We start from the raw sequence: 46,143 nt of genomic DNA, 5'->3' as shown, positions 1-46,143 counted from the left end.
GGATAGTGTCTCACCTACACGAGGTCGTCCCCGCGTAGGCGGGGACCCATGCACCCCCCTGTGTGAAGCGCCGCCGCCTGATGGATGCCCGCCTGCGCGGGCATGACATGAGAGTGAGGCAACAATCCTCAGAGGTGGTATCAGAGGTCACGGAAGCGCGGCGCGGTAGAGACGCGTCGAGGTCAGCAGCACGAGGCCGTCCTCTGCACCAGCAGCGTCCACGAGCGGCTCGGCGAGGTCGAAGGCGAGGACGCGGCGCTGCCGCCCGTCCAGGCCGTAGACGAGCGCCTGCCGGGGCAGCACCAGCACGAGCCGCTCGCCGATCACCCCGACGGCCCGGATGTCGCGCGCCACGCCGCTCGCGATCCGGCGGAGGTACGACCCGAAGGCGTCGTAGACGAGCACGGCGGCGTGCCCCCGGTCGGCGACGAACAGGCGGCCGTCGGGCCCGAGCGCGAGGCCAACCGGTCCGCGCAGCGCACCGGCGCCCGCCTCGATTCCGCCGACGACCCGGACGGAGCGCTCGCGGTCATTCCACCGCAGCACCACGCCGCGCAGTTCTTCGACCGCAAACAGTTCCCCCGTGACTGCCGAGGCGACGGCTACGGGCCGCCCGGCTCCAGTCTCGCTCGTGTCGCCGCCGTCGTCGGGTGCGCCGAAGCGGCTGGAGCGCGGGCCGTCCGTCTCGTCGAGGTCCGGTGCCACGCGCAGGGTCTCGACGAGTTGGCCGTCGAACGAGAACCGCTGGATGCGCCCGTTGCCGGCGTCGGCGACGGCGAGCACGAGGCCGTTCGTCGGGTCCACGTCGGCCGGGTCGAGGAAGGCGTAGTCGCCCGTGCCCGGCCCGCCGAGCGTCGCCAGCAGACGCCCGTCCGGCGCGAGGGTCTGCACTGCCGCCGCCCCGGCATCTACGACGTAGAGCCGCCCCGACGGATCGGCCGCCAGCGCCCGGGCGTCCTCAAAGCGCGGCCCGAACGGCTGCACGCCGAGTGTGTCTCCGGTCAGCGTCAGGCCGCTTGACTCCGGCAGGCGGGTGCTGCACCCTGCGAGCAGGAGCGCGAGGGCCAGGCAGCGCGCGGCCCTCACCGCGTCAGGCGGCGCATCTCCAGGGTCGCCGTCATGGGCATCTCGTCTTCTCCGTGCCCGGGGTACGGCTGGAGCAGCAGCAACGCCACCACGAAGCGGTCGGCCCGCTCGAACTGGTAACGCTCGATGTCCTGTACCTCCGTGATGCCGCCATCGATCTGGAGCGTGAAGGGGATGTCGCCCTGCCCGGTGTCGACGAGGGTGAACCGGACCTGGGCTTCGCCGGCCTGCACACAGTTGACGTTGGCCGGGCAGCGGTTGTCGGAGACCACCTCGTCGAAGCGCACACTTACGCCCTCCTCGGTGAGGCGGACGGTGCTCCCGGCTTCCACCGCAAACGGTTCGCCGGTCATCGCCTCGGCAGTCCCCTCCATTGGTACCTCGTCCTCCATTGCGGCGTCGTCCGGGGGTTCATCGCGGGGTGGATTGGAGCACGCCCCGGCACCGAGGACGAGGGCGAGGAGCAGGAACAGAGAGCGCATGGTGGAAGGCGTAGGGTGAGAGGGCATGGACCTGCTCAAACTAGCACCCTGGCCTCTGGCGTGGGGACCTGGTCGCCGAATGCCGCCGCGCACGGCATCAGTCCTTCATCGTAGAACTCGACTTCGAAGTAGTCGAGCACGGCGCGCAGCCGGCGGATCTGCTCCGCGTCGAACTGCTGCTGCCACTTGCCGAGCTGCGCTTCGGCCCCCTGGAGGAAGGTCGCCTCGTTTGTCGTGGAGCTGGGCTCGCGGACAGCATCCAAGACGTGCGGCGGCATCGGCATAGCCCACGCGTCGAAGATGCGCTCCAGCGTCTGCCGGGGTTCGACCAGCAGGTGTTCGTAGGTGACCGTGATCCAGCGCTCGTTGTTTGCCGGGTGGCGAAGGGTAGGCAGCATCGTCAGGCACCACGTCGCCGCGAGGATTTCCTCCCATGTGCCAAGCGTCTGGAGGAAGGCCCCGTGCGGACGCTCGTAGTCAGCGAGGCGGTGGTCGGCAAACCGGTTCAGCCGGGGGGGAAACCGCACGGCCTGCGACGCCGCCACCGCGAGGGGGTGGCGGACCAGGAAGAGGGGACGGCGGCGGAAAGCAAACTGCTTCGTCAGCCACGGCAGCAGGCGGTTGGCCCGGACGAACTTGACCAGCACACGGTCGGCTGCTGCCAGTTCGCGCACGCTGGCTCCGCGCCGTATCCAATCGTTCAGGACATTGCCCCGAAACAGGCGCTCGAGTGCCCGGCGCGCCTCCTGCCACTCAGCCTCCTCCGGGATATGCTGGCGCCAGCCGAATCCGATCGCCCGGAAGTCGTCGGCGTGGCGGAGGTGGAGGGGCTCCCACAGCAAGGCGGTCCGGGGAATCTGGTGCAGCGTCTGTGCGAGCCAGGAGCTACCGCCCCGGGGCGAGCTCGAAACAATCAGAGCCTCTTCCGGGGCAAAGCTGTTGCGCTTGGCCAGCCGGGCAAGCTGTAGGTCGAGGTAGCGGCGGCGGGCGCGCGCTAGACGGTTGGGCATGGTGGGGTGGTGGTGGATACCCGGGGAGGCCGAGCCAGCCGCTAGGCTGTGGGTACGCCCGGCGGTAGACGCGGCATTAATCCTTCGTCGTAGACCTCGACCTCGAAGTAGTCGAGCACGGCGCGCATCCGGCGAATCTGTTCGGGGTCGAACTGCCGCTGCCACTTGGCGAGCTGCGCTTCGGCCCCCTGCTGGAACGTGGCCTTGTTGGTCGTGGAGCTGGCCTGGGAAAGCTGCGCCACCACGCCGGGCGGCACGGGGAAGTCCCACGCCGCGAAGATGCGCTCCACGACAGCCTCGGGCTCCAGGAGCATCGTCTCGTAGTGGACCGTGAGCCAGCGCTCGTTGTTGGCCGGGTGGCGGAGCGTAGGCAGCGTCGTCAGGCACCACTGCGCCAGCAGCACCTCGTCGAGCGTCTCGAGGGTCTTCAGGTAGGCGGCGTGCTCGTGGAACAGGTCGTTGAAGCGCCCCGTCGGCGGCCGGCCGAAGCCCCGCCACTGCGAGGGCGGCGTCTTCTGCTTCTCAAACGAGAAGTACAGCATCTGGGACGCGACGACCGCGAAGGGGTGGCGGACGAGGAGCACGGGCGGGCGGCGAAAGGCGAACTGCCCGGTCAGCCAGGGCAAGAGCGCGTTGCCGCGGACGAACTTGACAAGCAGCCGCTCGGCACGGGTGATGGCGCGCCAGTCGGAGACGCGGCAGGTCCAGCGGTTGAGGAGCGCCCCGCGAAAGAGCCGGTCGAACGTCTCGCGGGCCGCCTCCCATGCGGCGTCCTCGGGGATGTACTGGCGCCACTTGAAGCCGATCTCCCGGAACGCCGGCACCTCCCGGACGTGGAGCGGCTCCCACACGACCGCCGTGCGCGGGATGTGGTGCAGCACCTCAGCGATCCATGTGCTGCCGCCGCGCGGGTCGCTGAAGATCAGCAGCGCCTCTTCGGGGTCGAAGGCACGGCGCCGCGCCACCCGCTCCGTCTGGAGGGCTGCGTACTTTTGGCGGATCTGCGTGAGAGAGGTGCGCATGAGACCTCAGGGGCGAGCATTGCGGATGCCGCGTGCCCCCGTGCGGTGGTGACATGTCAGAGTGATGATACGCCAGCCGAGCGCCGAGAGAGGGCTGAGGTGCGAAAACCGCCTACGCGTGGGGCGTTCGTGGAGGTCCACCGGTCCAGGCATGAGCGGCCAGATTCCGCCTCAGAGCTGGGTCCGCAGCATGAGTCCGAGGCTACGCCTGTAGCGTGAAAAGGCCCTACCTGTGCGCTACGGAAAACAGTTTGCTTGGTACCACCATCCGCCCAGACTGCTCCGAGCAACCGGCTCTGACCTATTGGATCGTGTCGAGTCTAAATGGAGAAGGAATGATCGGCGGCTACCATAGCCGCCTCCCTCAACGGCACACACTATCCACGTTCCCGGCTCCGGGCTCGCTGGATCAACTCTCACAGCGCTTAGGCGCAGGCGAGTCATGAGGTCTCTAGCTTCTCCCGGTGCGAGAGAACTACCTCGAAGCCAGAGTTTGTTGTCCTCGGATGCTATCCTGAGTTCCGCGAGCCGGTCGAAATCGTCAACGTGCTCCGCGAGAACAAGGGGCTTTCGGTCAAGCAGAACCGCAGTGACGACGGCTACCAGTGCGACAGTGACGGCAAAGGCCAGGAGGTACGAGCGCGACCGGGACATCGACTCACAGCTGTGTCCGCAGCGTGAGGTGGTGCAGGCCGCCGAACGAGCTCCACGCGTTGTAGGCGTAGTCGAACCCGAAGCGCCGCAGGTTCAGCCCGAAGCCTAGCCCGAGCCCGGCCAGGTCCAGCCGCTCGCCGGTCGAAAGCTCCTCGTGGAGGCGGTGGTTGTAGCCCACGCGCACGGCGAACGGCGCGCCGAACCGAAGCTCGCCCCCGACCGACAGGTGCCGGGCGATCTCGTTGAGCGCCGAGCCGTTCTCGTTCTCGAACGAGGTCAGGTCGTAGCCCGCGACCGTGATCAGGATCGGAACGTACTGGAGCTGCTTCGAGACCGAGAAGCGCAGGTCGAGCGGCAGCACGTCGTCCTCCGCGCCCAGGTTGCCCGCGACGACGCCGAGGTTGCGGAGCGAGGCGCTGAGCGCGAACCCCCGCTCCGGCAGGCGGTAGGTCGCCCCGAGGTCGATGGCGAACGCCTGCGCGCTCGCGTCGTCGATCGACGAGAACACCGCGTGCGCGCTCGCGCCAAGGTGGAGGCGCTCGCCGGCCGGGCGGGCGTAGGCAAGGGTCAGGATCGCCTCCGACGCGCCGAAGGTGTCGCCCGCGCGGGTGCCGTCGGCGTCGGCGCGCTCGAAGTCGCCGTAAGAGAGGAAGCGGACCGCACCGCCGAGTGTCCCGCCGAGCCGCTCGGTGTGGTGCCCGTAGGCGGCGAACCCCGCGTTGATGTCAGCGAGGTGGTTGAGGTAGCTCACCGAGAGCCGCCGGTGGCTCGTCTCGTCGAGGAGGGCCGGGTTGGCGAAGAGGGCGTTCACGTCACCGCCCGGCCCGGCCCCGTAGGCCCCGGCGAGGGCCGTCGCCCGCGCCGACGGCTCCAGCCGCAGCAGCCCGAACCCGGTCAGCCGGCTCGGCTGCGCCAAGGCCGCTGCGGCGGCGGTGCAGAGGAGGAAGAGCGAGACGGCAGCGAGGCGCAGCGTAGACATCGGCACAGGAACGCGTTGAAGAACGAAAGGGTACACGCCGAAACGAGGAGGGTGCCGGCGCGTCCGGTATCCTGTTTGCAAGAGCGCGTGGAGACAGTACCCTGGGCCGATAAGCGCCGCGTGTCGTTGTAGTTTCTGCCAGTCTGTCCGGTGGGGGCCGAAGCACTAAGGTACGACCGGTCCAGGACCCCGCCACGATGCAAAAACGCAGCCCCCGACCTCATTGAGTGATTGGCTGATTCGCCGATTGGGTGATTTGACCTCCCAATCACCCAATCAGTGACCGCGAAGCAGCGGCGCAGCCAATCAGCTAATCAGCGAATAGCCCTCCCCCATGCTCAACTTCGTCAAAAAGCTCTTCGGCGAGCGGAATGACCGCGACATCGCGCAGTTCCAGCCGCTCGTCGACGAGATCAACGACTACGCCGACCGCTTCCAGCACATCACCGACGCCGAGCTTCAGGGCAAGACGGCCGAGTTCAAGGCCCGCATCGCCGAGGCCGTGGCCGAGGTCGAGGCCGAGCAGGCCGAGGTCCGCGCCCAGCTCAAGGCGGCCAACGAGGCCGAGGCCGACGGGGCCGTCGGCGGCGACGGGCAGGCGGCCGAGCCCGAGGCGGTGCTGAGCCACCGCGAGCGCCAGGCCCTCGTCGAGCAGCTCGACGACCTGGAGCACGAGTGGCTCGACGCGGTCGAGGACGTGCTCGAAGAGCTTCTCCCCGAGGCGTTCGCGGTCGTCAAGGAGACGTGCCGCCGCCACCTCGGCAAGACGTGGGAGGCCGGCGGCAGCGAGATCACCTGGGAGATGGTGCCTTTCGACGTCCAGCTCATCGGCGGGATCGTGATCCACCGCGGGCGCGTGGCCGAGATGAAGACGGGCGAGGGCAAGACGCTCACCTCCGTCGCGCCGGTCTACCTCAACGCCCTCGTCGGGCGCGGCGTCCACCTCGTGACCGTCAACCCGTACCTCGCCCAGCGCGACGCCGAGTGGATGGGGCCGATCTACGAGTACCTCGGCCTGAAGGTCGACTGCATCGACAAGTACCAGGCGCACTCCGCCGAGCGCCGCGCCGCCTACCGCGCCGACATCGCCTACGGCACCAACAACGAGTTCGGCTTCGACTACCTCCGCGACAACTCGTTCGTCGTCGACCCGAACCAGCTCGTCCAGCGCGAGCACCACTTCGCGATCGTCGACGAGGTCGACTCTGTCCTCATCGACGAGGCGCGGACGCCGCTCATCATCTCCGGCCCCGTCCCCGACGCCGACGAGGACCGCTTCGACGAACTCCGCCCGCCCGTCGACCGGCTGATCTACGCGCAGCAGAAGCTCGTCGCCGGCCTCGTCGGGGACGCCGAGCGGCTGCTCAAGGAGCGCGACGAGGCCGAGGCCGCAGGCGACAAGAAGCGCGCCCGCGAGCTCGAGGAAGAGGCCGGGCTCACGCTCCTCCGCGCCGACCGCGGCTACCCGCGCAACAAGCGCCTCATCAAGCTCAAGGGCGAGCCGGGCGTCGAGCAGCTCGTCCAGAAGACCGAGTTCTTCTACCTCCAGGACAACGCCAAGCGGATGCCCGAGGTGGACGCCGCGCTCCACTTCGCCCTCGACGAGAAGCAGCACTCGCTCGAACTGACCGACAAAGGCCGCGCCTTCATCGCGAACGCCGCGAATGCCGACGTGTCGTTCTTCATCATCCCCGACGTGGGCGAGGAGATCGCCCGCATCGAGAAGGACTTCGAGCAGAAGGAGCGCGACCTCCGCGCGTCGCTCGACGCCGACGCCTCGCTCTCCGACGAGAAGCGCCAGAACAAGCTCGACAACGACCTCCGCGTCCTCGCCAACGAGCAGCAGGAGGCCAAGCGCGACCTCTACACCCTCTTCGCCGAGCGCTCGGAGCACATCCACGCCGTCAACCAGCTCCTGAAGGCGTACACGCTCTACGAAAAGGACGTCGAGTACATCGTCCAGGAGGGCAAGGTCCAGATCGTCGACCAGCACACGGGCCGCGTCCTGCCGGGCCGCCGCTACAGCGACGGGCTCCACCAGGCGATTGAGGCGAAGGAGCAGGTCACCGTCCAGCAGGCGACCCAGACCTACGCCACGATCACGCTCCAGAACTACTTCCGGCTCTACCACAAGCTCTCCGGCATGACCGGCACCGCCGAGACCGAGGCCGAGGAGTTCGGGAAGATCTACGACATGGAGGTCTCGATCATCCCAACGAACCGCCCCATCGCCCGCGCCGATGAGGAGGACCTGGTCTACAAGACCAAGCGCGAGAAGTACAACGCCATCCTCGACAAAATCCGCGAGTACCACGAGGGCGGCCAGCCGGTCCTCGTCGGGACGACCTCGGTCGAGGTGTCGGAGACGCTCGCGCGGATGCTCAAGCGCTCGAACATCCCGCACAACGTCCTCAACGCGCGGAAGGACCGCGCCAAGAGCGAGGCGCAAATCGTCGCCGAGGCCGGCCGCCCCGGTGCGGTGACGATTGCCACCAACATGGCTGGGCGCGGGACGGACATCAAGATCTCGGACGAGGTCAAGGCCCGGGGTGGCCTCGCGATCCTCGGCACCGAGCGCCACGAGAGCCGCCGGATCGACCTCCAGCTTCGCGGGCGCTCCGGCCGCCAGGGCGACCCCGGCGAGTCGGTCTTCTACGTCTCGCTCGAAGACGACCTGATGCGGCTCTTTGGCCATGACCGCACCGCGAAGGTGATGGACAAGCTCGGCATGGAGGAGGGCGAGGTCATCACCCACAAGTGGATCACGAAGGGCATCGAGCGCGCCCAGAAGAAGGTCGAGCAGAACAACTTCGCCATCCGCAAGCGCCAGCTCGACTACGACGACGTGCTCAACGCGCAGCGCGAGGTGATCTACGACCAGCGCCTGGCCGCGCTCAAGGGCGACCGCCTCCACTCGGACATCCTCGACATGCTCTACCAGCTCGTCGAGCGCACGGTCCACGCCCACTTCGGCGACGGCGACCTCGACGCACTCCGCGAGGAGCTGATGCGGACGCTGGCGTTCGACTTCGAGATCGAGCGCGAGCGCGCCTTCGGCCTCGGCGAGGACGGCCTCGTCGAGGAGATCTACGAGGCGGCCGTCGCGCACTACAACCGCAAGCGCGAAGGCCTCGCCCGCCCGTTCCACACCTCGATCCAGGAGGTCATGACGCGCGACGAGGAGAACCGCCCCGAGCGCCTCTTCGTCGACTTCACCGACGGGCGCAAGCTGATGCGGGTCGTCGTCCGCCCGGACGACGTGCTCGCCACCGGCGGCCAGGAGGTCAACGACGGCCTGGAGCGCGCCGCCGTCCTCTCGACGATCGACGCTCGCTGGACGGAGCATCTCCGCGACCTCGACGAGGTGAAGGAGGGCATCGGCCTGCGCGCCTACGGGCAGAAGGACCCGCTGATCGAGTACAAGATGGAGGCCTACAAGCTCTTCGCCGCGATGATGGAGGAGATCCAGGGCGAGATCGTCTCCCAAGTCTTCAAGGCCGGCCCGCTCGTCGACGGCAAGCGCGTCCAGACCCAGGCCGCCGCACCCAAGTCGCGCCTCGACCGCTCCCGCGCCCAGACGCAGAAGGAGGAGCGCCAGGGCTACGGGATCAACACCTCCGGCGGCAACGGCTCCGCCGCCGAGCGCGACCCCTCGGTCGCCGCCGCGCCCGTCGTGGTAGAGAAAGAGCCCGGCCGCAACGACCGCGTGACGATCATGAACCCGTCGACCGGCGCGGAGGAGACGCTGAAGTACAAGCACGCCCAGGCCAAGCTGGGCAGCGGCTGGATGCTCGTCCGCGTGGAGGAGTGAGAGCCGTGGTGGTGAGGAACTGGTTATTCAAAGAGAACCTGCTCCCGGCGCTCGACTTCATGGCGAGCCTCGTCGAGTACGAGTTTGATGACTCGGACGCCGACGCTATACGCATTGGGTTGGTAGGAACCGACGTGGAACGTGACAAGTGGTTCGCGTACCCGCTGGGTGATGTTGGGCAGCTCCCGCTCCGAGTTGCCTCCGATCCTGGCTCGTCTGTCACCTTCGTCGAGGTAGAAGCAAAGAAGGGGCGTCTTGCCGTAGAAATAGAAACAGTCCTAGCAATGGCACAGCATTCCCGACTCGTCGTCCGAAACCGGGAGGACCTCAACTCTATCTGAACAACCTGTCATTGCGAGGAGGCCGCAGGCCGACGTGGCAATCTCCACAGGACTGCCGGTGCGAGGAGATTGCTTCGCTGCGCTCGCAATGACAACGTAAAGAGGCTTGGCTTCTCGCTCCACACCTTTCCACACGTCATGGGCTAACGCCGCTGCTTCGCGGTCCCGCGCAGGCGGGGACCCACAGGGGTTGCTGGCCGGTGGGTCCCGGCTCTGGGGCCGGGATGACGTGAGGTGAGGGTGAGGTCGAAACAGGGTCAGGCGGATGCGCCGACTTCTGGGACGTACATTGGGGGCACGGTCCGAACGACAACCAAGCGGTAGCACCGATGCAGCACGAGTTCACGGCCATCATCGAGCGCGACGGCGCGTGGTTCATCGCGTACGCGCCCGAAGTACCCGGCGCCAACGGGCAGGGGCGAACGCGCGACGAAGCGCTCGAAAGTCTCGCCGACGCGATTGTGCTCATCCTGGAAGACCGGCGCGAGGACGGGCTGCGCGGGGTGCCGGACGACGCCGAGCGCACGACGGTCTCGGTGGCGGCGTGAAGCGGAACGCGCTCCTGAAGCACCTGCGCAAGAGCGGGTGCGTTCTCAAACGGGAAGGCCGCAGCCATTCGCTATGGACCAACCCGCGCACCGGTGAGACCGAAGCCGTGCCGCGCCATACCGAAGTGCCGAATGTGCTCGCCCGGAAAACCTGCCGGGGCTTGTCCGTGTCGGAGATCGGACGCTAACCTTGTTGCCTAGCACGTACGCTCTATGCTCATCCGACGGCGACAGCCGAAGCGGTCCCGGTTCTCGTGGCGCGTGCTCGCCTTCGAGGTGTTTGCCGTCGTGCTCGGCGTGACGCTGGCGCTGGGGGCGGCCGAGGTGCGGCAGCATTTTCTGGACGCCCGCCGCGTCGAGGTCGCCACGGAGAGCCTCGCGGCGGAGATGGAGCAGAACTGCCGGCGGATCGAGCGGTCGCAGGCCTACCACGAGCGCGTTATCGCCGAACTCGACAGCGTCGCCGCCGTCGATCCTGCGTTTGTCGATCCTGCGTTTATGGAAGGCGACGCGATGGACCTGCTCGCGCGCATCCCGTCGTGGCGCGGGTTCAACTCGGCGTTCGTCACGGGTTCAGCCTACGCAACGGCGCAGGCGACAGGCGCGCTCGGGCTCATGTCGTACGAGCAGGCGCTCGGGCTGGGCAACTACTACACGTTCGTCGATTCCTACCGGCAGACCGTGCGCGACGCGATGGCGAGCCTGCTGGCGCAGGGCGGTTTGTCGGCCGCGCAGCTCGCCACGGGGCTCCAGCTCACCTTCGAGTTGGAGCGCGAGCTCGGCCCGAGTTCGTGCGCTGGGGCGAGGCAGCTTCGCGGCGAACCTGCCGTCCGGGACTCGGCCGCTGCGGGGTCGTAATATGTAGCCCGTTCGCCCGCCCTGCTATGCTTCGCTCGCTCCACATCCGCGACTACGCGCTCATTGAAGCCCTCGAGGTCGAGTTCGACAGCGGGCTGAACATCATCACGGGCGAGACGGGGGCGGGCAAGTCGATCCTCCTCGGCGCGCTCGGGCTGATCCTCGGCGAGCGGGCGTCGACCGAAGCGGTCCGCGCCGGGGCGAAGAAGGCGGTCATCGAGGGGCTGTTCGACGACGCCAACGAGGGCGGCCTGCCGGACCTCCTGCGGAGCCACGAGATCGAGCCGTTCCCGTCGGGCGCGCTCGTCGTCCGGCGCGAGGTCTCGGCCTCCCACAGCCGCGCCTTCGTCAACGACACGCCCGCGACGCTCGCCGTTCTCCGCGCCGTCGCCCAGCATGTGATCGATCTCCACGGGCAGCACGAGCACCAGTCGCTCCTGCGGACCGAGACGCACCTCAGCCTGCTGGACGACTTCGGCGGGCTGGGCGGGCTCGTCGACGCCTACCGAGCGCCCTTCGAGGAGGTCGCCCGGCTCCAGCGCAAGCGGGCCGACCTCGTCCGGCGCGAGGCGGAGCTGCAGCAGCAGAAGACGCTCTTCGCGTTTCAGATCGACGAGATCGACGGCGTCGCGCCCGAGGCCGACGAGGAGGAAGCGCTCGACGCCGAGCGGCGGATCCTCGAAAATGCCGAGACGCTCTACGAGGCCACCGCCAGCCTCTACGAACTCCTCTATGAGAGCGAGGACGCCATCTACGACCGGCTCGTCGTCGTCCGCAACGGGCTGCGCGACCTCGCCCGGATCGACGAGACGTTCGAGGCGACGCTCGCCGAGATGCAGGCGGCCGAGATCGCCGTCGAGGAGGCGACGAAGTTCCTCCAGGGCTACAACGCCCGGATCGAGTTCAACCCGGAGCGGCTCGAAGGCATCCGCGAGCGGCTCGGTGCGCTCGAAGGCCTGAAGCGCAAGTACGGCGGCTCGCTCGACGCCGTCCTCGACCACCGCAAAGAGATTGGCGCGACCTACGACCTCGCCGCCGACTTCGAGGGCAGCATCGCCCGGATCGACGGACAGATCGCGGAGGCGCAGGCGGCGCTCTCCGAGGCGGCCTACCGGCTCAGCCAGAAGCGCCACGAGGTCGCCGAGCGGATCGAGCAGATGATCCAGCACGAGCTGGCCGACCTCGGGATGCCGCACGGCCAGTTCGTCGTCGACTTCAGCCGGGAGCCGGACGCCAACGGCTGGATCGCGTGGCCCGACGGCAAGGACACGGTCCGCCTCCGCGCACTCCCGACCGGGGCCGACCTCGTCGAGTTCTACATCACCACGAACGTCGGCGAAGCCCCGCGCCCGCTCGTTAAGGTGGCGAGTGGCGGCGAGGTCAGCCGGATCATGCTCGCGCTCAAGACGATCCTCGCCAAGAGCGAGCGCCTCCCGATCCTCGTCTTCGACGAGATTGACGTGGGCATCTCGGGCGAGGTGGCGCGGCGCGTGGGCGAGAGCATGCAGCGGCTCGGGGCCTACCACCAGATCATCGCCATCACGCACCTCCCGCAGATCGCTGCGCTCGGCGACCACCACTTCCTCGTCGAGAAGCACGTCGAGGACGACCCGGAGGGGGCGCGCACCAAGACCACGATCCGGCGGCTCGCGGACGAGGAGCGGACGCGCGAAGTGGCCGCGCTCACGAGCGGCGAGGCGCTCAGCGAAGCCGCCCTCGAAAGCGCCCGCGAACTGATCTCGGCGGGGAAGCGGAGTGGCTGACGAGCGAGTCGGGTTATATTCGGCGCCTTCTCTTACCCGTTTCCTAACGCATGATCCGCTCCGCTTTAGTCCTCGCAATCCTCATCTTGCTGCCCGTCGCCGGCTGCGACAGCGGCGAGACCATCCCGCAGTCCGACCTCGCCGTCACCGGATTCGCCATCACGCTGGAGACAAGCCCAGAGGTAGATCCGTTTTTCGTCTGCGGCAGACCTGCGCGCACGGCGGGCCTGATCGCGGCCGTGCCGAACCCGTACCGGGGCCGCTCCGTCTATGAAACGGGCGAAGGCGTCCGCGTCCTGCGCTTCATCAACCTGCCCAACGAAGTCCGCATCGAGATCGTTCGGGCGTACTGGCACACGGTAGGGCCGGACCCGACCTCAACGGCGGTGGGCGGCAGTCTCGCCTACGTGCGCGGCCGGACGGGCGAGACGGTACGGGCCTTCGAGAAGGATAGCCCGAGCCGGAGCTTCGACTGGGACCTCCGCGACGCGCGGGGCGACCTCGTGCCGTCCGGCTTCTACCGCGCCTTCTTCACCTACGGGAGCCGAACGGTCTTCGACGACCTCTACGTCGTACAGCCCGAGGTGAGCGGCGACCTGTTCCGCACGGACGACGGCGAGGTCTCTCAGGTCGGCGACGGGTCGTGGTTCGACCCCACCGGCTGTCTCTAGCCCACCGTATCGCGCGCGTGCAGGAGGCGGAAGAGGTGGGCGGTCGACTGCGGCCGGCCGTCGCGGACGACCCAGGCGCGCTGCCCGGTGTCGCTCTCGACGAAGGCGTGCTGGCGCTGCAGGCGGCGCGCGCTCGTCGGGTCTTTGGAGACCACGTAGCGGATGGCCCCGCTCGGGCCGAGGATGAAGGTCGCGCCGCCGTAGAAGCGCATCGGTGTGCCGTTTGGGCCGCGCAGGGTCCGGTACTGCGTCACCTCGGCGACGAGGTCGAAGATCATCTGCCCGTCCGGCCCGACCCGCCGCGACGGGCGGACCGACTCGATGCACGGCGGGTCGATCACATTGCCGCTCGCGTCGGTGCCGGGTTCGGCGAGGCCGAGGGCCTGGAGGCGGCCGGGGCCGGTGAGGTACGTTGCCAGCGCTGTCGCCTGCGCCTCTAGCTCTTCGCGGCCAGCGACCTGCGTCGGACTCGCGCCGAAGGCGAGGCGGCCGAAGCTGAGGTCGGCGACCGGCGGCGTGCCGGGGCGCGGGGCGCGCCAGAGGAGGGCGTCCTCGCTGAGCGACGCCACGCCGTGCGGGTAGATGCCGCGCCGCTGGAAGGCGTCGATCCACGCCTCGCGGTAGCCCCACGGGTCGTCCGGGACGAGGTCGTAGTCGGCTGTGATGACGGCGCGGAGGAACTCGCCGAACTCGATGTCGACGGGCGGGCAGTAGTCCACGGCGCGGATGCAGATCGTGAGGAACTGCCCGGCGAGCGCGCACGCCTTGTCCGCGAGCGCCTCGACGAGGTCGGCGGGGAGGTCGCCTTCGGGGAGGATGCCGGTGCCGCCGGTGGCGAGGCGCAGGAGGCGCGCCGACTTGCGCTGGAAGACGGTCAGGAACGCCTCGAAGACGGCCCCGATCAGGAGTTCGCCGCGCGCGTGCGGCGCGGGGCTGGCCTCGCGGTAGCGGGGGAGGTCGCGCTCGGCGCTGACGGTGGAGCGGAGCGTTTCGGCGTGGTGGCCGGTGGCGCGGGCAAGCTGCCGGGCGAGGCCGGTCAGGACCTCAGACTTCTCGGGCCGCCCCCGCGCCCGGCGGATCGCGGCGCGGACGACCTCGGGGTAGCCGAAGCGCTGGAAGATGGCCACGAGGTCGGCTAGAGCCTCGTGGAAGGCGAGGACATCGGGGTTGGTCGGGAGCGTGAAGTGGGCGCGGAGGCCGTCGAGGAGCGCGTGCGTGACCTCGTGCGCGACGATGTCGTGGGCGAGGCAGGTGAAGGTGACGCCGCCGGGGACGTTGCGCCCGCGCGCGTCGCCTGCGTTGCGGAAGTAGCCGAAGTTGAGCGTCCCCGCTTCGGGATCGTAGTACGCGTTCCGTCCCTCGAAGGCGTGGGGCAGCAGCCGGAGGCGGACGAGGCCGTCGGCGTCGGGCGTGCCGTCGAAGCCCCACGCGAGGTCGCGCCCGAGGGCCTTGCGGAAGGCGGCGTAGGTGAGGGTGCAGACGGCGTAGACCATCTGCTGGTGGAACTGCGGGTCCGAGGGCGAGGGCGTCCGCCCGCTCTCCAGGAGGACGCGGGGCGCGTCGAGGTCAACCACCTGGGGCCGCAGTCCGTCGGCCGTGCGGAAGGTCTCCTCGACCTCGAAAAGCTGCCCTTTGGGGCCGGGCGCGAGCGGCTCGTAGGGGACGTTGACCCGGGCTACGGGGGCGTCGCCGCGCGAGGCTCCGGCGTCGAGCGTGTAGATGCGGAGCGGGCGGTAGACTGGGTCGCCGCGCTGCCGCTCGTAGGGCCGCGCCCGCAGCGCCCGCCGCACGCCCTCGCCGATGCAGACGGCCCACGGCGGAGCCAGCTCGGGTGCGGAAGCGCCGCCTGCCTCGTCCTCCGTCAGCCCTCGGCTCTGGGCCTGGGCCGCGCTCGCGTCCGGCGTCGAGGGCGTCGGTGTCGTCGGCTGGTCCATCGGGCTAGCGGTCCAGGGCGGCGAGGGCTCGCTCGAACTGCTGCACGGCGCGGTGCAGCCCTCGGACCACGGCCTGCGGATCGGACGCGGCTCCGCCGGACGCGGCCCCGTTCGTCGCAAGCAGCGCCGACCGCTCCGGCGAGGCGGTGAGCGGCGCGAGCAGGGGACGCCGCTTCGCAGCCTCGGCGGCGTCAAAGTAGGGCGTCTGGCGCGGGCTCGGCCCGAAGCGCTCGAGCACGGCGTCGTGGAACGCCTGGTTGGTCAGCCCACCACCTTCGCGGAGGCTGTGTTCGCTCAGAATGTGGACGCCGCGCCGGGTGAAGTCGCCCTGCCCGTCGCGCTCCCACGCCACCTCGTCGGGCTGGCAGGCGGAGAAGGTCACGTCGCGCATCGCAGCGGCGGAGGCGGCGATCCGGCTCCGGCCCTGCTCGGCTTTGAGGCGGTCGCGAAAGGCGCGCATCGCGGGCGTCGGCGCGACGGTGCGCGGGCGGTCGTCGTGCCCGGCGCGGAGCGCGAGGCGGGTGATCGAGCCCGAGTGGCAGCAGTCGATGAAGCACGTCAGGTTGACCCCGTCGGCGACCTGGGCGAAGAGCTCGCGCACCTCGTCGTCGAGGACCACCGCGCCGGTGTCGAAGTCGACGGGGCAGAAGGCTTCGTCGCGGCCGTCGCGCTCGTCGCCGGTCTCGTCGCGGAAGTAGGTCCCGTGCCCGGCGTACTGGAAGACGAGCACGTCGCCGGGCTGCCCGCTCCGCACGAGGTCTTCGAGGCTCGCCAACATGCCCTCGCGCGTCGCGGCCTCGTTGAGAAGGAGCATGGGCTCGAACCGGAGGTCGCGGAGCGCCGAGGCCCACGCCCTGGCATCCGCCACGCACCCGGCGAGCGGCTGGCTCGAGTAGGCGTCGATGCCGACGCAGAGCGCGCGCCGCCGGGCACCGGCCGTCGGTACGCCCGGCGTCGCGGGGACGGCCGACGGGACCGGCTCCGGCGGGCGGGGCGGGATCGGCGCGAGCGTGCTGCCGACGTCTTGCAGTTCGGGCGGGGGCGGCTCGGAGCGCGCCCACGCGTCGCCCCGGCTCTGCTCGGCGGGGAACGCCGCGACCGGCTCGCCCGCCGGCGCGTCGAGGATGCGGCGGAGCACGCTCTGCATCGTCGGCGCGTCGTTGTCGAACCCGCCGTGCGTCGTCGCCGTGGTCGCGCTCCGGCCCGAGATCGTCTGGGTCGGTGAGAAAACCGTCTCGGCCCGGTCCGAGGGCGCGCCGCCGAGGCCGAAGAGGTCCGCGAGGTCGTCGTCGGCGCGGAGGCTCTCTTCGAGGCCGAGGATCGGGGTGCGCTTCTCGCGCTCGAGAGCGTGGTGGATCAGGTAGAGGAGCGACTTGCGGTAGACGTGCGCGCAGTGGTCGTCGCGCTCGGCCTCGCGCGTCATCGTGAACAGACCCAGGTGGTCGATCCCGTCGCCGAGGCGGGCGGCGAGGCGCTCCTTGAAGGCGTCCACCCGGAGGGCCGGGGCGAGGAAATGCAGCGTCTCGAACGACGGTACGCCGAGGTCGAGCGCCGCCGGGAGAAAGTAGCTGTGGAAGATCGACCCGGCACTGTGGCCGATGCCGTGGAGCTTGATCTCGCCCTCGCCGACGGCTTTGTGGAAGCGGCTCGTGAAGCTCGCTAGCTCGTGCGCCACGAAGCGCGCCCCGCCGCCGTCGGCCGAGGCGAGCGCGGCGCTGAGCTTCATCCGCGACCATGCCCACGGCGCGAGCATGCCGTAGCGCACGAGGGCCTCGACGAACCCGTCGGTGACGGCCCGCTGCCCGAGGCTCCGGCCCCGCGTGCTGAGCGCCTGCCCAATCGTCTCGAACAGGCTCGTCTCCCAGACGAAGTAGACCGGGTAGACGTTCGGGTGCTGCCTCCACCACTGGACGTGCGTGTAGGCCGTCTCCAGCGCGGCCTTTTCGGGGACGAGGCCGCCGTGGGCGTAGAAGACGACGTGGAGCGGCTCGCCGAGGCCGCGCGCCCGCTTGAGCGCCGCCGGCAGGTGCTCGCCGAAGAGCGCGCGCACGTCCGACGGCGTGGTCTGGAACCGGCCGCTGTCCGAGAACCGCCCCTCGGTGAGGTTGACGACGTGGGGACGGAGTTCGGTCATCATCTCGGGCGTGAGGCGGGCGCGGGCCGTCTCGCCGCCGCGCTGCGCCTCGCCGTCGCCGCCGAAGAGGAAGAAGATCTGCTCGCGCGACATCGCCTCGTCGGGCAGTTCGGCGTCGGCCTCCGCCGACCGCGACACTGCCACGGGGTCGATCTCGACGAGGTCGGTGAGGATGTCGTGCACCGCGAGGGTTTCTGGCCCGAACGGCTCGATGGGCGTGAGCGGCTCCGCATCGCCGGGCGCGCCCATCGCCTCGTGCAGCCGCCGCACGGCCTCGACCACCTCGGCCTTGTCGATGCTCGTGCCGGGGCACGTCTTGGCGGCCATCTCGTTGTGGAACCGCAGCGCCTCGGGCGGCAGCCCGAACCGCCGCTGGACGAGCGCGATCACCTCCAGCACCGCCTCCCGCTGCGGGCCCTCGAACGCGTCCCGGCCCACGTCGAAGTCGCCGGTCATCTCGAACATGAACGGCCCGGCGACGGTGTTGCCGTTGTGGCCCCGGGCGGAGGCGGGCACGGCGTTCCAACTGCGCCCGGTCCAGATCGTGCCGTGCTTGTCGATCGTGACGTGCTGCGCGATGTCGCTCCAGCCGAGGTGCTGGGTGTGAAAGCGCCACATCGCTTCGACCGAGGCGTGGCCCCGGTCCTGCGCGTGGTTGGGCCGCCATGTGTGGTGCATGTGGACGGTGTTGATCTGCCGCGTGAACGGGAAATCGTCGAGCAGGGCAGCGAAGTCGCTGACGGTGAGGGCGTGGAACGGCTTGGGCATGGCGGACCTCGGCAGAGCGTTGGGGCGAGAACGAAAAGGGCACGTCTGGGGTCAGACGCGCCCTCACCATAGAAACGCGGCCCGAAGAGTGCTCAGGCCATGCCGATCAGCACTGGCCGAGGAGCCAGAAGAGGAGGATGAAGATGAGGACCGTCGAGAAGCACCCGCCGCCGAGTTTTTTAGCGCCGTAGCCGGCGATGAGCGTGCGGAGGAGGTTGTTCATCGGAAGAAGCGGCAGCATAGAGTTGAGGGGCTTGAGGGGAGGAGCCCGTGCGAACATGGGCACGGAGGGTTCCAAGCTACGACCGTTTGCCGAACGGTCTGGCTGGAGCGCGAGGCCGCCGTCCACGCGTAGCACGGCACCCGTGACGAGGCCCGCACCCTCGGAGGCGAGGAACAGGTACGCCTCGGCGATGTCTTCCGGCCGGCCCAGCCGCCGCACCGGCGTCCGCCCGACGAAGCGGTCCAGCACCTCGCTCGGCACCGAGCCGATCATCTCAGTCTCGACGAAGCCCGGTGCCACGGCGTTGGTCGAGGAACGCCTCGTCGGTGAGGAGGCGGAAGATGAGGCCGCTGTCGAGCCCAGTCTGGGACAGGTGGTAGAACAGCCCGAGCGGGAGGTCGTCCAGGATCAGGACAGCGGACCGGCCCGCCGGGTGCTCGGCCGTCTGCACCCAGGCGGCGAAGGCGAGGTGCCCTGGGAAGCCGCCGCCCTTCGCGCCGAAGCGGAGCGCATCGCCCCCGAGGCTGTCCGGCACGGCGAGTACGTCGAGGAAGCGCGCCGAGGCGTCGGGACTGCTGAGCGTGCCGGAGAGGGCGTCGGTGAGGAGGCGGGCGTAGCTGAGGGCGCTCCCGCGCGGGAGCGAGGCCCCGGCGGCGGCGCGCTGCTCGGCGAGCGTGAGGCGGAAGCCCTCGTCGTAGAACCGCTGGACGGCGGCCTCGCGGAAGGCCTCGTCGCGGGCGAGACGCCGGGCGAGAGCGGGGGCCTCGGCGGCCGTCGTGTCGCCGTCCTGCCAGGCGAGGAGCATCCCCTCGAACGGGACCGGGGCCGCGACCCCGTAGCGGCGCGCGCGCTCGGCGACGGCCTGGTCCCCGAGCCGGTCGACGAGGGCGCTCTCGGCGGCGCGGTCGCCGGCCAGGGTACGGCGGACGAGCGCCTCGGGGCTGAGCGCGAGGGTGTCGGCATCGCCGCCGCCGGTGCCAGGCAGGCGGCGCACCGCAAGCGCCTCGGGCGCCACGGCCGACGGGTCCAGCCGCCCGCTCGCCGACTGCTCGGCCCACGCTGCGGCGACCCACAGCGCGGGCAAGCCGGCGACGGGCCGCTCCGCCTCACCCGCCAGACGGAGCCGTTCGGTGCCGTCGGCGTCGAGGACGACGAGCGAGGCCCGCTCGGGGTGGGCCGCGATCCAGCTGAGGAGCGCATCCGGCGAGTCGATCTGCCGCGCCTCCTCGCTCCCCTCGCGCATCGCCTGCTGGTTGGCGAGGAGGTTCCGCACGCCGTCCGGGCTGCGTGCGACGACGATTACGAGCGCGACCCCGAACAGGACCGCGATGATCAGCAGGTGGCGCGAGCAGCCGCGGGGCGGGGCCGAGTCGGTCATGGGTGCAAATAAAGGCGGGTGCCGAGGTGCAGCGCCTCGCCGCCCGCAGGCTACCGAAACGCAGACGGAACGCTACGCGGTGACGGTGTCGAGCTCCTCCTCGGCCATCACGCGCGGGTAGCGGATCTGCTCGACGAGCCGCTGGACGCGCTCCGGCGGCGGAGCCGTCACGAGGGAGACGCCGATCATCAGCGCGAAGTTGAGCACCATCCCGATCACGCCGATGCCCTGGGCCTTGATGCCGAGGAAGTCGGCCAGCAGCGGCGCGTCCAGGCCGAGCACGCGGTCGGCCCGCATCAGCACGATCATGACGAACGTGAACGCGAGGCCGACGGACATGCCGGCAATCGCGCCCTGCTTGGTGGCGCGCTTCCAGAAGATGCCCAGCAGGATCACCGGGAAGAAGCTCGCCGCGGCCAGCCCGAAGGCGAACGCCACGACCTCGGCCACGAACCCCGGCGGGTAGATCCCGAGGATGCCTGCGATCACGACCGCGAACAGAATCATCGCCCGGCCCACGGCCAGCCGCTTCTTATCGGTCGCCGTCGGGTTGATGAGCTTGCCGTAGATGTCGTGCGCGAGGCTCGACGAGATCACGAGCAGCAGGCCCGAGGCCGTCGAGAGCGCCGCAGCCAGCCCGCCCGCGGCGACGAGCGCCACGATGAAGGCCGAGAGCCCCGCGATCTCCGGCGTCGCGAGGACAATGATGTCGCGGTTGATGACGGTCGTGTTGAGGAAGTCGCGGATCGTCGACGCGTCGGCGGCGGGCAGCGCCGCAATCGCCTCGGTGTCGATCAGCCCGGTCTGCGCCCAGTTCTGCACCCACGAAAGCTCGACGAAGCCCTGCGGACCGAGTTCGGTGAACTGCTGGAGGATGTAGGTCTTGGCGAAGACCGCGATCGCCGGGGCCGTCGTGTAGAGCGTGCCGATGAAGAGCAGCGCCCAGAAGGCGGACCACCGCGCCGCCGAGACGCTCTTGACCGTGTAGAAGCGCACGATCACATGCGGCAGCCCGGCCGTCCCCACCATCAGGCAGAGCGTGATGCAGAAGACGTTCAGGAGGTCGTTGTTGACGAACGGACTCGTGTAGGGGTCGAGGCCGAGGTCGGTCTGGAGCTGGTCGAGGATCGGGAGCGCCTCGCCGATGGCCCCCTGCGGGATCGGGTTGCCGAAGAGCGAGAGCGCAATCGCAATCGCGGGGATCGTATAAGCGACGATGAGGACGCAGTACTGCGCCACCTGCGTGTAGGTGATCCCCTTCATCCCGCCGAGCCCAGCGAAGAAGGCGACGATCACCATGCCGATCAGCACGCCGACCTCGTTCGAGACGAGGAGGAACCGGCTGAAGGCCACGCCGACGCCGCCCATCTGTCCAGCCACATACGTGAACGAGACGAAGATGGCCGCGACGGCCGCGACGACGCGCGCCGTCTGCGAGTAGTAGCGCTCGGCGACGAAGTCGGGGACGGTGTACTGCCCGAACTTCCGCAGGAAAGGTGCCAGCAGGAGCGCCAGCAGGACGTAGCCGCCGGTCCACCCCATGAGGTAGACCGAGCCGTCGAAGCCCTGGAACGAGATCAGCCCGGCCATGCCGATGAACGAGGCGGCGCTCATCCAGTCGGCCCCGGTGGCGGCACCGTTGGCGAGCGCCGAGATGCCCTGGCCGGCGACGTAGAAGCCGCGCGTCGAGGCCACGCGCGAGCGGTAGCCGATGTAGAGGTAGGCGGAGAACGTCAGGCCGACGGTGACCCACGTCCATTCTTGGATACCCATGGTGCTGGAGGGTTAGGTGGAGGAGGGCGGTTAGTGGCCTTCGCCGGCGGCGGAGACGCTGCCTTCGGTCTCGGCGAGGCCGGCCTCCTGGTCGGCCTTGTCGGAGAAGTAGGCGTAGATCCAGATCAGGGAGACGAAGACGAAGATGCTCCCCTGCTGGGCCATCCAGAACCCGAACGGCACCCCGCCGAACGAGAACTGGTTGAGGAACGGCGCGCCGAAGATGGCCATCCCGAAGGCGACGACCGCCCACACGGTGAGCAGGAGCGCGATGCGCTTGAGCTGGCGTTGCCAGTAGGCTTCCTTGGTCATTTTCATGGCAGGCGTCGGTTTGTGTGCGAAACGGCCAAGCTGTGTTCAGAAACTCTCGCCGGTGTCATCCTGAACTCGTTTCAGGATCTAAGGGGTAGCTCCGTCTTCACGAGATCCCGGATCAGAGTCCGGGACGACAGCTTCTCTTGAGGTTCCAAACACATCTTAGAAAAAGAGGAACACGGTGAAGTTGCCCCGGAGGTTGACCACGTCCTCGGTGGTGTCGCCGCTCGGGGCGAGGCTGCCGTCGTAGACGGCCGACTGGTCGGCACCGACGACGTAGCGCGCGCCGGTGGCCTGGACCTCAAACCCGAAGCGGAGCGCGCCCGCGTTGTAGACGAGGCGGGGGGCGACGCGCCAGACGTGCTCGATGGCGCTCGTCTCGCCGTAGCCGCGCGCGGCGAACGTCACGGCGTCCGGGTCGAGCCCGCTCGCGCTCGTGCCGAGGTTCTGGAGGAAGCCCCCGAAGAGGCCGAGGCTGAGCGTGCCGGTGGTCTCGACCTCGGCCCAGGCGGCGACCACGTCGAGCGGCTCGAACTCGACCTCGCCGCCGTCCCCGGGGACGATCGCGTAACCGCCCGTCATGAGGTGGTCGGCGAGGTCGCCGCCGTAGGTCACGTTGGCGCGGGCGACGAAGCGCGGGCGCGCGAGCGCTGCGAAGCCCTGCACCGCGCCGCTCGTGAAGCGCTCCGAGGTCAGCTCTGGGCGGATCCACTTGACGAGGGCCGTGGCCCCGACCGTGTTGCCGCCCGAGCCGTACTCGGCCGAGAGCGTCGCCGAGGGCAGGGCCGCCTGCTGCTGCTGCCGGAGCCCGCCGATCTCCTGGAAGGCGTCGCGCTGCTGCGCCAGGATGCCCGAGACCCGGGCGTTGCCGGGCTTGAACGTCACCCGCGCCATGACGTGGCGCGCGAACGGGTTGAACGGCGCCCCCGCCTCGGTCGCGACCGTCCGCGCCCACGACGAGAGGAAGAACGGCGTCCACTCCATCCCGAACATCGCCTCGCGGTCCCCCCAGTCCAGCCCGACCGTCGCGCGGCGGATGCGAAACGTGTTGTTGTTGGGGTTGCCCGGCCCGAAGAAGTCGCCCTCGATGCGTCCCGAGACCGTCGCCCCGAGCGCCTCGGGGAGGTCACCGACGGTCACGCCGACGCGGCTGAAGAACGGGAAGAAGAGGAGGTTGTCGGTGTCGTTCGGCTCGTCGTCGGCGTCGGTGGCGAGGGCGGGGTAGAGGAGGAAGTCGCCTTCGCGCGCGCCGACCACCTGCTGCGTGTCGTAGTAGTAGGCGGACTTGATGAAGCCGTAGAGGTCGAAGCTCTGCGCGGCGGCCGGCGCGGCGGCGAGGGGGAACAAGAGCGCGCCGAGAACGATAGGCAGGACGTAGCGCGCCCACCGGGCGCGCGGTGCTCGTCTAGTCATGGGTGACTCCGGTGGCTGGGTGAGCGTGACAGCGCCGCAGGCGGTGGCAGCCGCAGGCGGCGCGCGAGTGTCGGCCGGGCCTCGTGGCAGCGAGGCCCGGCCGCGTGCGTTTACCGGTTCTGCCGGTGCTCGATCAGGTCATCGACCACGGTGGGGTCGGAGAGCGTAGAGGTGTCGCCGAGCGTGCCGTAGTCGTTCTCGGCGATCTTGCGGAGGATGCGCCGCATGATCTTGCCCGAGCGTGTCTTCGGCAGCGACGGGGCGAACTGGAGCTTGTCCGGCGTCGCAATCGGCCCCATGACCGTGCGGACGTGCTGGACGAGCTCGGTGCGTAGGGCGTCCGAGGGCTCGGCCTCGGAGCCGAGCGTGACGTAGCAGTAGATGCCCTGTCCCTTGATGTCGTGCGGGTAGCCGACGACGGCGGCCTCGGCCACGGTGTCGTGTAGCACGAGCGCGCTCTCGACCTCGGCCGTCCCCATGCGGTGGCCCGAGACGTTGATCACGTCGTCGACGCGGCCGGTGATCTGGTAGTAGCCGTCGGCGTCGCGGCGGCAGCCGTCGCCGGTGAAGTAGTACCCCTCGTAGTGGGCGAAGTAGGCGTTGATGAAGCGCCAGTGGTTCTTGTAGACCGTCCGCGCCTGGCCCGGCCACGAGTCGGCGATCGCGAGGACGCCCTCAGCGGCACCGTCCACCTCCTCGCCAGCGGGGTCGAGGACGACGGGAACGATGCCGAAGAACGGCTTCCCGGCTACGCCCGGCTTCTGCTCGATCGCGCCCGGCAGCCCGACGAGCATCACGCCGCCGGTCTCGGTCTGCCACCAGGTGTCGATGATCGGGCACCGGCCGCCCCCGACCACCTCGTGGTACCAGCGCCACGCCTCGGGGTTGATCGGCTCACCGACCGTCCCGAGGAGGCGGAGGCTGGAGCGGTCGGTCTTGGCGACGTAGTCGTCGCCCTTGGCCATGAGCGCGCGGATGGCCGTCGGCGCGGTGTAGAGAACCGTGACGCCGTGCTTGTCGACGACCTCCCAGATGCGGCTGGCGTCGGGATAGGCCGGGACGCCCTCGAAGAGCACCTGCGTGGCCCCGTTGATCATCGGGCCGAAGACGATGTACGAGTGCCCAGTGATCCAGCCGACGTCGGCGGTGCACCAGTAGACGTCGGTCTCCGGTTGGAGGTCGAAGACGTACTCGTGCGTGATCGAGGTCCAGACGCAGTAGCCGCCGGTCGTGTGGACGACGCCCTTCGGCTTGCCAGTCGAGCCGGAGGTGTAGAGGATGAAGAGCGGGTCCTCGGCGTTCATCTCCTCGCACGGGCACGTCTCGGCCGCGCGCTCGAACGCTTCGTGGTACCACACGTCGTGATCGTGCCAGGTCACTCCGCCGCCGGTGTTGCGGACGACAAGCACATGGCGAACCGACTGGCCCTGCGCTGCTGAGCGCTCGACGGCTTCGTCGACGTTCGCCTTGAGCGCCACGGTCTTGCCGCCGCGCCGCCCCTCGTCGGCCGTGATGACGAAGTCCGACTCGCCGTCGAGGATGCGGTTGGCGAGGGCATCGGGCGAGAAGCCGGCGAAGACGACCGAGAAGACCGCCCCGATGCGCGCGCAGGCGAGCATGGCGTAGACGGCCTCCGGGATCATCGGGAGGTAGATCGTGACGCGGTCGCCCTCGTTCACGCCGTGGTCCTTGAGCACGTTGGCGAAGCGCTGCACGGCGGCGAGGACGTCGGCGTAGGAGATCGGGTAGGACTCCGCACCGGGGTCGTCCGGCTCGAAGAGGAGCGCCGTCCGCTCGCCGAGGCCGTTCTCGACGTGGCGGTCCACGGCGTTGTAGCACGCGTTGGTGCGTCCGCCGATGTACCAGCGAACGTGGACGTCGCGGGAGTCGAAGGCGATGTCGCGGACGCGGCGGAAAGGGACGTGCCAGTGGATGCGCTCGGCCTCCTCGCGCCAGAAGGCCTCGTTGTCGTCGACCGAGCGGCGGTACATCGCCTCGTAGGCGTCGGCGGATCCGATGCGGGCCTCAGCGCGGAAGGCGTCGGAAGGGGCGTAGGCGTTGACCATGGTTGTTGGCATATTGTATCACCCTGTGGTAATGTATTACTGCTTTGTATAGCCCTTGCGGATCTTTAGAGCTACTGGGCTGCACGCATGCATCAATGCATTACTAGAGTGTAATAAATAGAGTCGATGCGTGTCAAGCCCCCGCTCTAATTTTTTCGTCGCGTCCCCTGGGTCCTCTTCGGGACATAGGGCCTACCCGAGAAATCTTCTCGGCTGCCTCTGGCTGCACGGATGCGGCGCGGCGTTGCACTCGTCGTCCGATAGGCTACGGCATCTGACCTCTCGTGCGCCTTGCTCCGCGCCCGTCCGCTCAGACTCTGCTGGTCGGGCCGACTTTTCGGATAAGCCCTGAGTCCTCTGGCACGTTGAGACGGACAGGCTTTCTTCTTTCGTCATCCCGGACCCCGATCCGGGATCTGGGGCGTGGCCCGTAGATGGGCTGCGCCGCTGCTGCGCGGTCTGAACCACGTTCAGGATGACACACCTGTCAACGTGAGCTCGTCGCAGCACTCAGCTGCTCCTGCCGTTGGCAGGCATCCGCGCCGGGAGGAGGAGCCGGACCGCCGCGTGGCCTGCGGCGTCCGCGTCGCGCGCCCACAGCGCGCCGCCGTGCCGCTCGACGACGCCTCGGAGCGACTCGGCGCTGGCTCCGCCAGCCGGAGCCAGCGGCTCGTCGGCCCAGCGGTCCAAGCGCTCGGGCCGGACCGGCGCGCCCCGCCAGCACAGGTCGAGCGCCGCCATCTGCCCGGCTCGGTTGAGTTGCACCGCGAGCGCCTCGGCCTGCACGGCGTGCACGGTGCGGGTGGCGAGGTGGACGAGTCCACGTTCGAGAGCCGACCACTCGACCCGCACCACGGCGTCGGGTGCGTCCGACGCGGCAGCGGGAGCGGCGTCCACGCGCACCGCGAGCGCCTCGGCGAGCGCAGCGGCGGTGCGTGCGCCCAGGGCCTCGGCGCGCAGGTGCTCGGGCAGACTCAGGGGCGTTGTCGCCTCGGCCAGGGCGGCAGCCGACTCTTCGAGCTGCTCGCTGAGGGCGACGGCCTGCTCGCGGATGATCGTGGTGAACTGCGCCGCGAGGTCTTCCTCCATGCCGGGGTACTCGGTCAGGGTCTCGATGGCGGCTCGGATGCTAGCCAGCGGGCCACGGACGCTTTCCGTCAGGCCGAGCGCCAGGCGCTCGACATCGCGGTGAAGAGGAAGCGACTCGGCGACGCGCAGGACGAGTGCCAGGCCGGCGGGTTGTGTCGTCTTGTGGACGTGGACGAGGCGTGCGCCCACGCGTGCGGAAAACGGCTCGCCGTCCGGGGCGTCGCGGAGCAGCGCCTCGTCGAGGAAGGCGAAGACGGAGCGGCCCGCGAGACTGTTCTCCGGGGTCGCTGCGTTGCGGGCATCCGCACCGGGGAGGTCGGCGTCGAGGAGACGTGCAGCGGCGGCGTTGGCGGCGCGGATGTGTCCACCGGCGTCGCAGACGAGCGCGGCGTCGGGTACGGCGGCGAGCAGGGCCTCGGTCAGAGGAGCGAGCGACACGGGCACGGGCGGGTGGAGACGTGTCAAACGGCAGAGGGGAAACGGCGGTTTCGGCAGGAGCGGCGCAGGCTCAGCGCGCGGCCGAGTGCCGCCTGCGAGCACCCGCCGGCAACGCCGGGGTGCCGCCCGAAGACGCCCCCGCGTTTTGCCTTGCTCCCGGGAACGCGGTATCATGGGCGAAGAATTCGAAGGTACGGGGATGCGCAGCCAGCGACTCATCGCTCTATTCGGATTGGGCGTGGTGGTCTTCACCTACCCGCTCCTCTCGCTCTTCAGCAGCGCCGAGGTCGTGCTCGGTCTGCCGGTTTTCTACGCGTACCTCTTCGGCGTGTGGGCGGGACTGATCGGGCTGGCGGCATGGGTCATCGAGGGCCGCCGCCCGCGCCTACCGGCTGAAGCCGAGCGCGCGGAGACGGACCGGGCGGAGGCAGGAGGCGCACCGTGATCCACCAGGGCATCGTTCTGGGCGTCGCATTCGCCTACGTCGCGCTGCTCTTCGCCGTGGCCTATTGGGGCGACCGGCGCGCGCAGCAGGGCCGCAGCGTCATCGGCAGCCCGGTCGTCTACGCGCTCTCGCTCGGGGTCTACTGCACGGCGTGGACCTTCTACGGCAGCGTCGGGCGCGCCGCCACGACGGGCGTCGGCTTCCTCCCGACCTACCTCGGCCCGACGCTGATGGCACTGCTGTGGTGGGTGCTCCTGCGGAAGATCCTCCGCGTCGCCAAGCTCTACCGCATCACCTCGATCGCCGACTTCGTCTCGGCGCGCTACGGCAAAAGCGCCCTCCTGGCCGGCGTGGTGAGCGTGATCGCCGTCGTCGGGATCATCCCGTACATCTCGCTCCAGCTCAAGGCCATTTCGACGAGCCTCCAGGTCAGCAGCGGCGCTGCCGGCCTCGGCGCGGCGGCCGAGCCGGAACCGCTGTTCCTCGGGCAGACGTTCATCGTCGCCCTCGTGCTGGCGCTCTTCACGATCCTCTTCGGCGCGCGGCGGCTCGACCCGACCGAGCGCCACGAGGGCCTCGTCGCAGCGATCGCGTTCGAGTCGGTCGTGAAGCTCGTGGCGTTCGTGGCGGTCGGGGCGTTCGTGACGTTCGGCGTGTTCGACGGGTTCGGCGACCTCTTCGGGCAGGCGGCAGCGCGGGCGGACCTCCGGCCGCTGCTCACGTTCGAGGGCGTCGGGGACTACGGCTCGTGGTTCGCCCTCACGTTCGTCTCCTTTCTCGCCATCCTCCTGCTGCCGAGGCAGTTCCACGTCGCCGTCGTCGAGAACGTCGACGAGCGGCACGTCGGGCGCGCGGTGTGGCTCTTCCCGCTCTACCTGCTCGCGATCAACGTATTCGTTCTCCCGATCGCGCTCGGCGGGCGGCTCTACCTCCCGGCGGGGGTCGACGCCGACACGTTCGTGCTGACGCTGCCGCTGGCGGCGGGGCAAGAGGCGCTGGCGCTCCTCGCCTTCGTCGGCGGGCTGAGCGCGGCCACCGGCATGGTGATCGTCGCCGCGACGGCGCTCTCGATCATGATCTCGAACGACCTCGTGATGCCGGTGCTGCTGCGGCTGCGCCGGCTGCGGCTGACCGAGCGGGGCGACCTCAGCGCGCTCCTGCTCGCAGTGCGGCGGGGCGCGATCTTCGGCATCCTCGTGGCGAGCTACTTCTACTTCCGGCTGATCGGCTCGGCCTACTCGCTCGTCTCGATCGGGCTGATCTCGTTCGTGGCTGTCGCGCAGTTCGCCCCGGCGTTTCTCGGGGGGTTGTACTGGAAGCGGGCGACGCGGGCCGGGGCGCTGGCGGCGCTCGTGGGCGGCTTCGCCGTGTGGGGCTACACGCTACCGCTGCCGTCGCTCGTGGAGGCCGGGCTGTTGCCGGCGTCCTTCGCCGAGGCCGGGCCGTTGGGGATAGCGCTCCTGCGGCCCTACGCGCTCTTCGGGCTGGTGGGCCTCGACCCGATCACGCACAGCCTCGTCTGGAGCGCACTCGTGAACGCCGGCCTGTTCGTCGGGGTGTCGCTGTGGACGCGGCAGGGCGTCGTCGAGCACGGGCAGGCGGTCGCGTTTGTGGACGTGCTGCGGCGCTCCGGCGAGAGTGTTCAACTCTGGCGAGGCCGCGCCGCCGTGGCCGACCTCCGCGCCGTCCTGGGCCGCTTCCTCGGTGCGGCCCGGGCCGACGAGGCGCTGGTGGCCTACGCCCGGCGCTCCGGCGAGGCGCTCCCCGACGTAGCCGACGCCGCGCTCGTGCAGCACGCCGAGCAACTCCTCGCCGGCGCGATCGGGGCCGCCTCGGCGCGCGTCGTCCTCGCGACAGCCGTGCAGGAGGAGCCGCTGAGCCTCCGCGAGGTGATGGCGATCCTCGACGAGACGCAGCAGGTGATCGCCTACAGCCGCGCCCTCGAAGAGAAGTCGCGCGCGCTCGGGGAGAAGTCGGCCGAGCTGGAGGCGGCGACGGCCGAGCTGCGCGCCGCCAACGAGCGCCTGACCGAGTTCGACCGGCTCAAGGACGAGTTCGTCTCGACCGTCACGCACGAGCTGCGCACGCCGCTCACCTCGGTCCGCGCCTTCGCCGAGATCCTGCACGACAACGCCGACCTCTCGCCCGAGCAGCGCCGCGAGTTCCTCGGCATCGTCATCAAGGAGAGCGAGCGGCTGACGCGGCTCGTCAACCAGGTCCTCGACCTCCAGAAGCTCGACAGCGGCGCGCTCGACTGGCGGTACGAAGCCGTCGACCTGGCCGCGCTCGTAGCTGAGGCTGCCGCCGCGCTCGGCCAGGTGCTGCGCGAGCGCGGCATCGCGCTCACACTCGCCCTCGACGACGGCGCACCTCCCCTCAACGCCGACCGCGACCGGCTCATGCAGGTACTCGTCAACCTGCTCTCGAACGCGTCCAAGTTCTGCCGCGGCCGGATCGCCGTCCGCCTCCGCACCGAGGCCCCCGAGGGCGACGGGGCCACGCCCGTGCTCCGCGTCGAGGTCTCGGACGACGGGCCGGGGATCGCCCCGGCGCACCGCGAGCAGGTCTTCGAGCGCTTCCGGCAGGTTGAGCCGGCCTCGGACGGGCAGCCGGGCGGGACGGGCCTCGGCCTCGCCATCGCCCGCCGCATCGCCGAGCACCACGGCGGCCGCCTCTGGGTCGCCGACGGGGCCCCGCCGAGCGGTTCGCCGGGCGGTTCGCCGGAACCGCTTTCAGGCGCTACCTTCGTCGTCACCCTGCCCGTGGCCCCCGCGCCCTCGGCCGCTCCCACTCGCTAACGCCTGCTTCCATGCCGCACAAAGTTCTGATCGTAGACGACGAGCCGAGCATCGTGCTCTCGCTGGAGTTCCTGATGAAGCAGGCCGGGCACGAGGTCACGATTGCCCGCGACGGCGAGGCCGCGCTCGAGGCCGTCCACTCGGTCTACCCGGACCTCGTCCTGCTCGACGTGATGCTCCCGCGCCGGAGCGGCTTTGAGGTCTGCCAGACGGTCCGCGAGCACGCCGAGTTCGCCAACACCAAGATCATTCTTCTGACCGCCAAGGGCCGCGACGTAGACGTGACCAAAGGCCTCGCGCTCGGGGCCGACGACTACGTGACCAAGCCCTTCGGCACGCGCGAGCTGGTCCAGAAGGTCGAGGTGCTGCTGGAGGGCGCGTAGCGGCGACGACGAAGAGGCGGGCGTGGACCTCCCCGCCCTGAGCGAGCAGGGCCTGGGCACGAGCGTCGGCGTCGGTCAGGGCGCGGCGTCAGGCTCCGCCGCCTTCTCGTTCAGGCGGTTCGAGATGAGGAGGTAGATGCCCGCGATGCTCGGGTCGGCGATCGAGTAGAACGCGTTGATCCCCTCCTTACGGCGGCGCACGATGCCCTCACGGGCGAGGAGGCCGAGGTGCTTACTCGCGTTCGCCTGCCGCTGCTCGGTGAGGTCCATCAGCTCCTGCACGCTCAGCTCGCCGTGGGCGCGGAGGGCGTTGAGGAGGCGCAGCCGGACCGGGTGGCCGAGCACCTTGAGCCGGCGCGCGGCGCGCTCGACGAGCGCATCGGGAACGAGGGGTGGCTTCATGGCAGCGGAGCAAGTGCGCATCCAAAGATAGGGGCGGGACCCCCACGCAGCCGGACCGAATCGTAGCCTCGCCCGTACTTTCCGCCGACTTTCCACTCGACTTCACTTGGCTATGCCTACCGCCTTTGCCCGCCGCGTGCCCTGTCTCGGCGCGCTCCTGCTCCTCTTCGCCGTCGCCGCGCCCGCTGCCCTCGCCCAGAGCGCGGACCCCGTGCCGGACGACGTGCTGACGCCGCTCGACGTGGCGCGCATCCAGACAGTCGGTGCCGTCGCCGTCTCGCCCGACGGCGAGCAGGTCGCCTACACGGTCACCGTGCAGCGCGACCCGTTCGAGGCCAACGCCCGCCCCTACTCCGAACTCCACCTCTACTCCGTCGAGAGCGGCCAGACGACCGGCCTCCGCACCGGGGCCGTCTCCCACGGCAGCCTCACCTGGACGCCCGACGGCGAGCGCGTCTCCTTCCTCACCCGCCACAACGACGACACGCGCCCGGCGCTCTACACGATGGACCCGTTCACGGGCGAGATGACGCGGGTGCTCGCCTTCGACGGCGGCATCGGCTCGCCCGCGTGGAGCCCCGACGGGAGCCGCGTCGCCTTCATCTCGGCCGAGCCGACAGCGGAGAGAAGCGAGGTGCTGCCCTACCAGCCCGACATCTACGAGGAGGAGACCCCCAACCGCAAGCTGTTCGTCGCTACCCTCGGCACCGACGCCGAGCCGCAGATGATGGACGTGCCGGGGACGGTCTACACCATCGACTGGAGCGCCGACGGCACCCGCATCGCTGCCGCGATCGCGCCCGACCCGTACGTCGACAACTCGTACATGGGCAAGCGCGTCCACGTCCTCGACGCCGCGACGGGCGAGGTCGTGGCCCGCGTCGAGAACCCCGGCAAGCTCGGGGCGGTTGCGTGGAGCCCGAGCGGCGAGCACCTCGCGATGATCTCCGCCGCCGACGTCAACGACCCGAAGGAGGGGCGGCTGATGGTGGCCGACGCCTCGACCGGGCGGTTCCGCGACGTGCTCCCCAACTTCGAGGGCCACGTCACGGGCATGATGTGGGAGGACGCCGAGACGATCCGCTACTCTGCCGACCAGGGCGTCGAGACAGCCATTCGGCGCGTCGACCGGGACGGGAGCCTGGAAGTCGAGCTGCTTCCCTTCGGCGAGGCCGTCTTCACGGGCTTCGCTGCCTCCGACGACGGCGAGGTCATGGCCTTCGCTGCGAGTAGCCCGACGTATCCGACCGAACTCCACGTCGTGACCGGCGGCGAGGTCGAGCGCGTCACGGAGTCGAACCCGTGGCTGGCCGGCAAGCGTCTCGCCCGGCAGGAGGTCATCACCTACGAGGCCCGCGACGGGATGGAGATCGAGGGCCTGCTCATCCACGCGCTCGGCCACGGCGACGGCGACCGTGTCCCGCTCATCACTGTCGTCCACGGCGGGCCCGAGGCGCACTACCGCAACAACTGGCTGACGGCCTACTCGCTGCCGGGCCAGATGGCCGCCGCGAAGGGCTACGCCGTCTTTTACCCTAACTACCGCGGCTCGACCGGGCGCGGCGTGGCCTTCTCGAAGGCCGGCCAGGCCGACCCCGCCGGGGCCGAGTTCGACGACATCGTCGACGGCGTGGACCACCTCATCGCCGAGGGGATCGTGGACGAGAGCAAGGTCGGCGTGACGGGCGGCTCGTACGGCGGCTACGCGACCGGCTGGATGGCGACCCGCTACTCGGAGCGCTTCGCCGCCGGCGTCATGTTCGTCGGCATCTCGAACAAGGTCTCGAAGGTCGGCACGACCGACATCCCGAACGAGGAGTTTCTCGTCCACGCCCGCAAGCGCCCGTGGGACGACTGGCAGTTCTTCCTCGAGCGCAGCCCGATCTACTACGCCGAGCAGGGCCGGACCCCGCTCCTGATCATGCACGGGGCCGACGACCCGCGCGTCCACCCGACGCAGTCGATGGAGCTCTACCGCCACCTCAAGCTGCACGGGGAGGCCCCGGTCCGGCTCGTGTTCTACCCCGGCGAGGGCCACGGCAACCGCAACGCGACGGCGCGCTTCGACTACACCCTGCGCGCGATGCGGTGGTTCGACCACTACCTCATGGGACCCGGCGGCGACCCGCCGAGCTACGACGTCTCGGACCTCGCCGAGTCCGAGCATGAGACGATGAAGGACGCGATGGGCTCGAACTAGCCCAGCCTCCATCACGCACAACAGCACTGCCGGGTCGGGTTCGCCTCACCCGGCAGTGCTATTTGGGTGACGAGTCGCTAATTTTTTAGAGGGCTAGTTGCAGAAGGAAAGCTGCCTGTTGTGTCGTGTCGGTCCCCTGCTCCTAACGCGGACCCACGCCCGGATGCGTCTCTGCTCTGCCCTGCTCTTCTTGGTCTGCGCCACCCTCTCGTTCGTGCCGGCAGCGCAGGCACAAGTCGCCATCGAAGAGCGCGTCGAGATCGCGCCCGAGGCGGCGGCGAGGGGACAGTACGACTACCAGCCGCGCGGCAAGGGCGAGTACGTCTTCTACGGGCAGGGCGCGTCGAGCACCGGAGAGCCGCTCGGGGGCACCTTTTCCGTAGCAACATCGGATGGTGACGTGCACAGCACCTCCGTGACGAGCGGATTCAGCTTCAGCGACGAGTACCTCCGCGGCGTGTGCAGCGAGGTCGAGTACTACCACCGCAACTACTCAGCATCCGGCGATCTGCTCCGAGTCCGGGTCGATGCCGACGAGGTGGTCGACTCGCTCTGGTTCGCGCGCGGCGATGAGGTGGACGTAAACGCTGGTCTGTCGCCGACGGCGAAGCACACGTACGACATCGGTTGCGGCTTCCGGTGGACGAACCGGTGCTGGTGCCTGGAAGGGTACACGTATCCGTACACCGGTCTCACGGCGCGAGGCCGCTTCGAGGCCGACCCGCCGGACGCACTCCAACTCACCGCTGACCGCGACACGATCGCATTCCAGGAGTCGGGGCGAGAGGCGGCCTCGTTCCAGACACTCGCCGTCTACAGCTCCGGTGAGCAGGCCCCGCTCGCGGACTCGACGGAGATCACGTACACGGTGTCGTCTCCGTATGGGCAATTGCACGACATCGTAGCTGGTCACGTCGGCTCGCCGCGCGTGCTCGAGTACGGGGACCGAGGCGGCGGGCGGCTCTACTTCGATACGAAAGAAGCGGCGTTGGCGAGCGGCCCTGCGTGTGATGAGTTAGTAAGCGTGTTTGCGAGCGGAGGGGGCGTCGGCGGCGAGGCGCAGGTGGTGGTCCGAGGGAGCGGGCCGCCACCGGCATCAGACACGCTCATAGTAACCGTGAGTCCCTGGGATATCGCGGCGGGCGATTCCGCTCGGGTGTTCGGGAGGTACCAGAAGACGGGGTGCGGTCCTGGGACGCTGCCAGATACGACGCAAGTGCTCGTAGCCATCTCCTCGCTGGATCAGGGAAGCCTGAAGTATGATGGACTGCGAGGTGCCGCCTTCGTCGTCCCTTACGGAGAGCTGCGGGATGGTCAAGTGCAGTTCATGGCAGATAGCATTTCCTGTGACTCTGCCCGCGTAGCTGCCTCGGCATTCGTCAACGAGGGGCTTTGGGGAGAGGCTGAGTTCGAGGTGCAAGCGGCACAAGGGAGGCCGGCCCACACAGCTCCCGGTCTCGGCAGAGTTGGCTGCGGAGGGGCGCTTGCCTTCGAGCACGACCCAGCGACCAAGGCGGAAGTCGAGCAGTTGATTCGGGACACCTGCCCTGGTCAGTTGCCCTCTGAACTGGGGATGTACTTCCAGGCTAGCGTGCGTGCCTCACTAAATGCGGCAACGCAGGGCCATCCGATTGGCATAGAGTACAGTCCGGGTCCTGGACCTACTGTACGCCCAGTGGACGGCTGGCTCAACGGCCTCCGAGACGTAACGAAGCCTGGCTGGCCTATCATCCCTGGCTACGTGACGTCGATCCTAGAAGTGAAGTTCAACGAGATGCGGCGTGATGTCATTAAGGGTAGTCAGTATAGGTCGCATATGGATGACCTGGCTCGCAGTTACACCGCAGAAGGGGGAGTTATGCCCGGGGCCCCGCTCTACATAATCGCAACCAACTCCCAAAATCCAAGGATCGAGTGGCTCGGGAGCAACTATCGCTCAGGCAACCTTCCGAGTGAGGCGGCTAGGCGGGGCATCAACGTCATGCATCTTAGAGTAACTCGGGATGGGAGCGATTTCTACCTCAGCGGTGACCTGATAGGACCGAAGGCGGATGTGCAGAGCTGGATCAAGGACTTCGTGATGGACTGGGAACATCCATTCGTTGTATCCTGCACACCTGACATAGACCAATAGCAAACATGGGTATAAGCGTCGTCCTCCTCCGGGTGCCCCTTGAGCCTGCCGTGGACATGCTCTCGCAGCGGACGTCGTTCAACGACTTCGCCGAGTACCTCGAGACCGAACTGATGCCTTACGACCCTGAGGAAGAGAGGAGAGACGCTCCGGACCCCGAGTCTCTTGGACTAGACCTCATGAAAGCGTATAGGCTCACGCTCGACGTACTCACCGAGACCGCTCACGAGCACCACTCTAGCCTCTTCCTCACGGAGGAGTTCGCGGACCCGCTCGCCTGGGCAGCGTTCGGGGCGCGGCTCCCGAAGTGGGAGGAGGACCCCCTGCTGCGGTACAGCCTCGGCTCGGACCTCGACGCTATCTGCGACGCGCTTGGAACGATAGACGAGACGGAGATAGAGCGCCGCATCCGGCGCCTGCTCAAGGTCGCGCCGGGGTATGGAAGGGGAATCGGGCCATGGGCGCAGAGCCGCGTAAGAAAAGTGCTGCCGGCTATGCCCGAGTTCTACAGACGAGCGCGGTCGGCAGGGGAAGTCGTCATCCATCGAATGTACTAGACTGCCACAGCCTGAAAATTAGCAGCGGACATGGGTATAAGCGTCTCAGTCATCCGGGTGCCTCTTGAACCTGCGGTAGACGTGCTCTCGCGGCGAGCTTCCTTGAGCGACTTTGCGGAGTACCTAGATTTCGAACTGGTTCCCTACGATCCTGACGCAGGGGAAAGAGAAGATTTGGACCCCACGTCCCCTGAAATACGCCTCTGGAGGAGCTACGGGCTCGTACTCGACGTACTCACCGAGACTGCTCACGAACACCACTCCAGCCTGTTCATCACGGACGAGTTTGCGGACCCGCTCGCCTGGGCGGCGTTCGGAGCGCGACTTCCGAAGTGGGAAGGCGACCGTCTGCTGCGGTACAGCCTCGGCTCAGACCTCGATGCCATCTGCAGCGCGCTTGAAGCGATAGACGGGCAGGAGCTTGAACGCCGTGTTTGGCGAGTGCTGAGACTCGCTCCGCAGTACGAACCTGAAGGGTGTGAGCCGTGGGTGCAGAATCGCATGGAAGACATAGTGCCAGCCTTACAAGGACTCTTCCAGCGAGCACGTTCGGCAGGCGAAATCGTCATCCATCAAAGGTTCTAAACTGATCTCCAACTGCTTCAATCTGGCTATGCGTACCGTCCTTCTCATCACTCTGTTTGCTGCTATTCCTGCACTGGCGCAAGAGTCAGAGACGGCGCACCGCGTTCCCTTTGCTGCCGAAGGCAACACGCTCGCCCTTACGGTTGCCAACATCGCTGAGGAGCACGGTGCCACAGCCCTCAGCGTCGCCCTCGCCGAGGCCCCCGACTGGCTCGCCGTCACCCCGGCCGAGGTCGTCCTCGACGCCGTCGCGCCCGGGGCCGAGGCCCGCGCCGCCTTCTCCTTTGACGTGCTACCCCACGCCCCCGTCGGCACGCCCGCTGCGCTCCGCTTCACCGTCACCACAGTAGACAGCCAAACCTGGACGCACACCGTTCGCCTGGAGGTCGCCGCGCCGGCCGCCTTCCGGCTCGGCGGGGTCTACCCCAACCCGTTCCGAGGACAGACCACGTTCGCCTACGAACTCCCGCGCCCGAGCGAGGTCTCGCTCAGGGTCTACGACGTGCTCGGCCGCCGCGTGGGCGAGGTCGTCGACGAACGGCAGGTGGCAGGTCGGCACGAGGCGGACTGGGCACCGCCGCGCCTGGCGAGCGGGGTGTACCTGTGGCGACTGACGGTCGAGGATGCCGCGGGCGTGGTCGAGCGGCAGGGCAAGGTGCTGCTGATTCGGTAGCCCCTCGCAGCGCCTCTCAAACGCACGCGGGCGGACAGGAAGGTGCTCCCCTCCTATCCGCCTGCGCGGGCTTCGACCGAAGACGCCGCTAGCGGACGAGCGTGAGCCGCCCTGTCTCGACGCGGGAGCCGGCCTTCAGGCGGTAGAGGTAGACCCCGCTCGGGAGGCCCGCCGCCTCGAACCGCACGCGGTGGTCGCCGGCCTCAAACGGCCCGTCGGCGAGGCGGGCGACCTCGCGGCCGCGCACGTCGAAGATGGCGAGCACGACCTCGGCTACCTCGTCGAGCGCGAACCCAATCTCCGTAGCGCGGGCGAACGGGTTGGGGTAGGCCGAAATCGACGCCGTCGCCTCAACCTGCGCGTCCGGCCCAGCCGCCGCTTCCGGCCCAGCCGCTGCTTCCGGGGCGTCCTCCACCACCACCCACGGCGAGGCACCCGTGGCGATCCACGCCGCCGACATCGTCCCTTCGATCCCGGCGCTCTCCCGACCTCGGTCGGAGACGATGACGCGCAGGTCTACGGCATCGACAGCCTGACCGGGAAAAGTCCCGACCGCCACCGTGTAGGTGTAGCCTCCGGTCGGCGTCGACGTCGGGACGCTCTGGGTGTAGCTGCCGGTGGCGGTCTGCCCGCCCGAGACGGTGCCGGAGGTGACGAGCCCCTGGCCGAGCACGACGCCGCCGGGGAAGGTCGCGGCGCTGAAGAAGAGGTCGCCGGCGAGGGCGCTGCCGGTGTTGTTTCGGATCTCGAAGCCGACCTCGAACGAGCCGCCCGGGGCCACGACGATGGTCTCGCCCGGACCGGCGAGGAGGCTGACGGCGTCGCCGGTGCGGTTGCGGTACCAGGTCAGCGTACCCCCAGCCGCTACGGCCACATCTAGGGCTCCGTCGCTGTCCAGGTCGGCCACCTCGAGGACGCCGCCGCCGAGACGCAGACCGAAGCCCTCAACCGGACCGAAAGCGCCGCCGGTGTTCTCGGCGAAGAACGGCCCGATGTCGCCGTCGATCCGGCTCGTGCCGACGAGGTCCGGGTCGCCGTCGCCGTCGAGGTCCACGGCGCGCAGGTCGTCCGGGGCTTGGACGGCTGCGGCGTCGAAGACCACCTCGAACGGACCGAAGGCTCCGCCGCCGAGGTTCTCGAACGTGCCCACGACGTCCTCCACGGTCTGGCTGCTCACGACGATGTCGAGGTCGCCATCGCGGTCGAGGTCGGCGAGGTCACCGTCGCCTACGCCGCGCACGGCGTCGGAGAAGAGCGACTCGGTGAAGCGCCCGAGACCGTCGTTCTCGAAGCGCGTGATGGTGCTCGTGAACACGTCGAGGCTGAGCATGTCGAGGTCGCCGTCGCCGTCGAGGTCGCCGGCGAGGAGCGCGCTCGGCGCGACGGTCCCGAAGGGCTGCGCCGCCCCGAAGCGGCCCGTGCCGTCGTTGAGGTGGATCGCCATCCGGTCGGTGACAAGATCGAGGTCGCCGTCGCCGTCGAAGTCGCCGGCCTTGACCACCCCGACGAAGCTGGCCCCGGCCGGCACCGTCTGGGTAAGAGCAAAGCCGAAGCTGCCGTCGTTGACGTAGATCGTCAGCGCGTCGTTCTCAGCGTTGACGACGGCCAGGTCGAGGTCGCCGTCGCCGTCGAAGTCGCCCGCTTCGAGGTCGTTGGGAATAGCCGTAGCGGGCAGTACGCCCTCGAAACTAAACGTGCCGCGGTCGCGGTTTTCGTAGAGTGCGGCGCGCTGGTCCGTCTCGTCCACGTCGGGGTCGAAGCTCGCCGCGACCACGTCGGGGTCACCGTCTTGGTCGAAGTCGGCGGCGAGGAGATCCGAGGCGGCCGGCGCAGTCTGTCCGAACGGGACGGCATCGCCGAAGGAGATGGACTGGGCCTGGAGGCCGCCCCCGAAGAAGGCGAGGACCAGAGCGGAGACGCGCGCGAAGCGGCGCGCAGGGACGAAGGGGGAGGTGGAGCGGTGCATGGTGAGCCGAAGATTGGGTGCAGGGGAGGAGAGTTGAGCGTGTGAAGGGCGCGGGGCGTCTAGCGGATCAGCGTCACGCGCCGGGTCAGCGTCTGGCTCTCCGTCGTGAGGCGCACGACGTACACCCCGCTCGGCAGCGCCGCCCCGTCGAGCACGACCTCGTGCTGACCGGCTGCCAGCGGCCCGTCAGCGAGCATAGCAACCTCGCGGCCGAGCACGTCGAAGACCGCGACGCGGGCGGGCCCGGCCTCGGGCACGGTGAAGCCGACCGTGGTGCGCCCGGTGAACGGGTTGGGATAGGCCCTAAGCTGGACTGCCACGGCGCTCGAACGAGCGGTGGGCGCTGCTTCCGTCTGCTGCAGGTGCAGCGCCGCGTCCTCGACCAGCCACGCCGCATCGTCGCCCGCACGGGCTGCCCCCGTCACAGTCACGGTGAAGACCTCCTCGGCAACCGTCGTCGTGGGGAAGGTCCCGATCCGCAGCCGGTAGGTGTAGGTGCCCGGCGGTGCGTTGCCGGGGACGCGCTGGGTGTAGCTCCCCTGCGCCGTTGCCCCGTCCGGCAGCGTGCGGGCGGCGACGATCCGGCCCTCGGTCGCCGTGGTGCCGCTAGCCGTCTGGGCCGTGAAAAAGAAGTCGCCGAAGAGGCTGCTGCCGGTGGCGTTCGTGACGGTGAAGTCGAACGAGACCGAGCCGCCGGGGGCGACCGTGAGCGGGCTTGTAGCCGAGGCCTCAAAGGTGAGTCCGGTCAGCCCGAGGAACGACGCGTAGGTCGCGCCGCCCGACCCGTTCTCGCCGCGCGGCGGGTTCGGCAGCGGGTTCTCGAACAGCCCCGTCCCGAGGTTGTAGACCTGGATATTCACCGCGCTCGGGCCGAAGGTGAGGTAGGCCCGGTTGCCGCCGATGCCGACCCCGTCGAAGCCCTCGAACGAGCCCGGCGCCTCGGCGAGGTCGACGACTTCGGTGACGCTCCCCGTGCCGAGGTCGACGGCGAACAGCGAGGACCCGTCGCCGAGCGCGCTGACGCCGTAGAGCAACCCGTCGACATCGTTGAAGCCGAGACCGCGGAAGACGACCGGTTCGTTCTGGAACGTGGGGTCGAAGAGGAACGTCGCGTCGCCGCTCCCAGGGTCGACCCGGTAGAGACCGCGCGGGGCACCGCCGCTGCCCGGACCTGAGTTGGCCGCGTAGAGGACGCCGTTGCCGAAGGCGAGCCCGACGGTCCGGTTGAGCCGCAGCCCGTCCTGGTCGAACATGAGCCCGATGCCGACGGGGTCCAGAAAGTCCCCGCTCTCCGAGACCGGGAGGTAGGCGAGCCGCATGTCGGAGAGGGTGCCCCCTTCGATGACGTAGTAGATCCGGCGGTTGACCTCGTCGTCGGCGACGGCGTTCGCGGACGGGCTGTCGAACTCGGCGAAGCTGCCGTCAGTGACGTCGGTCAGCCAGGCGTTGGGGTTGGTCGCGCCCTCGGCGTAGGCGCTGAAGAGTTGAGCATGCGCCGGGCCGGCGGCGAGGCCGAGCGTGAGGGCGCAGACGAGCGCGAAGAGGACCAGCGTAGCGTGTCGCATGGAGATAGCGTTGAGGTGAGTAGGGAGAGGGAGGCGAGACCGGCCAGAGGGGAGGGCCCTGTCTATCTCCCCAGACCCCAGGCGCGAGCGGATGACCAGTCGCCGGCGCGACCGACGCGCTGACCTCCCCGTTTCCTGCTCAGAACTGAACCCGGAGTTGGGCGCTCCAGCGGCGGCCCGGCACCCCGCGCTCGACGGGCACCCCGCCCGCGCCGAGCGTGCTCCGGCTCCAGTCGTACACGTCGCCGCCGTCGAGGGCGTCGAGGAGGCCGAGGTCCAGGCGAACCCAGGCTGGCCCGACGCGGCGGGCGAGGTAGACGCCGAGGTCGAGCCGCAGCGCCGCCGGCAGCCTGTCCTGCTCCGGCGCGCCGAGCGTGTCCCGGAACTCTTCGGCGACGAGGCCCGAGGCGGCTGGGAGGTAGTCGTAGTACGCGCCGCGGTAGCCCCACGAGCGGCCGAGGAGCGCCTGCCCGCTGCCACGCACGCCGAGGCCGCGTCCGAGCCGCACGTCGGCGTCGAGGCCGAGGCGGTGGGGGACCGTCCACGGCGTCGCCACGCGCCGACCGTCGTAGCGCCCGGGCACAGTGCGCCGGGCGTGCTCCGCGCTGTAGCTCGCGCTCGACCGCACCCGGTCTCCCTCGTACTCGAGCCGGAGACCTGCGCCGAGGGTTCGGCCGCTTGCGGGAGCGACGGCGGTGGCTACGTCCCGAACCGGGCCCGGGCCTTGCAGCGCCGGCGCGTCGAGGGCGAGGAGCCGGCTCTCCCAGCGGGCGAAGGCTTCGGCGCGGAGCGTCCACCGCATGCCCGGCATCACGAGGGCGTCGGCGGCGAGGTGGAGGGCGCGCGGCGGGGCCTCGCTCGTCGTGGGCAGCCAGAACAGCACCTCGGGCGCGACCGCCGCCGGGCCGGGGTTGCGGAAGGCGAAGCCGCTGACGAACTGCCGGTAGAGGCCCCCCGCGAGGCGGAGCGCGTAGGCCCCGAACGGTGCGGCCCCGTCGTAGCGGACAGCCGCCCGCGGCTCAGCGTAGAGCGTCTGCCGGGCTGGGAGAAAGGTCAGCCGCACGCCCCCTTCGAGCACCGTCCGCAGCCCGAGCGTCGCCTGCCCGTCGAGGCGCCCGGTGAGGCTCCACGCCGCCGCGTCGAGCGCGAGGGGCGCGATGAAGTCGTGCCCGGCCCGGAAGCGGGCGCGGGCGTACTCCACGCCCAGCCCGGCAGTGAGGTCGGTGCCCGGCTCCAGGCTGAAGGTGCCGTCGGCGTCGAGCGCGAGTTCGGTCAGCGCGTGGGCCGCGTCCCCGCCGCGCCCGTCGCCGATGCGCCCGAGGAGGGCCGCGTCCTCGCCGGGTGTGCCCGAGCGCTCGGCCTGCCCGAAGCGGTAGGCGTAGCCAGAGTCGTGGTGCGCCGCGCGCGCCTGCACGCCGACCACGCCGCGTGCGCCGACGAGGTGGCGGTAGCGGACCTGCCCCGTGCCGTTGAGCCAGTCGTAGGCGTCGCGGAAGGCGAGGAGGCGGTCCGGCTCACCGGTCGAGGCGAGCGTGGCGGTGCGGTCGGCGTCCACCTGGTTGCGGGCGTAGTAGGCCGAGGCGTGGAGCGTGGCGTAGGGCGAGGGCCGGAAGCGGGCGGCGGCGTGGAGGTCGGTAAACGACACGTCTGGGCGGTACAGGGCGGGCGCGAGCGCATCGGCCGAGACCGGCCTTTCCAGCCAGAGGCCGGTGAAGACGGGGTCGGCGCGGCCCCAGGCGTCGAGGAGGCGGCGCACGCCGGGGTCCTCGACAGCGCTCCACGCGCTGTGCCGGACGGCCGCCATCGCTTGGCCGCCGCGCGCGCCGAGCGGACCGCTGAGCCGGACGTTGACGCCGACCGGGTCGAGGAGAACTTCGGCACCGGAACGGTCGCTCCCGAGCCGGTGCGCGAAGTCGACGGCCCCGGTGAGTTGGCTGCCGGCGGCCGTCCCGAAGCCGGCCTTCTGGACCGTCATGCGCCCGAGCGCGAGCGGGCTGAACGCGCCGAGGTGGCGGCCGAGCACGACGGGGTCGCGCACCGGCACACCGTCGAGGCGAACGACGTGCTCGGTCGGGCTGCCGCCCTGGACGTGAAGGTCGGCGAGGGCGGGAGTCGCCGACACGCCGAGGACGCGCCGCGCCCCCGCCATCACGTCGGCCGACGCGGTGGCGTAGGGGGTTGCCTCGGCCGGCTCCGCCGCGCCGAGGCCCAGCAGCGCCGACGGCAGGCGCTGCGCCAGCCCGTCCACGACGACCGGTTCCGCCTCGGCCCCCCGCCCGTCGAGCGCGATCTCGAGCCGCTCCGCCGTCCCCGGCTCGATCCAGACCGGGCGCGGTGCCGAGGCGCGGTAGGCTACGTGCGTCGCCACGACCTGGTAGCGGCCGGGTCGCAGGTCAGCGAACGCGAAGAGGCCGTCGGTGTCAGCCGCCGTCGCGGTCGAGGCGTCGGTGAGGAGGACGTGCGCGAAGGGGAGCGGTTCGCCGGTCTCCGCGTCCACCACGCGCCCGGCCAGCCGCCCCGGCAGCGGCTCCGCGACGACGGCTTCGATGAGGACGTAGGCCCCGGTCGAGGAGCGGACATAGTCGAGGCCGGTCCCGTCGAGGATGCACTGGAGGAGCGTCTCGACCGAGCCGGCGCGGTGCGCGCAGAACACGCGCTGCTCCGGCGCGAGGTCGGAGGGGTAGACCAGCTCGATGCCGGTCAGGCGGACGACCTCGGCGAGTGCGTCCTGGAGCGTAGCCCCGCGCACGGTCAGGTCGTAGCTCGGCTGTGCGGCGGCCGTGCCGGCGCAGACCACGAAGAGGAGGAGCAACAACCGTCGAGACGGGCTCATCGCGCCTGCGTCGTGTCCCGGAGGAAGCGGTAGCCACCCTGAAGGCGCTCCACGCGCAGGCCCGCCGCAAGCGCGATGTCGCTCAGGAGCGCCTCGACACTGCGCTCGCCGACGTAGAACGTCAGCGGCCGGTCGAGCGGTACGCCCTCGGCGGCCTGGACCTCCACGCCGTAGCGACGCTCGATCTCGCGGAGGACCACGGCCAGCGGCTCGTCCTCGACGGCGAAGCCGCCGCTCCGCCACGCGAGCGCTTGGTTGAGCGCGACCGCTGCCGGTGCCGCCGGCGCAGCGCCGGCGGCGACCGCCGTCGCCTCGCCTGGCCGGAGCACGACCGGAGCAGCCCCGTCACGCGTCGCCACCCGGACGCTCCCCTCCTCCAGCATCACGCGCGTCGCCGGCCCCGGGTCGTCCGCGAAGGCGCGGACGCCGAAGCGCGTCCCGAGGACGGTCACCGAGGCGCTGAACGTCTCCACGACGAACGGGCGCGGCGCGGTCTCGACGGCAAAAAAGGCCTCGCCGCGAAGTTCGACGCGGCGCGCTGCGTCCGGCCGGAAGAACCAGGCCCGGAACCCGCTGCGGTAGGCTATCTCGGAGCCGCCGCTCAGCTCGACGCGGGAGCCGTCCGGGAGCGCTACGCTGACCCGCTCCCCCGGTGCGGCCTCCGCGACGACAGGCCGCTGCAGCCACCACGCGCTCACCATCAGGCAGGCGGCGAGGACGCTGGCGACCGAGGCCCACCGGACGATCCGGCCAGGGCGGGGTACGGCGTCGCGGTCGGCCGCGCGCCGGGACGCGGCACCTGAACCGGAGCGAGCGATGCGGCGCTCCAGGTCGGCCAGGGCCTCGTCGGTCGATGGAACGCCGTCGAGGAGGCCGCCGGCCGCCGGACTGTCGCCGAGCGTGTCCCAGAGGCGGGCGGCGCGGGCGGCCTCGTCGGGCTGTCCGTCGTAAGCTGAGAGGAGATCGGGAGGAAGGTCAGACATAACAGGTAGGTCTGGTCGGACAAAGAAGCTCATGCCGGGGTTTCGTCTTCGAAGGCGTCGAGCCGCGCCTGGAGCGTACCGAGGGCGCGGACGATGTGGTTGTTCACGGTGCGCGGCGCGACGCCCATCGCCTCGGCCGCTTCGCGGTGGCTGAGGCCCTCGAACCGCGTCAGCGAGAGCGCCTCCCGCTGGCGCTCCGGCAGGTCGCCGAGCCAGCGGCCCAGCCGGACCCGGAGCCGGTCGGCGTCGAGGCGTTGAGCGGGGGAGACCGTAGGCTCGGCCATGTGCCGGATTTCGTCGTGCTTGCGCTGCCGGGTCCGGCGGGCGCGCTTGTGGTTGAGCGCTCGGTTGCGCGCCATCCGGTAGAGAAGCCCCCGGAGCGTCTGCTCGGGGTCGAGTGTGGTACGCATCTCCCACAGCATGACGAAGACGTCCTGGACGAGGTCGTGGGCGAGGGGCGCGTCGCCGGTGAAGCGAGCTACATAGCGCAGCAGCGGCTCCCGGAGCGCACGGAACACCTCGGCGAACGCCTCGCGGTCCGAGGCCCGGAGCCGCCGGCAGAGCGCTGCGAAATGGGGTTCGTCGGACACAGATCGCGCCAGTGGGGATCGGGTGAGTGGGGGCACATACTACACAGCACGCGGCACGCCGAGCGTGACCAGTCTCCGGCGTGCCGCGCGTTGCTGGGACTGAGCTTCCGCCGCAGCCTGCGAGCGGGTACCGGTTAGTATCCGCCTCCGCCGTTCGGGTCGTCGTCGCCCGGCCCATCGTCCGAGCCACCGCTCGAAGGCGGTGCGGGCGCGGTCGCCTCGTTCACCACGAGGAAGGTGCCGGGGTTGGGCTGGCTCACGCCGCGCGTGTCGCCGCGGCCCTCGTCGCCGCCGAAGAAGTAGAGCGGCCAGCCCTTGTAGGTGAGCTGCGTCCGCCCGCCGACGCTGATCGTGCCGAAGTCGCTGCGGCCGGCCGTGCTTGGGGCAGCCCCGTTGCCGGCGTAGACCGGCCAGGCGGCGTCGTTGCTGAAGTCCGGCGCGGTGAAGGTGTTCTCGCCGTCCCGGTCGGCCCCGAAGCGGTAGAGCGTGCGGCCCCGGTCGTCGGTGAAGTAGCGCGTCAGGCCGGTGCCTTCAGCGAGGTCCTCGGTGTAGGCCGTGCCGTCGGCGCCGACGAGCTGGCCGCGGACGAGGAGGACAGCGTAGTCCGGCTTGGCGACGAACCACACCTCGCCGACGCCGTCGCCCTGCACGCTGCCCGGGGCCTCGACCTGGCCGTCGCCGGCGGGAGCGTAGTAGTAGAGCGGCCAGCCCTTGTAGGTCGTCTGACGGAGCCCATCGGCGCGCGTGATCTGGTCCACGTCGGCTGGGTCGAGGCCGCTTGCGAGGCGCAGGTCCTCGGCAAAGAAGACGGGCCAGGCGTCCAGGCAGCCGCCGGCGCAGGCCCCGAGGCCGTCGGCGTCGCCAGCGAAGACGTAGAGCGTGCGCCCCGCCTCGTCGGTGAGGATGCTTCCGAGGGCGTCGTCGGTAGCAAGGTCGAGGGGGAAGCGCTCCGCCGGCTCGTCGCTTGCGCTGTCGCAGGCGCTGAGCGTGAGGAGGGCGAGGAGGGCAGCGAGGTGGGAGAGACGTGCTAGCATGACAGGTACCGGTTGAGAAGGCCGCCGGGTACCACACCCGGCGTTCGGACCCATCAGACCCCGAGGTCTCTTCCATGACCACTCGCTGGTCCAGACTAATACCACCTCTGAGGATTGTTGCCTCACTCTCATGTCATGCCCGCGCAGGCGGGCATCCATCAGGCGGCGGCGCTTCACGTAGGGGGGTGCATGGGTCCCCGCCTACGCGGGGACGACCTCGTGTAGGTGAGACACTATCC

At 69.8% G+C, this 46,143-nt stretch carries 36 protein-coding genes; 15 read left to right on the top strand and 21 right to left on the bottom strand.

The genetic code is table 11. The features are described 5' to 3' along the window. Positions 1 to 147: 147 nt before the first annotated feature. The 5 genes from AAGI91_10965 to porQ all read right to left on the bottom strand — a co-directional run bounded on the left by AAGI91_10965 (position 148) and on the right by porQ (position 5,233). The gene (locus tag AAGI91_10965) at positions 148 to 1,086 is read right to left on the bottom strand and encodes an NHL repeat-containing protein (GenBank protein MEM1043137.1); all 939 of its coding nucleotides are present in this window, start codon (positions 1,084 to 1,086) and stop codon (positions 148 to 150) included. Further along, on the bottom strand, positions 1,083 to 1,568 hold the full coding sequence (locus AAGI91_10960) for a hypothetical protein (protein MEM1043136.1): 486 nt from the start codon (positions 1,566 to 1,568) through the stop codon (positions 1,083 to 1,085). The genes AAGI91_10965 and AAGI91_10960 overlap by 4 nt, the downstream gene beginning before the upstream one ends. 35 nt (positions 1,569 to 1,603) lie before the next feature. Continuing rightward, entirely contained in the window at positions 1,604 to 2,578 is a 975-nt protein-coding gene (locus tag AAGI91_10955) for a hypothetical protein (protein ID MEM1043135.1), read from the bottom strand. Positions 2,579 to 2,619: 41 nt separating this feature from the next. Continuing rightward, on the bottom strand, positions 2,620 to 3,600 hold the full coding sequence (locus tag AAGI91_10950; protein ID MEM1043134.1) for a hypothetical protein: 981 nt from the start codon (positions 3,598 to 3,600) through the stop codon (positions 2,620 to 2,622). Between the two features lie 658 nt (positions 3,601 to 4,258). Continuing rightward, positions 4,259 to 5,233, bottom strand: a complete 975-nt coding sequence (porQ, locus tag AAGI91_10945) for a type IX secretion system protein PorQ (GenBank protein MEM1043133.1) — start codon at positions 5,231 to 5,233, stop codon at positions 4,259 to 4,261. Positions 5,234 to 5,567: 334 nt separating this feature from the next. Between porQ and secA the strand changes: the two genes are divergently transcribed. The 7 genes from secA (at position 5,568) to AAGI91_10910 (ending at position 13,225) form a co-directional block, all read left to right on the top strand. Then, positions 5,568 to 9,044, top strand: coding sequence for a preprotein translocase subunit SecA (gene secA / locus AAGI91_10940; protein ID MEM1043132.1), 3,477 nt, complete (start codon positions 5,568 to 5,570; stop codon positions 9,042 to 9,044). Positions 9,045 to 9,103: 59 nt separating this feature from the next. After that, on the top strand, positions 9,104 to 9,385 hold the full coding sequence (locus AAGI91_10935) for a hypothetical protein (GenBank protein MEM1043131.1): 282 nt from the start codon (positions 9,104 to 9,106) through the stop codon (positions 9,383 to 9,385). 329 nt (positions 9,386 to 9,714) lie between these two features. Further along, positions 9,715 to 9,933 (top strand): type II toxin-antitoxin system HicB family antitoxin, encoded by a 219-nt coding sequence (locus AAGI91_10930; GenBank protein ID MEM1043130.1) that lies wholly within the window; start codon positions 9,715 to 9,717, stop codon positions 9,931 to 9,933. Further along, positions 9,930 to 10,121, top strand: a complete 192-nt coding sequence (locus tag AAGI91_10925) for a type II toxin-antitoxin system HicA family toxin (protein MEM1043129.1) — start codon at positions 9,930 to 9,932, stop codon at positions 10,119 to 10,121. Before AAGI91_10930 ends, AAGI91_10925 begins: the two co-directional genes overlap by 4 nt. Positions 10,122 to 10,146: 25 nt before the next feature. Continuing rightward, complete coding sequence (locus AAGI91_10920) at positions 10,147 to 10,791, top strand: hypothetical protein (protein MEM1043128.1); 645 nt, start codon at positions 10,147 to 10,149, stop codon at positions 10,789 to 10,791. 26 nt (positions 10,792 to 10,817) lie between these two features. Further along, positions 10,818 to 12,554 (top strand): DNA repair protein RecN, encoded by a 1,737-nt coding sequence (recN, locus tag AAGI91_10915; protein ID MEM1043127.1) that lies wholly within the window; start codon positions 10,818 to 10,820, stop codon positions 12,552 to 12,554. 50 nt (positions 12,555 to 12,604) lie between these two features. After that, positions 12,605 to 13,225 (top strand): hypothetical protein, encoded by a 621-nt coding sequence (locus AAGI91_10910; GenBank protein ID MEM1043126.1) that lies wholly within the window; start codon positions 12,605 to 12,607, stop codon positions 13,223 to 13,225. On the opposite strand, the gene AAGI91_10905 is transcribed toward AAGI91_10910, so the two are convergent. From AAGI91_10905 to AAGI91_10865, 9 genes are all read right to left on the bottom strand, one after another. After that, positions 13,222 to 15,159, bottom strand: a complete 1,938-nt coding sequence (locus AAGI91_10905; GenBank protein ID MEM1043125.1) for a peptidase M4 — start codon at positions 15,157 to 15,159, stop codon at positions 13,222 to 13,224. The genes AAGI91_10910 and AAGI91_10905 overlap by 4 nt on opposite strands. 4 nt (positions 15,160 to 15,163) lie before the next feature. Then, positions 15,164 to 18,061 carry a caspase family protein gene (locus tag AAGI91_10900; protein ID MEM1043124.1) on the bottom strand — a complete coding sequence of 966 codons (2,898 nt, stop codon included), beginning with the start codon at positions 18,059 to 18,061 and terminating at the stop codon, positions 15,164 to 15,166. 106 nt (positions 18,062 to 18,167) lie between these two features. Continuing rightward, positions 18,168 to 18,584 carry an SDR family oxidoreductase gene (locus AAGI91_10895; GenBank protein ID MEM1043123.1) on the bottom strand — a complete coding sequence of 139 codons (417 nt, stop codon included), beginning with the start codon at positions 18,582 to 18,584 and terminating at the stop codon, positions 18,168 to 18,170. Beyond that, entirely contained in the window at positions 18,559 to 19,662 is a 1,104-nt protein-coding gene (locus AAGI91_10890) for a serine hydrolase (protein ID MEM1043122.1), read from the bottom strand. The genes AAGI91_10895 and AAGI91_10890 overlap by 26 nt, the downstream gene beginning before the upstream one ends. A 72-nt stretch (positions 19,663 to 19,734) precedes the next feature. Further along, complete coding sequence (locus tag AAGI91_10885; GenBank protein ID MEM1043121.1) at positions 19,735 to 21,435, bottom strand: sodium:solute symporter family protein; 1,701 nt, start codon at positions 21,433 to 21,435, stop codon at positions 19,735 to 19,737. Positions 21,436 to 21,465: 30 nt separating this feature from the next. Beyond that, a complete protein-coding gene (locus tag AAGI91_10880) occupies positions 21,466 to 21,753 on the bottom strand; it encodes a DUF4212 domain-containing protein (protein MEM1043120.1) in 288 nt (95 codons plus the stop codon). A gap of 159 nt (positions 21,754 to 21,912) precedes the next feature. Further along, positions 21,913 to 23,163: a hypothetical protein gene (locus tag AAGI91_10875; protein MEM1043119.1), complete on the bottom strand. Its 1,251-nt coding sequence runs from the start codon at positions 23,161 to 23,163 to the stop codon at positions 21,913 to 21,915. Positions 23,164 to 23,273: 110 nt separating this feature from the next. Continuing rightward, a complete protein-coding gene (gene acs, locus AAGI91_10870) occupies positions 23,274 to 25,229 on the bottom strand; it encodes an acetate--CoA ligase (protein MEM1043118.1) in 1,956 nt (651 codons plus the stop codon). A 510-nt stretch (positions 25,230 to 25,739) separates the two neighbouring features. Beyond that, positions 25,740 to 26,756 (bottom strand): PAS domain-containing protein, encoded by a 1,017-nt coding sequence (locus AAGI91_10865; GenBank protein MEM1043117.1) that lies wholly within the window; start codon positions 26,754 to 26,756, stop codon positions 25,740 to 25,742. A gap of 199 nt (positions 26,757 to 26,955) precedes the next feature. Between AAGI91_10865 and AAGI91_10860 the strand changes: the two genes are divergently transcribed. The 3 genes from AAGI91_10860 to AAGI91_10850 are packed head-to-tail and all read left to right on the top strand — an operon-like array spanning position 26,956 to position 30,382. Then, the gene (locus AAGI91_10860) at positions 26,956 to 27,201 is read left to right on the top strand and encodes a hypothetical protein (protein ID MEM1043116.1); all 246 of its coding nucleotides are present in this window, start codon (positions 26,956 to 26,958) and stop codon (positions 27,199 to 27,201) included. Beyond that, entirely contained in the window at positions 27,198 to 29,999 is a 2,802-nt protein-coding gene (locus tag AAGI91_10855; GenBank protein ID MEM1043115.1) for a sensor histidine kinase, read from the top strand. Before AAGI91_10860 ends, AAGI91_10855 begins: the two co-directional genes overlap by 4 nt. Positions 30,000 to 30,010: 11 nt before the next feature. Further along, positions 30,011 to 30,382 (top strand): response regulator, encoded by a 372-nt coding sequence (locus AAGI91_10850; protein MEM1043114.1) that lies wholly within the window; start codon positions 30,011 to 30,013, stop codon positions 30,380 to 30,382. Positions 30,383 to 30,457: 75 nt separating this feature from the next. On the opposite strand, the gene AAGI91_10845 is transcribed toward AAGI91_10850, so the two are convergent. Further along, a complete protein-coding gene (locus AAGI91_10845) occupies positions 30,458 to 30,784 on the bottom strand; it encodes a metalloregulator ArsR/SmtB family transcription factor (GenBank protein ID MEM1043113.1) in 327 nt (108 codons plus the stop codon). A 112-nt stretch (positions 30,785 to 30,896) separates the two neighbouring features. Here AAGI91_10845 and AAGI91_10840 point away from each other — a divergent pair, with 112 nt between their 5' ends. The 5 genes from AAGI91_10840 to AAGI91_10820 all read left to right on the top strand — a co-directional run bounded on the left by AAGI91_10840 (position 30,897) and on the right by AAGI91_10820 (position 36,933). Continuing rightward, a complete protein-coding gene (locus AAGI91_10840) occupies positions 30,897 to 32,984 on the top strand; it encodes a S9 family peptidase (protein ID MEM1043112.1) in 2,088 nt (695 codons plus the stop codon). 163 nt (positions 32,985 to 33,147) lie between these two features. Continuing rightward, positions 33,148 to 35,118, top strand: a complete 1,971-nt coding sequence (locus AAGI91_10835) for a hypothetical protein (GenBank protein ID MEM1043111.1) — start codon at positions 33,148 to 33,150, stop codon at positions 35,116 to 35,118. Positions 35,119 to 35,123: 5 nt separating this feature from the next. Then, on the top strand, positions 35,124 to 35,675 hold the full coding sequence (locus tag AAGI91_10830; protein MEM1043110.1) for a hypothetical protein: 552 nt from the start codon (positions 35,124 to 35,126) through the stop codon (positions 35,673 to 35,675). Positions 35,676 to 35,705: 30 nt separating this feature from the next. Continuing rightward, positions 35,706 to 36,260 (top strand): hypothetical protein, encoded by a 555-nt coding sequence (locus AAGI91_10825; protein MEM1043109.1) that lies wholly within the window; start codon positions 35,706 to 35,708, stop codon positions 36,258 to 36,260. 28 nt (positions 36,261 to 36,288) lie between these two features. Next, positions 36,289 to 36,933, top strand: coding sequence for a T9SS type A sorting domain-containing protein (locus tag AAGI91_10820; protein ID MEM1043108.1), 645 nt, complete (start codon positions 36,289 to 36,291; stop codon positions 36,931 to 36,933). Positions 36,934 to 37,021: 88 nt separating this feature from the next. Here the strand turns inward: AAGI91_10820 and AAGI91_10815 are convergent, their stop codons facing one another. The 6 genes from AAGI91_10815 to AAGI91_10790 all read right to left on the bottom strand — a co-directional run bounded on the left by AAGI91_10815 (position 37,022) and on the right by AAGI91_10790 (position 45,904). After that, entirely contained in the window at positions 37,022 to 38,899 is a 1,878-nt protein-coding gene (locus AAGI91_10815) for an FG-GAP-like repeat-containing protein (protein ID MEM1043107.1), read from the bottom strand. Between the two features lie 59 nt (positions 38,900 to 38,958). Further along, a complete protein-coding gene (locus tag AAGI91_10810) occupies positions 38,959 to 40,464 on the bottom strand; it encodes a T9SS type A sorting domain-containing protein (GenBank protein MEM1043106.1) in 1,506 nt (501 codons plus the stop codon). A gap of 139 nt (positions 40,465 to 40,603) precedes the next feature. Further along, on the bottom strand, positions 40,604 to 43,276 hold the full coding sequence (locus AAGI91_10805; protein MEM1043105.1) for a carboxypeptidase regulatory-like domain-containing protein: 2,673 nt from the start codon (positions 43,274 to 43,276) through the stop codon (positions 40,604 to 40,606). Positions 43,277 to 43,293: 17 nt separating this feature from the next. Next, positions 43,294 to 44,280: a FecR domain-containing protein gene (locus AAGI91_10800; protein ID MEM1043104.1), complete on the bottom strand. Its 987-nt coding sequence runs from the start codon at positions 44,278 to 44,280 to the stop codon at positions 43,294 to 43,296. 29 nt (positions 44,281 to 44,309) lie between these two features. Beyond that, the gene (locus tag AAGI91_10795) at positions 44,310 to 44,870 is read right to left on the bottom strand and encodes a sigma-70 family RNA polymerase sigma factor (GenBank protein MEM1043103.1); all 561 of its coding nucleotides are present in this window, start codon (positions 44,868 to 44,870) and stop codon (positions 44,310 to 44,312) included. A gap of 134 nt (positions 44,871 to 45,004) precedes the next feature. After that, entirely contained in the window at positions 45,005 to 45,904 is a 900-nt protein-coding gene (locus AAGI91_10790) for a hypothetical protein (GenBank protein MEM1043102.1), read from the bottom strand. Between the last annotated feature and the right edge of the window lie 239 nt (positions 45,905 to 46,143).

This window comes from Bacteroidota bacterium (assembly GCA_038746285.1).
GTDB lineage: Bacteria > Bacteroidota > Rhodothermia > Rhodothermales > JANQRZ01 > JANQRZ01.
This window is presented reverse-complemented; position numbering and strand designations above follow the sequence as displayed.

Coding starts and splice junctions, on each gene's coding strand:
- AAGI91_10960 (MEM1043136.1), bottom strand. CDS start 1,568: ATGCGCTCTCTGTTCCTGCTCCTCGCCCTCGTCCTCGGTGCCGGGGCG.
- AAGI91_10955 (MEM1043135.1), bottom strand. CDS start 2,578: ATGCCCAACCGTCTAGCGCGCGCCCGCCGCCGCTACCTCGACCTACAG.
- AAGI91_10950 (MEM1043134.1), bottom strand. CDS start 3,600: ATGCGCACCTCTCTCACGCAGATCCGCCAAAAGTACGCAGCCCTCCAG.
- porQ (MEM1043133.1), bottom strand. CDS start 5,233: ATGTCTACGCTGCGCCTCGCTGCCGTCTCGCTCTTCCTCCTCTGCACC.
- secA (MEM1043132.1), top strand. CDS start 5,568: ATGCTCAACTTCGTCAAAAAGCTCTTCGGCGAGCGGAATGACCGCGAC.
- AAGI91_10935 (MEM1043131.1), top strand. CDS start 9,104: ATGGCGAGCCTCGTCGAGTACGAGTTTGATGACTCGGACGCCGACGCT.
- AAGI91_10930 (MEM1043130.1), top strand. CDS start 9,715: ATGCAGCACGAGTTCACGGCCATCATCGAGCGCGACGGCGCGTGGTTC.
- AAGI91_10920 (MEM1043128.1), top strand. CDS start 10,147: ATGCTCATCCGACGGCGACAGCCGAAGCGGTCCCGGTTCTCGTGGCGC.
- recN (MEM1043127.1), top strand. CDS start 10,818: ATGCTTCGCTCGCTCCACATCCGCGACTACGCGCTCATTGAAGCCCTC.
- AAGI91_10910 (MEM1043126.1), top strand. CDS start 12,605: ATGATCCGCTCCGCTTTAGTCCTCGCAATCCTCATCTTGCTGCCCGTC.
- AAGI91_10905 (MEM1043125.1), bottom strand. CDS start 15,159: ATGGACCAGCCGACGACACCGACGCCCTCGACGCCGGACGCGAGCGCG.
- AAGI91_10900 (MEM1043124.1), bottom strand. CDS start 18,061: ATGCCCAAGCCGTTCCACGCCCTCACCGTCAGCGACTTCGCTGCCCTG.
- AAGI91_10890 (MEM1043122.1), bottom strand. CDS start 19,662: ATGACCGACTCGGCCCCGCCCCGCGGCTGCTCGCGCCACCTGCTGATC.
- AAGI91_10885 (MEM1043121.1), bottom strand. CDS start 21,435: ATGGGTATCCAAGAATGGACGTGGGTCACCGTCGGCCTGACGTTCTCC.
- AAGI91_10880 (MEM1043120.1), bottom strand. CDS start 21,753: ATGAAAATGACCAAGGAAGCCTACTGGCAACGCCAGCTCAAGCGCATC.
- AAGI91_10875 (MEM1043119.1), bottom strand. CDS start 23,163: ATGACTAGACGAGCACCGCGCGCCCGGTGGGCGCGCTACGTCCTGCCT.
- acs (MEM1043118.1), bottom strand. CDS start 25,229: ATGGTCAACGCCTACGCCCCTTCCGACGCCTTCCGCGCTGAGGCCCGC.
- AAGI91_10860 (MEM1043116.1), top strand. CDS start 26,956: ATGCGCAGCCAGCGACTCATCGCTCTATTCGGATTGGGCGTGGTGGTC.
- AAGI91_10850 (MEM1043114.1), top strand. CDS start 30,011: ATGCCGCACAAAGTTCTGATCGTAGACGACGAGCCGAGCATCGTGCTC.
- AAGI91_10845 (MEM1043113.1), bottom strand. CDS start 30,784: ATGAAGCCACCCCTCGTTCCCGATGCGCTCGTCGAGCGCGCCGCGCGC.
- AAGI91_10840 (MEM1043112.1), top strand. CDS start 30,897: ATGCCTACCGCCTTTGCCCGCCGCGTGCCCTGTCTCGGCGCGCTCCTG.
- AAGI91_10835 (MEM1043111.1), top strand. CDS start 33,148: ATGCGTCTCTGCTCTGCCCTGCTCTTCTTGGTCTGCGCCACCCTCTCG.
- AAGI91_10830 (MEM1043110.1), top strand. CDS start 35,124: ATGGGTATAAGCGTCGTCCTCCTCCGGGTGCCCCTTGAGCCTGCCGTG.
- AAGI91_10825 (MEM1043109.1), top strand. CDS start 35,706: ATGGGTATAAGCGTCTCAGTCATCCGGGTGCCTCTTGAACCTGCGGTA.
- AAGI91_10820 (MEM1043108.1), top strand. CDS start 36,289: ATGCGTACCGTCCTTCTCATCACTCTGTTTGCTGCTATTCCTGCACTG.
- AAGI91_10815 (MEM1043107.1), bottom strand. CDS start 38,899: ATGCACCGCTCCACCTCCCCCTTCGTCCCTGCGCGCCGCTTCGCGCGC.
- AAGI91_10810 (MEM1043106.1), bottom strand. CDS start 40,464: ATGCGACACGCTACGCTGGTCCTCTTCGCGCTCGTCTGCGCCCTCACG.
- AAGI91_10800 (MEM1043104.1), bottom strand. CDS start 44,280: ATGTCTGACCTTCCTCCCGATCTCCTCTCAGCTTACGACGGACAGCCC.
- AAGI91_10790 (MEM1043102.1), bottom strand. CDS start 45,904: ATGCTAGCACGTCTCTCCCACCTCGCTGCCCTCCTCGCCCTCCTCACG.